Origin of the sequence: Kordia jejudonensis (genome assembly GCF_001005315.1) — a bacterium.
In the GTDB taxonomy this organism is placed as follows: Bacteria; Bacteroidota; Bacteroidia; order Flavobacteriales; family Flavobacteriaceae; genus Kordia; species Kordia jejudonensis.
The window spans coordinates 1-43,046 of sequence record NZ_LBMG01000049.1 but is presented as its reverse complement, the minus strand read 5'-3'; the positions used below and the strand labels follow the sequence as shown (position 1 = coordinate 43,046).

32 protein-coding genes, 1 tRNA gene and 1 pseudogene are annotated in these 43,046 nt (G+C 33.5%); 13 read left to right on the top strand and 21 right to left on the bottom strand.

Annotated features, from left to right (window positions below):
* Positions 1-136: 136 nt before the first annotated feature.
* The 3 genes from AA089_RS19055 to AA089_RS19045 all read right to left on the bottom strand — a co-directional run bounded on the left by AA089_RS19055 (position 137) and on the right by AA089_RS19045 (position 5,126).
* Positions 137-889 (bottom strand): LytR/AlgR family response regulator transcription factor, encoded by a 753-nt coding sequence (locus AA089_RS19055; RefSeq protein WP_046758590.1) that lies wholly within the window; start codon positions 887-889, stop codon positions 137-139.
* A 2-nt stretch (positions 890-891) separates the two neighbouring features.
* Complete coding sequence (locus tag AA089_RS19050; protein WP_156169138.1) at positions 892-3,789, bottom strand: sensor histidine kinase; 2,898 nt, start codon at positions 3,787-3,789, stop codon at positions 892-894.
* Between the two features lie 161 nt (positions 3,790-3,950).
* Positions 3,951-5,126: a BamA/TamA family outer membrane protein gene (locus AA089_RS19045; protein ID WP_082113345.1), complete on the bottom strand. Its 1,176-nt coding sequence runs from the start codon at positions 5,124-5,126 to the stop codon at positions 3,951-3,953.
* 375 nt (positions 5,127-5,501) lie between these two features.
* On the opposite strand from AA089_RS19045, the gene AA089_RS19040 reads away from it, so the two are divergent.
* On the top strand, positions 5,502-6,437 hold the full coding sequence (locus AA089_RS19040; protein ID WP_046758588.1) for a GGDEF domain-containing protein: 936 nt from the start codon (positions 5,502-5,504) through the stop codon (positions 6,435-6,437).
* Positions 6,438-6,655: 218 nt separating this feature from the next.
* Positions 6,656-7,021 (top strand): annotated as a pseudogene (locus tag AA089_RS19035) (GIY-YIG nuclease family protein); the annotation flags it as partial.
* Positions 7,022-7,396: 375 nt separating this feature from the next.
* On the opposite strand, the gene AA089_RS19030 reads toward AA089_RS19035, so the two are convergent.
* The 4 genes from AA089_RS19030 to AA089_RS19015 all read right to left on the bottom strand — a co-directional run bounded on the left by AA089_RS19030 (position 7,397) and on the right by AA089_RS19015 (position 10,022).
* Positions 7,397-7,470, bottom strand: a tRNA-Arg gene (locus tag AA089_RS19030).
* A 104-nt stretch (positions 7,471-7,574) separates the two neighbouring features.
* Positions 7,575-7,733: a hypothetical protein gene (locus AA089_RS19025; protein ID WP_046758586.1), complete on the bottom strand. Its 159-nt coding sequence runs from the start codon at positions 7,731-7,733 to the stop codon at positions 7,575-7,577.
* 109 nt (positions 7,734-7,842) lie between these two features.
* Positions 7,843-9,663 (bottom strand): M56 family metallopeptidase, encoded by a 1,821-nt coding sequence (locus tag AA089_RS23905; RefSeq protein WP_053002585.1) that lies wholly within the window; start codon positions 9,661-9,663, stop codon positions 7,843-7,845.
* Complete coding sequence (locus tag AA089_RS19015; RefSeq protein ID WP_046758585.1) at positions 9,663-10,022, bottom strand: BlaI/MecI/CopY family transcriptional regulator; 360 nt, start codon at positions 10,020-10,022, stop codon at positions 9,663-9,665. Before AA089_RS19015 ends, AA089_RS23905 begins: the two co-directional genes overlap by 1 nt.
* Positions 10,023-10,176: 154 nt before the next feature.
* Here AA089_RS19015 and AA089_RS19010 point away from each other — a divergent pair, with 154 nt between their 5' ends.
* The 8 genes from AA089_RS19010 (at position 10,177) to AA089_RS18975 (ending at position 16,168) form a co-directional block, all read left to right on the top strand.
* Positions 10,177-11,124 (top strand): calcium/sodium antiporter, encoded by a 948-nt coding sequence (locus AA089_RS19010; RefSeq protein ID WP_046758584.1) that lies wholly within the window; start codon positions 10,177-10,179, stop codon positions 11,122-11,124.
* 296 nt (positions 11,125-11,420) lie between these two features.
* The gene (locus tag AA089_RS19005; protein ID WP_082113343.1) at positions 11,421-12,149 is read left to right on the top strand and encodes a hypothetical protein; all 729 of its coding nucleotides are present in this window, start codon (positions 11,421-11,423) and stop codon (positions 12,147-12,149) included.
* A gap of 7 nt (positions 12,150-12,156) precedes the next feature.
* The gene (locus tag AA089_RS19000) at positions 12,157-12,516 is read left to right on the top strand and encodes a fibronectin type III domain-containing protein (RefSeq protein WP_046758582.1); all 360 of its coding nucleotides are present in this window, start codon (positions 12,157-12,159) and stop codon (positions 12,514-12,516) included.
* Positions 12,516-12,983 carry a hypothetical protein gene (locus tag AA089_RS18995; RefSeq protein WP_046758581.1) on the top strand — a complete coding sequence of 156 codons (468 nt, stop codon included), beginning with the start codon at positions 12,516-12,518 and terminating at the stop codon, positions 12,981-12,983. Before AA089_RS19000 ends, AA089_RS18995 begins: the two co-directional genes overlap by 1 nt.
* Positions 12,984-12,989: 6 nt before the next feature.
* On the top strand, positions 12,990-14,264 hold the full coding sequence (locus AA089_RS18990) for a hypothetical protein (RefSeq protein WP_046758580.1): 1,275 nt from the start codon (positions 12,990-12,992) through the stop codon (positions 14,262-14,264).
* Positions 14,252-14,569 carry a hypothetical protein gene (locus AA089_RS18985; RefSeq protein ID WP_046758579.1) on the top strand — a complete coding sequence of 106 codons (318 nt, stop codon included), beginning with the start codon at positions 14,252-14,254 and terminating at the stop codon, positions 14,567-14,569. The genes AA089_RS18990 and AA089_RS18985 overlap by 13 nt, the downstream gene beginning before the upstream one ends.
* Positions 14,562-15,032 (top strand): hypothetical protein, encoded by a 471-nt coding sequence (locus AA089_RS18980; protein ID WP_046758578.1) that lies wholly within the window; start codon positions 14,562-14,564, stop codon positions 15,030-15,032. The genes AA089_RS18985 and AA089_RS18980 overlap by 8 nt, the downstream gene beginning before the upstream one ends.
* Entirely contained in the window at positions 15,029-16,168 is a 1,140-nt protein-coding gene (locus tag AA089_RS18975) for a type II secretion system F family protein (RefSeq protein WP_046758577.1), read from the top strand. The genes AA089_RS18980 and AA089_RS18975 overlap by 4 nt, the downstream gene beginning before the upstream one ends.
* Positions 16,169-16,264: 96 nt before the next feature.
* Here AA089_RS18975 and AA089_RS18970 read toward each other — a convergent pair whose 3' ends face one another.
* The 14 genes from AA089_RS18970 to AA089_RS18905 form a co-directional block, all read right to left on the bottom strand.
* Positions 16,265-18,277 (bottom strand): right-handed parallel beta-helix repeat-containing protein, encoded by a 2,013-nt coding sequence (locus AA089_RS18970; RefSeq protein ID WP_046758576.1) that lies wholly within the window; start codon positions 18,275-18,277, stop codon positions 16,265-16,267.
* Between the two features lie 270 nt (positions 18,278-18,547).
* Entirely contained in the window at positions 18,548-19,060 is a 513-nt protein-coding gene (locus tag AA089_RS18965) for a hypothetical protein (RefSeq protein ID WP_046758575.1), read from the bottom strand.
* A complete protein-coding gene (locus tag AA089_RS18960) occupies positions 19,053-20,249 on the bottom strand; it encodes a hypothetical protein (protein WP_046758574.1) in 1,197 nt (398 codons plus the stop codon). The genes AA089_RS18965 and AA089_RS18960 overlap by 8 nt, the downstream gene beginning before the upstream one ends.
* Positions 20,249-22,462 carry a type II secretion system protein GspD gene (locus AA089_RS18955; protein WP_046758573.1) on the bottom strand — a complete coding sequence of 738 codons (2,214 nt, stop codon included), beginning with the start codon at positions 22,460-22,462 and terminating at the stop codon, positions 20,249-20,251. Before AA089_RS18955 ends, AA089_RS18960 begins: the two co-directional genes overlap by 1 nt.
* 4 nt (positions 22,463-22,466) lie before the next feature.
* The gene (locus AA089_RS18950) at positions 22,467-23,879 is read right to left on the bottom strand and encodes a GspE/PulE family protein (protein ID WP_046758572.1); all 1,413 of its coding nucleotides are present in this window, start codon (positions 23,877-23,879) and stop codon (positions 22,467-22,469) included.
* Between the two features lie 2 nt (positions 23,880-23,881).
* The gene (locus tag AA089_RS18945) at positions 23,882-24,361 is read right to left on the bottom strand and encodes a hypothetical protein (RefSeq protein WP_046758571.1); all 480 of its coding nucleotides are present in this window, start codon (positions 24,359-24,361) and stop codon (positions 23,882-23,884) included.
* Positions 24,361-24,771: a prepilin-type N-terminal cleavage/methylation domain-containing protein gene (locus AA089_RS18940; RefSeq protein ID WP_046758570.1), complete on the bottom strand. Its 411-nt coding sequence runs from the start codon at positions 24,769-24,771 to the stop codon at positions 24,361-24,363. The genes AA089_RS18945 and AA089_RS18940 overlap by 1 nt, the downstream gene beginning before the upstream one ends.
* 411 nt (positions 24,772-25,182) lie before the next feature.
* Complete coding sequence (locus AA089_RS18935) at positions 25,183-25,446, bottom strand: hypothetical protein (protein ID WP_162200460.1); 264 nt, start codon at positions 25,444-25,446, stop codon at positions 25,183-25,185.
* Between the two features lie 761 nt (positions 25,447-26,207).
* Entirely contained in the window at positions 26,208-26,669 is a 462-nt protein-coding gene (locus tag AA089_RS18930; RefSeq protein WP_046758568.1) for a hypothetical protein, read from the bottom strand.
* Between the two features lie 910 nt (positions 26,670-27,579).
* Positions 27,580-27,807, bottom strand: coding sequence for a hypothetical protein (locus AA089_RS18925; protein WP_046758567.1), 228 nt, complete (start codon positions 27,805-27,807; stop codon positions 27,580-27,582).
* A gap of 4 nt (positions 27,808-27,811) precedes the next feature.
* Positions 27,812-32,935 (bottom strand): DUF6443 domain-containing protein, encoded by a 5,124-nt coding sequence (locus AA089_RS18920; protein ID WP_156169134.1) that lies wholly within the window; start codon positions 32,933-32,935, stop codon positions 27,812-27,814.
* A gap of 13 nt (positions 32,936-32,948) precedes the next feature.
* The gene (locus tag AA089_RS18915; RefSeq protein WP_046758565.1) at positions 32,949-36,392 is read right to left on the bottom strand and encodes a hypothetical protein; all 3,444 of its coding nucleotides are present in this window, start codon (positions 36,390-36,392) and stop codon (positions 32,949-32,951) included.
* Positions 36,393-36,440: 48 nt separating this feature from the next.
* Entirely contained in the window at positions 36,441-36,839 is a 399-nt protein-coding gene (locus AA089_RS18910) for a LytR/AlgR family response regulator transcription factor (protein WP_053002582.1), read from the bottom strand.
* Positions 36,840-37,531: 692 nt separating this feature from the next.
* Positions 37,532-38,548, bottom strand: coding sequence for a glutamine synthetase beta-grasp domain-containing protein (locus tag AA089_RS18905; RefSeq protein WP_046758564.1), 1,017 nt, complete (start codon positions 38,546-38,548; stop codon positions 37,532-37,534).
* 200 nt (positions 38,549-38,748) lie between these two features.
* On the opposite strand from AA089_RS18905, the gene AA089_RS18900 reads away from it, so the two are divergent.
* The 3 genes from AA089_RS18900 to AA089_RS18890 all read left to right on the top strand — a co-directional run bounded on the left by AA089_RS18900 (position 38,749) and on the right by AA089_RS18890 (position 42,938).
* Positions 38,749-40,926 (top strand): glutamine synthetase III family protein, encoded by a 2,178-nt coding sequence (locus AA089_RS18900; protein WP_046758563.1) that lies wholly within the window; start codon positions 38,749-38,751, stop codon positions 40,924-40,926.
* 275 nt (positions 40,927-41,201) lie between these two features.
* Positions 41,202-41,675: a GNAT family N-acetyltransferase gene (locus tag AA089_RS18895; protein ID WP_046758562.1), complete on the top strand. Its 474-nt coding sequence runs from the start codon at positions 41,202-41,204 to the stop codon at positions 41,673-41,675.
* Positions 41,676-41,756: 81 nt separating this feature from the next.
* Positions 41,757-42,938: an AIR synthase related protein gene (locus tag AA089_RS18890; protein ID WP_046758561.1), complete on the top strand. Its 1,182-nt coding sequence runs from the start codon at positions 41,757-41,759 to the stop codon at positions 42,936-42,938.
* Positions 42,939-43,046 lie beyond the last annotated feature (108 nt).

Below are 43,046 nucleotides of genomic sequence, written 5' to 3'. Positions count from 1 at the left end.
ATTTATACTTTTACAAACATAGGAGCGACCTAATATCCAATTAGCCCTGATAGAACGGCATGTTTGAAATCCTTTTTTGACGCTTTTTGCGGAAGAAAAAGATTGAGTAGTGATAGCAGGAAATAGCTTCTAATTTTTAAAATATTTCCGCAATGACTTGCATAAAGGTGTCTTTTTTGTCGCGTGAAATTGGAATGGTTTTGTTGTTTTCCATGATGAGGTGAAAACCGTCTTTTTTGGAGAGTTCTTTGATGTGTTTTAGGTTGATAAGATAGGAGCGATGCGGTTTGTAGAAGATAGGTTTGTGTGCCAATTGATCGACGAAATGTTTGAGCGGTTTGCAGATAAATTCGGTTCGATTGCCTTGTAAATACACTTTTGTGTACATTCCGTCAGCTTCAAAATAGTAAATGTCGTCTTCGGCAGCAAAGATGATTCCTTTGGGAATTTCCAATGCTATTTTGCTGACAGCCATTTGTTTGAACGCTAGTTTTAAATCGTGAATTTGCGTGTTAATGTTTTGGTCGTTGATGATTTTTTCCGCTTTGCTAATAGCTTGTGTAAGTTCGGAAACGTCGATAGGTTTCAGCAGGTAATCAACCGCAGCCAGTTTGAAAGCTTCCACAGCAAATTCGTTGTATGCCGTGACGAATATGATTTGGAAATCGATGGTTTCGTTTTCAAAGAATTCCAAGATTTGCAATCCTGAATGTCGTGGCATGTCAATGTCTAAGAATACAATTTTCGGTTTTTTTGCTTTGATGGTTTTGACGCCTTCCACCAAGTTAGATGCTTTGTCAATTGTTGAAATTTGCGGACAATTTTGTTGCAAGAGCGCTTCGAGTAGGTTTTGCGCTTTTCGTTCGTCATCTATGATTAGTACATTCATGATTATTTTTTTATAGGAATTTGGATGCTGACACGCGTTCCTGTAGGTTGTTGTTTTTCGTCGGTTAAATCGCTAATGATCACTTCTATTTTTTGCGAACGATCTTTGTTGATGAGTTCTACACGTTCAGTATTGGCACGTGTTGCAAACGATTTGTAATAGTGCGTTTGGTTTTCTTTGATTTTTTGCGCTGCTTCACGACCAATGCCGTTATCGGTAATTTCACAGATGAGTAGCTCGTTTTGCTGTTTGAAAGAAACGGTAAGTTTTCTATTGTCAATTTTGTGATGCAAACCGTGTTTGATTGCATTTTCAATGTATGGCTGAATGAAAAGTGATGGAATTTTGATGGTTTCCAACGCTAAGTTTTCAGCTACTGAAACTTCATAGGTGAGTTCTTCTTCAAAGCGAACTTTTTCTAATTCGAGATATAAATGCAGTGCTTTTAGTTCTTGATCGAGCGTGATTTCTTTTTCCTGACTTTGTTCAAGATATATGCGAATGAGACGTGAAAATTTTACCAAATATGTACTTGCCAAGTTTTGTTGATTGAGCACAATGTATTCTTGAATGGAGTTGAGCGCATTGAAAATAAAATGTGGATTCATTTGCGAGCGCAGGTTTTCTAAACGTAAGTTTACCAACTGCTTATCGATTTCTAATTGTTGCAATTCTTTGTTTTTTTGCTTTTCGCGAATGTGGATTTTTCTTCTGAAATAAAGAATCACTACAATTAATAGTACAAGCATGATACACGCAAGAAACCACGCTTTTTTCCAAAACGGAAGTGTGATGTTTAGTTGCAAACTTTTTACAGTGGAAAAGTTTTGATCTCTTAGGTTTCGAGCACGCAGATTGAATGTGTATTTTCCAGCAGGAAGTGTGTTAAATTTGACATGCTGTTGTCCTTCATCGACGGAATTCCACGAATCATTAAAACCTTTGAGTTGGTATTCGTACGCTACAAATGTATCTGCTTGAAATCCTTTGGAATTGAATTGGATTTCTATTTCGCTTTCTTGTAGTTTTAGCGTGTATTTTGATTGTAATGGTACTTCTTTTTCTTCTACAATGATAGTTGTTATGTATACTTCTGGGACTTCCCAATTTTTGAAGACAGAACGTTTGTCAAATCGGTAAAGTCCAATATTTGAGCTAAATAGCACATCGTTTCCAAACGTTTCAATATTGTTGATGTTGTAAGATAGCAAGCCATCACGTTCATTAATGGTTTTAAAAGTATTTGTGGTATTGTTATAGTATTGAAATCCGTTATCGGTAACAATCCAAAGATTTTCGCCATCGGCTTTTATTTTGTTGATGGCTTTGGAAGCCAATCCGTTTTCAGTGTGTAATACATTTTGAACTTCGTCATTTTTTATGTTGAGAATTCCGTTGTCGTACGTGGCAACCCAAATAGTTCCGTTGGAAGCTTCTTCAATGTCAAAAGTGTAAATGGGCTTGTCGTTGTAGGAGATACTTTTTTTAAAATTGAATACCGAATCGTAGAGTAGAAGTCCATCAACTGATGCAATATAGGCTTTGTTATATTTTTTTGAATAGATAGATTCGTACGAGCGTTCTCGAATGATTTCCGTTAATTTTTCACCATTTCCATAAAATGTTCCGTGCGCAAAACTTTTAAGGTAATTGTCATCTTTGATATGTGAAATGGACTTGGCAGCTTTTGAACTTTCAATCGAAATTATCTTTTGCTTGCCAACGTGATATCGCATGTTTTTTTTGTCTGAATTGTAATATAAAATAGCTGTTTTCGGATTGTAATTTAGCGTTCGTATTTCAGAAATATCATTAAAATTAAGTGTTTTTTGTAGCGTTCCGTTTAGGGAAAGTATATGTAGATTCCCGTTTTTATCTCCTATAAAAAAAGTTGAATCTGTATATTTTTCAATCGCGTTGATTTTTTTGTTGGAGTTGATGAGTTGCAAACTCTCATTGGGAATTACAAAAATACCGTTGTTCAATGTTGTAATCCACAAATTGTCTTGAAAATCCTTCGTAATTTCTGTGGTAGAGTAGTTTTTTAAATAGCTTTCGATTATTTGTATTTCATCATTGACAAGTTTCGTTACAATGATTCCATTTTTAGTTGTAAAGTACAGTTTGTCATTATATTCTTGAACTGCGTCCGTGGTGGTATTTCGCAGATTTTTTGGCAGTTTTATAGGAATGAGCTGCTTGTTTTTATAGAGAAATAGTTGATTTTTTTCTCCAATTTTGTTCTGAAAATATACTAAATATCCATGTGATGTTTTGTAGAAATTTGTAAATCCTGGGAATAATTTTCGCTGTTTGGTTTGCGCTGTAACAGCAGATTTAATTTCTTTGGTTTGTATGTGTTGCGATAAAAAATCGTTTTCTAAGTTGAAGAAATGAAAGAAATTGTCTTGAATAAAACCAATGCTAGTTCCGCCTGAATTTTTCGTTTCATGCACTATTTCTTTGGTTTCAAGATCAATCCACAATACTTTATGCATGGGATGCACAAGCAGGTATTTTTCTGTAACTAAATAATCCGAGAGATTTCCACGTAAGAGTTCTTGCAGATCAGTAAACAAGACAACTTTGTCATTTTCTATATAAAAGTACTGTCCGGCAATGTTGGTAAACCATAATCGTCCTTTTTCATCAAGTTTTAGATTGAAAAAAGAGCGTCCTCGTTTCTCGGGATGCGAATAGACTTTGAATGCTTTCCCGTCATAGCGAAATAGTCCTTTGTTTCCTGCTAACCAAATGTATCCTTCTGTATCTTCAATACTGTCGTAAAATTCAATATCGGGTAACCCATTTGCTTCTGTTAAGTGAATACTAACAGGTTCTTGCGCCCAAATGACCGAGCTTGAAAGGATAAAATATATGATGAATACTAACTGTCGCAAGTGAAAAAGTTTCAATAAAAGTACTATAATTTATAAAAAGGAAATGTCTTCCTTTCTGAAATGTATGAGTTCTTTGCTGAACGACTTGTTTTTATGGAATTTTACCACAAATTATAAATAGTCTATGTTATTTTTTTTGCCAATAATGTATGCAGCGACGATTAGAATGATTCTGCGATGGTAAAATACAGGTTGTTTGTGTTTCTTCCAAAACCCCAATCGAGTCGGAGATTCAGGTTTTCTGCTTTGTCAATCATGAATCGGGTTCCAAATCCGTAATTGGGTTTTAGTGATTTGAACTGAAATTGATTTACATTGTTGTACACATCTCCAGTTCCTATAAATCCTACCAATCCCCAACGTGAATTTTTGAAGGTTTTACGATATTCAACTTGTGTTGCAAGCAAATCGCGTTCTACAAATCGACCTTCTTGATAACCACGCATAATTTCGCTACTTCCAAAAAAGGCATATTCAGAAAAAGGCAGATTGCCTCTTGAAAACTGTCCTACAACATGAAAGGCAAGAATGTCATCATTGTTTTTAGATGTATCTAAGTAATGTCTTAAATCAAATCGTGTCAGATTGAATTTGTGCGTTCCGCCAAACGATTTGAAATATTCTCCGTGAGTAAATTCAAAATACCAACCATCTTGCGCATTCAGAATGTTACTTCGGCTATCGTATAGCATTGCTACTTCGGCACCAACAGATGTTGAACCGTTGAATCCGTCAGGTCTGTTAGTATCAATGAGTCCGCCTGTTTCAAATTTTGTATTGTAGATATGATTTAAGCGAAATCCTGCACCAATGAACAGATATCGATAGAACATTTGTTTTAGGAAGATTGGTTCAAAAAGAAATTGATTGTAATCGTATTGTTCTTCGGCGCTATCAGGTGTATTTTTCCCAATGCCATAGTACAATCTTGGATAATTTTGAAAGAGTAAGTTTCCTTCGATGACCCACTTTTCTTGATTGGTAAATACTTCAAACCCTGAATACACAAAAAATTGGTTGTTCAGCGTATATTGAATAGACATGGGCATGTTGGAAACTCTGGTTTCTTTGCCACTTCCATTAAATTTAAATAGGTATTTTGCTCCCGTACCAAAGGAGAAATTCGTTTCTGGCGAATATGAAAAAACGGGCGCTACAATGAACTTTTGCTTGTAAATTGTAGAATCTCTTTCTGCTGCTTTTTTATTCGGATAGAAGGTAAATATTTCTTTTAGGTTCTCAAATGTTTGTGCTTTTACAAAAGTAGATGAACTCAATAATAGCAATAATATGATGAAGAGTTGATTTATTTTTTTGGTTTCAAATGGAAATATCACAGTAATTGGTCTTAAAATTTAAGCCACAAATATACATTTTTGTATTTAGTGGTTTTGACTCATTTAAGTGTTACATTGTAAGATTTACATTTTGTGTGTTGTTTTTAGAGTGTTTTGGATGTATTTGTGTGGTAATGTTAGCTTCTTCTATATTTTAAAACCGTGCGCCTTTTACTTTTTAGTTTTTTGGTGGAGGATTTGTGGGAGATTGGGTTGTTTGTGAAATAGCATTCGGTATTGTTAAATGCTTCTTGATTTTGATTCAAGTAAGAATTTATTTAACTTTAGAATTATCCAATGACTAACAAGATTATAAATGATTGAAATAATAAAAATTCCTACAATCTATTCTTCACTTAATACAGATTAACCAACATGAAACCAATAGATATAAAATATAAATATGGATTAGTTATTGCTTTAATAGTTTTAGTCTTTGCTCTATTAGCATTTTTTGAAAGGGGAATTAAATTTTATGAATTAATAGCCCCAAGTGGAACACTTCTAAATTGGAGGTTTGTTATAATCTTAGTATGTCTTATTTCTACTGTTATATGGTTTATAATGAATCATCTCTGGAAAAAAGAATTTCAAAAACATCAAAAAACTCAATATGAAAGAGATAATTACGCTGAATTGCTTAAAATTTCAGAAAATGAAAGATTAACAGATATAATAACTGGAGTTCCTAATCTACAGAGTTTAAAAAAAGATATTGAAATTCATTTTAGTAAACGCAAAAATAAAAAGAGACTTCAGTTTATTCTAATTGACCTAAAAGGTTTCAAGAAAATAAATAATAAATATGGCTTTTTAAAAGCTAATGAGTTACTTAGAACTATTGCGCAAACCATATATCAAAAGATGAGGCGCAATGAGGATATGTATAAATATCCTATGGATATTAAAAATAGTAAAAATGAACACTTTTATAGAATTCATACTGGCGGGGATGAATTTGTTTTTATAATTCAAGGAAATCAAACTGATGCTCTAGGTTTTGTTAATAGATTAGTTAAAAATGACTTCTCTAAACTTTCGTCCTTAACAAAAGAGATTTTAGGAGAATCAATAAAGTTATCATTTCATTGTGCTATTGTAGAGATGGATCCTAGAGATGAAGTTGAAGATATCCTTAGAAAATCTGATGAATGTTACATTTTGGCAAAAGAAGCTAAAGGTGATTTTAGTATTTGTTGGCATCCGATAACAATTGAAGAAAAGCTTAATAAAAAATGGGAACTTGCTATCTATTCAGAAACACGAGAACTTTTTGATGTGATGACTATTAGTGAAACTGAATATGAGTAGAAAATCATTTATCGCAAAAATATTAATCAGTAAATAAAAGATAAAATATTAACTATTGTTTGATGAACATTACATTATTTGACAAGAAAATACAATATATAAAAGAGAACTTTGAGAAATTAATATCTTCTCAAGCGATTGAAGTATCAAAAGTATTAAATTATAAAGATAAGATCAGTGGTATATATTTATTTTCAGAGTAATTTAATAATAAAGAAACCTATTTTTATGTTGGTCAATCTAACAATATTTTTAATAGATTGAGAGAACATTGTGCATGTAAAAGCCATAGAAAGGCAAATTTTGCATTTAAGCTTACTACAAAATCAACTGGATTAAAACCAATTTTAGGCTCTCCAAATTCTACCAATGAAAGTATGTTTAGTATTTCAGAATTTGAAAAAGGACTTATAAAATCAATTGAGAGAATTAAGAAAATGAACTATCGTTGGATTTTAGTAGAAGAAAAACTCGAAAAAAATCTTTTGGAAATTTACGTAGCTGTTATGTTGGAAAGTATTTTTAATACTTTAATTAGTAAAATAAAATTCAATATGATAATTCCGTTTCCCTTTAAAATATAACTTATAAATATTTAACAATCAAAGTTTTATGTAGAATCGCCCGCTCAAATATAAAAACAAAAAGCCTGTAATCTTTTAGATTACAGGCTTTTACATTTTTTGTGACCTCGGCAGGATTTTATTTCCTTAAAGCTGAGCTTTCAAAATAAAAAACAAGCTAAAGTAAAAAAGCAAGCTATGTATGTTAGCTTGCTTTTCATGTATTCGTGACCTCGGCAGGATTACCCTCATGATCCTTTGCAACTCTCTGCTGCAAATAAGAAACCACGAGCTTGCGCTCTAGTTCTTTGTTTTTCATTACAAACCTTAAACTGTCGTTTGGTTTTTTCTAAAAACAAAGAACCACGTCAATTTGACGTGGTTTCTTGCTTAATGTGACCTCGGCAGGATTCAAACCTGCAACCTCTTGAGCCGTAATCAAGTGCACTATTCAGTTATGCTACGAGGCCTATTGCTTATTGCGGGTGCAAATATATTTCTTTTTGTTACAAATACAAAGATTAGAAAAGAAAAATAAATAAGTTTTTTTCCTTTTCGTGTAAAACGAAATCAACTATTTCGAATTTAGTGCATTTGTCGTTACAAAATAGCGCCAACCAATTATTGCAAGTTGTAATTTGGAAGCTTTTGCCAAATCGAGCCTTCGTTTTGAAAATGAAGGTAATAGCCATTTATTCAACTTTGCTATTATTTTGAAAATTTGTTTTTTCATGTTCAAATGATCTAATCGAAAAGAAAGATACTAAAAAAATGATTGTTACCTAAAATAGAAAAGGCAAGTCGATCAAAACTTGCCTTTAGAATAGTTGTCTTTTTAAAGCTTATTTCTTCTTAGTAGTAATAATGATTACACCATCTTTTCCTTTGTCTCCATACAATGCTGTTGCATTATCTCCTTTAAGAACTGTAACACTTTCAATTTTGTTAGGATCTAATTTTTTCATCTTCTTCTTATTCGCAATTTTTCCATCAACCACAATTATTGGTTCGTTTTTACCAGAATTTCTAAATACAATTTTACCATCCTGACTATTATTGACTTCAATTTCTACCTCTTTACTTTCATTATCTTTAGTATTTCCAATAAATACAAAATTATTTCCGTCGCCCTTTTTAATTTCAATTTCTTCCTCAATAACTTCATCAGTAGATAGTTCTTTGCCGTTGATAATGATTACTTCTTTGTCGTCATTCTTTTTAATATCAATGGTTTTTATTTCATCAGGAGCTAGTTCTTTACCATTTACAATGATCACTTCTTTTCCGTCTACTTTTTTAATATTGACCGTTTTAACATCTTCTTTTTGTATCCAAGTATTTGTATTTTCACCTTTTCCGTTCGATTGATTGGATTTTATAATAAATGTAGACTTTCCATCTTTTTTGTCATGATCTTCATCAGTATGATACTCATATCTTGTGCTTGTTACGACATGGTTTACTCTTGAAGAGCTTACCATAAGTTGTCCATCTTGCTTACCAATTCTAATTGTTGGTATCGGTTTGTTGTCCTCAGTATTAAAAGTGGCACTTGCGGTGTTGTTTCTACCTTCTTTCAATTCTAATTTGATACGAGTAATTTCTTTCGCATCATTAAAATCGACATTGCTGTATTTCATCTTAATACCTGTAGCAGCAAACATTTTTTTGATAGCTTTCAACTCTTCAATAGTAGTGTTTTTTGAAATTTCAACCACTAAATCGCCAACAGTTTCTTGTCCTTTTACATTTTCAATTGTTTCCAGAATAGGAGCAACTGTCGGACGTACTTCTTTTGCAATAACTTCGGTATTAAACAGCAGTACAAAAGCAACTAATAGCGGTAAAATAAATACTTGTTTCCACTTGTGTGCATGTGCAGATTGATTTTTTTGTAACATAACGATTCGTTTTTTGATTAATGAATTATAAAAATTGTTGGTTAAAGCAGGACAATAGGCATTTCCAGAAACCTTTAATAAGGTCAGTTGATATTCCTTTTTTGAAGGTGTTTGTTTAATGGCTGCACTGTCTGCTAAAAACTCTAAGTTTTGTAAAATATATTTTTGATGAAGCCACGCAAACGGATTAAACCACATGAAAATACAGTAGAGTTTCGCAATAAAAACATCTATAGAATGCAATTGACGACTGTGTGCTTTTTCATGAATTAAAATAGCTTCTAACTCTGATTCAGAATACAATTCAGGATTGTATACAATATAGTTGAAGAAAGAAAAAGGCGTGAATGAAGTCGTCGTTTCAATGTAGATAAATTGTCCGTCTCGTTTTGTAACGCTGGCTGTCCATAGTAATTTACACAAGGAAGCAAGCTCAATTAAAAATTTAGACAGAAAAAATAATACACCAGCAACATAAGTGTAAAATAAAATAGTTGACCATGAAATGAATGTATTAGTGACTTCATTTCCAGTTTCAGTAAACACAAAAATGCCAGAATTAGGCGTTTCTTCCACAAAAGGAACTTCTATGTATTTTGTAATGACTAAAAATGGTAATATCAAAGAAATAATCATTCCTAATAATAAGAAAAATCGATTTCCATGAAAAAAAGTGTCTTTTCGTAACCACAAAAAATACAAGGCTAAAAAGAGTAGGAGTGTGCCCGAACTCTTCATAAAATATACAAATAATTCGTCCATTACTTTTCTTTTTCAATAAGGTTAATAATCTCTTTTAAATCGTCAACGCTAATCTTTTCTTCCTTTGCGAAAAAAGAAACTACATTTTTATATGAATCATTAAAATAATTCTGAATAGCTGATGCCATAAATTTTTCTCGATAGGCTTCTTTCGTCACCACAGGATAATATTGATGTGTATTTCCATACGCATTGTGTGAAACATATCCTTTTTCTTCCAAGTTTCTAACAATGGTAGATAACGTATTATAATGCGGCTTCTTCGTTGTAATTTCTGCCATAATCTCTTTTACAAATGCTTTTTCAAGCTGCCAGATAATGTGCATTATTTCTTCTTCCTTGTTTGTTAATTTTTGCATAATTCGATATAAATTAGATAGACGATTGATGAATTTCAATACAAATATAAACTAAAAAAGTAGTTATGCAACTATAAAAATAGTTAATCAACGAAAATTATAGTTTATTTAACATATAATAAGGAAATAGTATCTTCGCAAAAAAAATACATTCATGGAAAATATTGGATATGTAATTTTAGGATTAGTACTACTTGTAGCAGGAGGAGAGTTTCTGGTTCGTGCTTCGGTAGGATTGTCTTTTAAACTAAATATTTCTAAAATGGTTATCGGACTTACGGTAGTGTCATTTGCAACATCAGCACCTGAACTATTGGTAAGTATCAACGCAGCTCTAAACGACTCGCCTGCAATTGCTATTAATAATGTGATAGGTTCTAATATTGCCAATATTGGTTTGGTACTTGGAATCACAGCAATTATTGGACCTATTGCCGTGAATGATACATTTTATAAACTTACATGGCCAGTATTGATGCTTTTTTCCATATTGATTTATTATTTTTTATGGAATGATAACATGCTCACTTTACTTGAAGGCATCATTTTATTTATCGGATTGATCGCTTTTTTAACGATCTTAATTCGCTCAGCGCGAAAAAATAAAGAAAGTATTGATGTTGACGATGTTGATGACGCAGTTGCAACAGTTTCCTATGGAAAAATAGCTATTTGGTTAGCCATTGGTGGCGCTGCATTGTATTTTGGTTCCGAATTTTTAGTAACTGGCGCCAAAGCGGTTGCACAAAATTTAGGTGTTAGTGAAGGTGTTATTTCCATTACAATGATTGCGATTGGAACAAGTGTTCCCGAATTGGCGGCTTCCGTTATTGCAGCAATGAAAAAAGAGAAAGCAATTTCTTTAGGAAACTTAATCGGTTCCAATATATTTAACATAGCTTCTGTGTTAGGAATTACGGCAATGATTACTGAAATTCCAGTTGTAGAAATACAAATACTTTCAAGAGACATCTTTTGGATGTTAGGTTTTGCATTTGTTTTATATCCGCTAGCATTTATTCCAAAAAAGTTTGGGATTGAACGTTACGAAGGTGTATTATTGTTTTTAAGCTATATTTTATTCATCTATCTAGTTTTCTAGCAAACGTAGGTTTTGACTTCTAATTAATAATGTACTTTATAAAAAAGATTTTGATAAATTCTTAAGTGATTGAATTTTAATAATTTACGCGATTTTTAATATATGCAATTTCTAGTTGTAAACTAAACATTATTGAATCTTCTTGTACGTGTTTGCACAACATTTAATGTCTAAATTGGATGTTTTTTCAATCTATTTTGAGAAAAATTTACCGACTTTCATGAACATAAGTTAACGCTTATACATTATTTTCTAAGGTTCAAATATCTTTATTTATTTTTATAAAAATTGTAGACATGAAAAGATGTTTGTTTAGCCTCATCGTTCTTGTACTTTTTATACATTGCAAAAGTATTTCAGTACATCAAAAACCCCAACTTATCACAGAAACTCCTGTGGCACTTGGATCTATTGGATTAATTGAAGATAATATATTAAATAAGCATTTTGAAGGTGTTTCAGTGCCAGTTTTTTCGGAGCCTTTGCCGTTAAATGTGCAATCTGCTGAGTTTAATAAACAGACGTTTAAAGCATTTGCGAAAGCGAATTCTGTTAAAAAAAAAATAGCAATTTCCTTTGAAGATTCTTTGCAGGTAAAACCACAATATGTGCAGTTGCAATTATCAGATCGTGTGTCTGTACTTAATCAATTAAATGACAGTCGAAATGCAGGTGTTCGTTCGTATTTAGAAAACAAAGAAGATGCGCAACTTGTGACAAGTATTACAATTGCTTTTACTGAGGAAAATCTACAAAAAATCGCAGCAGCTGAAGAAGTATTTTTAATACAGTCTTCCTCTAAAAAATTTAGCTTACAGCTTAAAAATCAAGCAGGAACTACAGAACAGATCCAGTTTTCTGACGGTATTATTTTTGCCTATCGACTTTCAGGTTTTTGTTGGAAAGAAAATGAAAAACATCGGTTGGTAATTGGCGATATTATTAGCAGTACTGAAAGTTGTCCTAGAAATACCTACAAAAAGGCATCTAAAGTGATTCAGAAAGAAGATTATTTTAAAATATAAACACAAAATGAAAAAATATATTTACATCATCTTATTAGCTACTGTTTTTACTAGCTGTTCGGATATTATTGAGGTTGTTGATATTTCAGATACGAATGTTCAATTGGTTGCGCCATCTGATAATTCAACATTAAATCTGACAACCTTAACATTATCATGGGATTCGGTTGCGGATGCTGAAAATTATCAAATACAAATAGCGCAGCCTGACTTTGAAAATCTTTTGCAATTGGTTGCAGACTCAACATTGACCGCAAACTCCTATACCGTGACATTAGAAGCTGGCACTTCATATCAATGGCGAGTACGCGCAAAAAACAGTGATTATACTACTTCATACAGTAAGTACACATTTACGTTGGAATAATGAACAAAAAGGTAAAAACATACATATTGCTAACGGTTGTTCTTGGAATTTGGGGAACAATTGGATATCAACTGTATGCAAAATTGAATCCTACTGAAGAACCGATTGTAACATCAAATGACACGGTTTCTTTTGCACCGAAAGAAGACATTACAAAAGATACATTTGCGATACAGTCTGATCATTATGATCCTTTTTTAAATACACCATATCAAAAAAATCGAGCTTCTTCTCAAAGGAAAAGAAATACACATACCAAAGCTACAATTACATTTCCAAACATCTTATATAGAGGAACCATTTCGAAACAAAATAGCGCTGATAATATTTACATTCTTGAAATTAATGGAACACAACAGCTTTTTAAAGTACGAAAGCAAATTGATGGCGTAACGCTTATGAAAGGAACTAAAAAATCAGTGGTTGTTTCTTATAAAGGACAGCGCAAAGAAATTACAATTCAGTAAGTACATATGAAGATACGTAAACTCAAAGCAGGATCATTGCAATTTGCCATTTTGATTTCGGCAATTATTGCCGTATTGCTTTCGGTTTTTGTGATTTTAGTAAACGCACATACGTTATTTTCAAAAAAATCAGATCTGCTTATTGAAACAGTTCAACAAGCTGATAATACCATTCGCTATAGCCTGCAAAATTTTACAACAAAGCGCGATACAAGTTTTTTGGTGTTAAATGAAGCTAAAAATATCACTTCCTCGTTTCATACGAGTTATTGGGGCATGTTTGGCAAAGTGTATGCTGAAAGTAAAGCAAGATCAAAAACGGTTGAAAAAATCGCGTTGGTTAGCGGTTGGCAAACTGTAGCAGATAGAACAGGATTATATCTCAAAGAAACAAATACGCCACTTATAGTCGTAGGAAATACAAAGGTTGAAGGAAAAGTATATCTCCCAAAACGTGGTGTACGTTCAGGAACAATTTCGGGAAATTCTTATCATGGGAATCAATTAATTTATGGAAATCGTCTTAGAAGTGATACGATTTTACCAAAACTTCCAACAAAGCTTCTAAATCATTTGGAGTTTTTACAAAAAATGCCGCTGCCTGTTTCGAATGAAGATTATATAGATATTTCAAGAAGTAAAATACATATCAATTCTTTTTCTAAAGCTGTCAAAACGCTATATGCAAGAGAAGTTTTAAATATTTCCAATGTTCAACTTACAGGAAATATTATGGTGCGTTCAGACACTAAAATTACGGTAGCGGCTTCAAGTAGCTTAAAAGATGTCATCCTAATAGCGCCCATCATAGAAATTGAAGCGCATACAAAAGGTGTTTTTCAAGCTATTGCAAGTAAAAAGATTTTGGTAGGTAAAAACACAGAACTAGCATATCCTTCCGTATTACTAATCAACGCAGAAGATACTACTAAACCTGTTCTTAACAATACGGAAAGCAAGCAGATTTTTATTGATGAAAATTCAATCGTTAAAGGAATGATCTGTTATTTACAAGATAGAACAACAGATAGATTTACACCACAATTAATTTTTTCAAAAAATACAGAAGTCTACGGAATAGTGTATTGCGAGCAACAATTGGAATTGTTAGGTAGCATTTATGGAAGTATATATACTAGCGGATTTATTACCAAACAATCTGGTTCTGTATATCAAAATCATATTTATAACGGAACAATTTCTAGTTCAGAATTGATGGATGAATACGTAGGATTTCCCTTTGAAAACCTTGATTATAAAGTTGCGAAATGGTTGTATTAAAAAAAATAAAAGCATCTACACTCATGGAAACCTTGGTGGCAACTGTCATTATTGTACTTATTTTCATGATTTCGAGTTTTTTATTGAATTCACTTTTTAATAATACGGTTCGACAGGATACGAATAAGATTCAAGCATATTTGACTGAATTGGTGTATTTGTCAGAACATCAGCAAATCAGAATACCATATGATGATGAATATGAGGATTGGATCATTTCGGTAGAAAGAGACGCTAAAAAACTTGTGTTTGAAGCCACACATAAAGCGCATAAAAAAATCATTACAATAGAACGCTATGAATAAAGAAGCACATAAAATAAAAGCGTTTACATTAAGTGAAATGATTATTGTCGTTTTACTTACGGTAATTGTTGTGGGACTTGCGTTTTCGGTATTGCAATTGGTTCAAAAACATATGTATGCTATTAAAAATAATTTTGAAAATTCGACACAAGTAACTTTGTTAGAACAATCACTTTGGATAGATGCAAACCGCTCAAATAGTATTCAATATGATGATTATACGAATACATTGCATTTTATTTCAGAAGTTGATACCGTGACTTACCACTTTGAAAAGGAATACATTCGTAAAGAATTGGACACTTTTTCGATACACATTGCGAATACATTATTTTATTTTGAAGGAAAAGAAACTACAAATAGGAAGATTGATGCTTTTAAACTTACTACAGAAAAAGAGTTTCAACACAGAGTAATTTTTATTTCAAAACGAAATGACGCAACAATATATATGAATCCATGAGTTTTGATTTAAAAAATAGTATCCAAGAAAAGAAAAGAGTTACTTCGGAGCAATCGGAATGGCAATCTATTTTAAAAAAAGAAATAGTACTTTTTGGTAATGGATTTTCCAATAAACTAAAAGAAGATTTTTATACAGAACTAAGTGTTTTGTTAAGTGCAGGTGTTTCGTTAAAAGAAGGATTGGAGTTGCTTTGCGCATCTCAAAAGAAGAAAACAGCCAAAACTATTTTACTCAAAATTGTAGCTGATTTGATTGACGGGAAAAGTTTGTCAAATGCTATTAAGTTTCACAACGCTTTTAGTGAATACGAGTATTATTCTATTAAAATAGGAGAGGAGAGTGGAACGCTTTCTGCCGTAGTAAAACAATTGGGAGCATTTTTTGGTCGAAAAAATCAACAACGTAGAGATGTAATAAGTGCGCTTACGTATCCTATAATTGTGTTTACAACCGCTTTTTTGGTCGTTTTATTTATGCTTCAATTTGTTGTGCCTATGTTTCAGGATATTTTCAGGCAAAATAAAGTTGATTTGCCAGGTATCACAAAATTTATCATTCGTGTTTCTGAGTTTATAAAGTCGTATGGAGTCGTCGTAGTTTTAGGAATCTGTATGCTTTTTGCTTCTCGAATTTTGTTTCAAAAGAAAGAATGGTATCATCGTTTTAAAGATGCATTAATTTTAAAACTTCCTTTTTTTGGTAATTTTATTAAAACGGTTTATTTATCGCAATTTACACAAGCTATTGCTTTATTGTCAGCTTCTAAAGTTCCTGTGGTAAATAGTATTCAACTTGTGAAGAAGATGATTAAATTTCATCCATTACAAGATGCGCTGCACACTGTTGAAGAAGCTATTTTAAAAGGTGCAACATTGAGTGAAAGTTTGGCTTCACATTCTATTTTTAGTGATAAAATGGTTGCACTTGTCAAGGTTTCTGAACAAACCAATCAAACAGAATTTATTTTTGAGCGTTTGAATACACAATATCATGAACAAGTACAACGCCAATCTAAAATGATGTCTACTATTATGGAGCCTATTATCATTGTATTTGTCGGAATCATGGTAGGAATTATTTTGATTGCCATGTATTTACCAATGTTCAAGCTCGGAACCGTTTTGGGTGGGTAATGAATATAAAAAAAGCAATCATAGTACTTGTTTTTGTTTGTACTATGATTGCCGTATGAGTTAATAGCGCTTTGAAAGCAACTATTAATTATAGTATTATTTTGTAACTGTTAACCATCTTAGGATAATAACTCTTCCCATTCCCCAAGCAACTTTTGCTGAAGGATCAACTATGGCATCAGACACGTTTAGAGTTGGATTTGTATCTAAAGTAATTAAATAGTTATTACCTGATGTCGTAAGTACATCAATAGTAGACCAATGAATATTTCCATCATCTTGCATAATACCAATCACATCACCAACTTGAACAGTTCCTCCATCATTGTTTTCAATTAAAAATTGATTATCACCTACTGTCCAATCTGCAGCAATAGTTGTTTCTACTCTATTCACAACACTCCAACCTAATGCTGAATTATTCAAGTTAGAATTTCGAAACCAAGTTCCAACAGGGAAATCTTTATTTTTAGGAAAATCTGTAGCCGAAAAATTTTCAACTATTTGTGTGGAAATTGGGTGCTCTTGATAAATTGGTCCCCATCTATTTCCTGAATAATGGTTTACACCAATCTTATTTGAGCTAGGTTTTACTAAAACTGTTTCATCTCCATCACCTTCATCGCCGCTACCTGGATCTATATAGCTTTCTGTTCTTAAAATTATTCCATAGTATTGTGTTGGAGATTGTCTTTCGGTATACGCATCTTCAATAGCTAATGACACATCAGCACTTGAGTAGCTATAAAAATTATTTCCTTCAATAATGTTATTAAAACTATAACCAGATAACACTAATCCACCATATGGAGAACTATTGTAAATAAAATTTCTTCTTAAAGCATTATTGTCAAAAATGTTATTAGAAATTATTGAATTACGAGTTGTTGCTATTCCCATTCCAAAAGAATTATTTCTATCCGCAGTATTGTTAGAAATAATAGCATTTCTAGATCGTTCAATAGCAAAACCTAAATCTCCTGCATTTCTTGCCACATTATTTGTTAATTTAAGTCTAATAATATCTTTTAAGCTAAATAAATCAGCAGTACCACCATCAAAAAATCCATAATCAGGACCTATAGCTATATTTCCATCAATTACTATATTTTGATGATAATTTGCATACGCACTTAAATCATGATTTCCGGCTGTATTTCCAGAAGTTATATAAATAGCACTTGGAGCGATTCCTCCGCCCCAACGCCAAGCCCAATAGTCAGCGTTATAATTGTCTTCCTGCGGTAACGTAACACCATTAACGACTCTTTCAGGTTTTCCATTAACATCTCTTAATCCTGTAACGACACCGTCGACTCCTCTAACTAATTCACTTAATTCATCAATTATGGAGGTAGCACGACCAATTTTTATATCATTATCTAAAATCCATACATGATCACTAAAGTATTTGTCATTCGGGTCTGTATTCCCTTGAATTCTAATAGGATTTTTACCCAACGTATTTTCAAATGTATTTTTTTCTATACGTATTCTACTATTCCGCTTATGAATGTCTATCCCAAAATCACTTTCTCTAAATACGCAATTTTTAATAGTTACATCTCGAACATCTTGGAAATAAATTCCTGCGCCTGTACCATTTCCATTTATCATGTTTTTAAACACACAATTTAAAACATTAATATTGTTGTTCGATCCATACGTAACAATACCTCTAGTTTTTTTATTGGCATCAAATTCTATATCTTCAAAAGATACATTTTCCCTATTAGAAAGTATTATCATTTGGTTCCCAGTAAAACCGTCACTAGAACTTATTGTTGCCATTGAATGCGAAGCTCTAAATGTTATATTACTATACACCGTGATTCCTGAATTTATTTCTACTGTGGTGTTTCCTGGAAAAAGAATAATACCACCACCATTTAAATTTGCATCGCTTATGGCTTTATTTATAGCTGCTGTGTAATCGCTTCCTGTTACTAAATTTTGATAATCAGTACATTGTAGATTAAAAATATCATCAATAGGTTCACATACTATTTCCCGAACTTCATCTTTTTCGAGATTTGATAATTGCGCATACGCGTTATTTATAGCCATTAATAAGGCTACAAATAGAATTACTGTTTTTAATTTTTTCATAATTTAATAGATTTTAATGTTTCATAATTACAAACAAATTAGTCCTCTGTACAGAGCTTACAAAATTTTTTTCATAAGCGTCGTATTTTGCAAATAAGCGTTACATTTTCAGCTGAATACGATGAATTTTCTTTCCTAAATTTGTTTTTTTTTGATTATTCAAAAGTGCCAAAAATCCAAAAGTTATACGCTATAATTTTGCTTTTGGTTCTGTAGTTACAGTACTATTTTACACTTGTGAAAAGATGAAGATTTGTTGGTTTTTAAAAATTACCCAAAGCTTTGGAGTAGGATAGTAGCTTGCAAGTATGAAGTTCCTGTTCGGTAGTTCTTTTTCTTTTCATAGGAAACACTGATTACTTCGCCATATTTCGTTTTTTGCTCTAAAGTGTAGATCAGTTGCAATATGGAATTAAAGTGTCCTTGTACCGTAAAAGTATAGGTGTTTGTTCGGAGTGATTTTTCTAAAATTGTATGTGGTTCCGAAAAAGAAGTTATTTTTAAATTATGTTTGTTTGAAAAAGAAGTTACAGTGTTTAATATATTATTTTGAATTGACGTCCCACCAATTTTATAGGCTGTTAGTAAAGAATCGTAATATTGTTCTTTCTTTTTTAGAATGGCAATTTGTTTCGGAATATTATTGAATAATGCTTCTTGTGTTGAAAGTTTGTCATACTCTTGTTTCAACGCAATTGTATTGGCAACTGCGAATTTGTAACAGATGAACAAGAGTACTATAAATCCACCTACAAGAAGCCTATTTTTTAAGGTGCTATTCATTGTTTATTTGTATTTTTAAACTAAAATCAACTACATTTTTTGCTGTTGTACCATTTATAACGACGGTTACTTTTGAAATCCAATCCATATTTTCTAAGATTTGAATCCAATTTGAAAATATATCGCTATCTGTAGAAATTCCAGCAATCAGTAGAGTATTTTTTTGTAATTGTACAGGAACATTTTTTTTAATTCTTTTTGTTACTGGTTGATATGTTAGTTCCGCTAATTGAATCGTTCTCGGAAGCGCCGTTGAAATATGATCGATGTAATAAGAACTTCGAGAAGTTGCATTTTTCAAGATGTCATCAACCGTTTTCTGCTTTTCATCTGTACTTGCTTTGAGTTGTAGTAATTTATCTTTCTGCATCACATTTACTTGTGACGTTTCCTTCATAATTTCAACTTCTTGAAAATACGAGTTAAACACAAAAAAGTTAACCAGCAATAGTGTCAGTATACAACCAATTCCAAACATAAAAAACTGACTGAAGAAGCGTTTTTCCTTAAAGCCTTTTTGCAAACCAAACGTTGTTTCTTCAAAATTAGTCGTCGTTTGTTGCGATTTTAGAATGTATGCCAATGCACCTGCAACAGCTAAAAGTTGTGTGTTTTTGACTTCCAATCCATTGATGTCATAAGATTTTTCAGGTATATTTTCTTTAAAGTCAATATTCGTGATACAATCATTTTCCTTTGTCAGTAGTGCATTTGAAGTACTGTATGAAGTATCTTTGATGAAATTAGAAATCACAGCATTCATACTTTGACCAAGTGAAAAACCAATGCTATTGATGTTATTTTTTTGATAGGTTTCAATCAATTCATCTACATATGATTTTCTACAGATTGCAATGAGATGATGATTTCCTGTCGAGTGTATTTCATAGTAAAATTCATTTATTGAAACGCTAGGAAATGCATTGTATAATAGTTGCTTGCTATCTTGTGTTGTACTTTCTATATGTTTACTTAATACTTCATTGTTATTGATGACTAAAAAGGCATGTTGTTTTTTAGGAAGTGCATCGGCAATTGCCTCAATTGTATCAGCATGTAAAGATTCACTAAGTTCTAGTTTGTCTTTTTTCTTTTCTAATAGAATTGCTTCAATAGTGCTTTCACCGTGATGTTCTATTCCACAGTACGTATTCCCAAATAACAAATATGTTTTTAGTTTTTGAATCATTAGTAAATCACTGTAGGCTTGATAAGTACCGTTAGTTTAGATTTTGTGTCTTCACGACGACGTTTGCTAAATAACCATTTGATCACAGGAATTCTTGCTAAAAATGGCACGCCATCTCCTTCGTCTAGTTTTCGTTTTTCTTCAATTCCTCCTAAAACGGCAATATCTTGATCGCGCATTCTGATAATAGATCTAAATTCTCTTGAACTGATATCTGGCGGTGCGTTTTCGTCAATTCTTTTTCCAAAGGTCGATTGAATCACAAAAATGTCTAAAGTCACTTGTCCATCGCCTGAAACAACAGGTTTTATCGTGATTCCAAGTTCTGCATCTATAGGATAATAGTTTGTAATTTCAGAGGTTTGCGGATTGTCTGTTCCGTAAATGTTACGTTGTGTAACTGCATAATATGAAGTCGTTCCGTTTGACAGAGTTGCTCTGTGTCCGTTGAGTGTTGATATTTTTGGAGTTGAACGAATTTTGATATCTCCATCTTGTTCCATGGCTGAGATATTAGCAAAAAATTCGGGCACAACTTTTCCTAAGTTAAACGAACCAAAACCGTCAAATCCACCAATGACACGATTTACCGTATTTGCACCAAGCGTTAGATTTGTTGTTGGAAAAATGCCTCCACTTGTTTGTGTTGGTTCGTTGCCAATTCCCCAACTTATTCCTGTTTCCACGATTGATAATTTGCTTACATCAATCAACATGACTTCTATTAAAACAACTGGTACAGGTTTGTCTATTTTTTCAATAAAATTACGAAAACGCACTACACTTGAACTTGGTCCACTTACATAGAAACTATTGAGTTCATAATCGGCTTCTATTTGTAAATCTGCAATTAAATCGGCAGGTAAAATATTGATAAGCGCTTCTGCTTTTGTGCTGTTAGCATTTCCTAAACCATTGCCTTGTGTTCCTTGTCCTGTAGCACTTAATGTTCTTCGATTGTTATTACCGCCTCCACCAGAAAATGTATCAAACTGATTGCCACTGCCAAAACCTGAATCTTGACCAACGGTACTTCTTCGCGTTCTGGTATTTCCTGTAGCTCCACCGTCTGTTAGTAATTCTATAGAACGATGCATTAATGGAATGATAGAAATTTCACGTAAACTCAATTGGTTTGACGTTCCAAAGATGTATACATTTCTATTTTTTTTGAAGGTAAAAAAGCTATCATTTGGCATAGAATTTTGAGCCGTATTGGATCTTCCGTTTCCACTTCCATTTGTAGCACGATTGTTAGTGTTCGTTGTAGGCATCATTTGTGTTTGACTACTTTCAAACATTGTGGTTAGTAAATCGTCAAAAGCAATGCGTTTTGATTTTACACTTGCAATTCCCGCGTTGGTTAGTGGAGTTGCCGTAAAGATGTCAATATCGAGTGCGTTGGCAATATCATGTACAACCGCATCAATAGGAGTATTGACAAAATCAACTTCAATAATTTTACGTTTTGTATCTAAAACTTTGAAATTAAAGTTTGCTTTTCTACGTCGTGGAGCGCGCTGATTTGCAGAAGTTGTTTGACCATTTGCGTCTGTTGTTGCAGGTTGCGAATCATCTTCAAACATATAAAAACCATTGCTTGTTTTTTCCATGTAGAGTGTATTCGCGAAAGCAAGTTTTTCCATCGCATCATCAAAAGAAGCATCTTTTATGTAGAACGTTAGTAATCTATTTTCTAATCCTGGAGAAAACACTAAGTTTTTCCCTGTTTTGTTCATGATTTTCTTGAACGTAGTGTACAACGTATCATTTTTAATGTCTAAACTGATGCGTTCTGTTTTGATACTGAATTCTATAGGAATTTCTCTAGTTTGCGGTTTGTCTATTGGTTTGATATATTTTTTAAAGGATAGAATATTTCCTGTAAATTCAATCGTAAGCTCGTGTTCTTTACATAGAAATACTAATAAATCTGCGACCGTGACATTTGGAAAGTTCGTTGCGATTGAAATTTTACTTAATTCCGACGATACGTTAAAGTTTAACTTATGAATGTCTGCCACTGCTAATAGAAATGTGCTTAACGAAACACTACTGACATTGATATCTGTTTTGACATTTTCTGTAAGTCCAACATTGTCTGTTGCCAGTGTGGTAAGTTGATTTTTTATGGTTTCAATGCGTGGTTTTTCCTGTGCGAGCAGTGAAAACTGAATGAAACAACATAGTATGATAAGGATGCATCTTTTCATGAGATTATGAGTTTGAAAGTAATGCATACACTTCATCAATTGATGTGGTTCCATCTTTAATCAGCGTGATTGCATTGTCTTTTAGAGTATGTATATTTTTTTCTTTCAGATATGCTGAAATTTCGGTTTCGTTTTGTTTGATTTGATTGATTAGTTCTGTGCCAATTGGAATGATTTCATAGATGGCTTTTCGACCTAGATACCCTGTTTGATAACACACATTACAACCGACAGCTTCATGATGTGTTTGCACATCTTTTGGCATGCTAAAGTCTTTCGGTAAGATTGCATTGTCAATTGAAACTTCTTTTTTACAAGCATCACAGAGTTTTCGAACCAAACGTTGTGCCACACTCATATTTAGTGTACTTGCTATGAGAAATGGTGGAATGTCCATATCTATCAATCGTGAAATGGTTGCCCAAGCAGAATTGGTATGAATTGTAGATAATACCAAATGTCCTGTTAATGCAGCTCTAATTGCCATATTGGCTGTTTTGGCATCTCTAATTTCTCCAACCATGATTACATCAGGATCTTGACGTAAGAATGTACGAAGCGTACTTGAAAAATCGAGTCCAATATTTTCTTTCAATTGTACTTGATTGATTCCTTCAAGCGTATATTCAATAGGATCTTCGATAGTTAGAATGTTCGTTTGTGCATCATTGAGCAATTTTAATGTGGCGTACAACGTCGTGGTTTTTCCTGAACCTGTTGGGCCAGAAATCAAGATGATTCCATTCGGTTTTTTAATGATTTCTTTATAGGTGTATATTTCACTTTTTGAGAATCCTAATTCTTCTAAGTTTATGTGATTAGCGTCTTTGCTTAGGATTCGTAATACTATTTTTTCTCCATGTAACGTTGGCAACGTAGATACACGAATGTCAAATTCTCCTTGTGTATTATTGATTGTAATACGTCCGTCTTGTGGCAATCGTTTTTCTGAAATATCGAGTCCTGCTTTTATTTTTACTTTGTTGATAATTACAGGATATTCAGTACTTGGAATGACGTATTGTTCTTTGAGTTTTCCATCTAATCGAAATCGAATTCTACATGAATGCTCATACGGTTCGAAGTGAATATCACTACTTCCAATGTCTTTTGCGGCAATGATTACTTTTTCTAGAAAATCTTCTGTGTAATGTAATGATTCTGCTTTTTGGTTTGCTGTTTTTCGAAAGTTAGTGGCTAAATATTTATTGATATTTTCTGCTGTTTCAGCTACCAAATTGACTTTTGTATTCAGTACAATAGTCAATTCTCGTTGTAAGCTTTCACTTGTAGATTCTCCTTTAAATGTAATTGAATCTTCATCATACGAAACAGGAACAATGCGATAGTTGTATGCTTGCGAAGCACTAATGAGTTGTTGTAAATCAACTGCTATGTTATAGTCTTGTACTTCCATGGTTAGATTGTGTATAAGTTTGGAATGTATCCTATCCAATGAAGTCCGTATGTAGCGACAAGAAATATACTCATATACCCAGCGAGTGGCACTGTTTGCACTTTTGTTTTTTGTTTTAAAACCATGTGTAACAACAGTGAAAATAGTAATGCAAATACAAAAAATACTATAAAACTAGCTACAGGAAAAGCAACACAAAATCCTATGAATAGTAACGCGTCTCCTAAACCGAATACTTCGTTTAGCTCTGTTTTTAGTTTGAATTTTGCATATAGTTGAAGAACTAAAAAGATACTACCTATAATACTTAGATTGATGAGTGATGTTCTCCAATATACTTCAAATTGTGTCGTAGATAGACACAAATATGCGGTACAACATGCTACTACAGGAAATAGAAACCAATATACTTTTCGTTCTTTTACATCCTGAAAAAATATAGCTGTTAAGCTTATGATTAATATGATTTTTATGAGCATCATTAATCTTTTATAACTTGTTTAGGATTTCCTTTTTCGTCAATTTCCCACACATTGAAAATTCCGTCGCCATCAAAGTCTTCGATAGCTTGCGCTCGTGCTTTGAATGAGTTTCCATCGGCTGCAATGATTTCGTAGGTGTAGCGAGCATTTCCACCTTTATCACTTGTGATTGGCGCTTCAAAATCTATCTCGTTAAAATCAGTACCATAGCGTGCATATAAGTAGCGATATTGTGTTTGCGCTGTGTACAAACTTTTAAGTTGAATTTGTGCTTCAATAGCTTTTGTTTTGGAAATGTATGGAAGTAAATTTGGCAATGCTAGCAGTAGTAAGATTCCTATAATTGCGAGTACAATTAGGATTTCTTGCAAGTTGAATGCTTTTATTTTTAAGGATGTTTTTAGTTTCATTACTGTGTGTTTACCAATTCTTTGATGAATAGATTTTGTGAACCTTACTTTGGGGAAATGTTCATATGCTAATATATGGTTCTCCTATTCTAAATTCGTAACGCTTATACATTTTTCTAGATATTTTGGAGATGGTTTTTGGAGGGAATTTTGAGATGTGAGTTTGGTAGTATTAAAAAGGAAAAGGATGAACGTGATGTTCATCCTTTTATACTGCCTACATCGTAAATATAATGAATGTAAACGTCACTTTCTAAAGTTTTTGGAAGTTCATTTTATAAAAAAGCAACCATAGTTTGAAAACTATGATTGCTTTTTACTTCAATTTTTTCTTATTCTTAATGCCACTAGTTACAAATTAGCGGTAGCCATAATTAGGGAACAGCGGGGCACCCCATTTTAACCCATTACCTAATTACCAAATTTCCATTTTGGTTTTAAAATAGTTTTCTTCTCTCCAACTATTTGCTGAATAATAGGATTATTCTCTTCTTGAGGCATAGTAGTAGTTACAGATAATAAGCCAGTTACTGTTACTAATTTTCCGCGTTCGTTTTCTTGCCAACTTTTAAGTCCATCTAAGTAATATATTTCATTGTTTTCTTTAGAAATTACAACTGCACCTATTTTAGTATTTTCTGAGGTTCCAATTATTTCTATTTCTTGTTTTTTCATTACATTACAACTTAAAATATTAAAAAAAAGGATCAATAAATATAATGTTTTCATTTTCATATTATTTTATTGGAATAGTTGTTATTGCCACACTAAAAATTTGTATATTAAAATCTAATCAAGGACGAGAATAGTAACTCAAAGTGCTTTCATAAACTTCCATTCTAGGTTCAGAGTGATTTGCATGCCACCACAAGTTAGATTTATTGTCATAAAGACCATAATCAAAATTAACATATTCAGGTCTTGCAGAGTAATCATAATTAATCATGTTAATTTCTCCCTTATTATTTGGTGAAAAATCCCTAAGCTAGCGCGAGTTTGTAACTCGTGCCAATACATAATCTAAATATTCTGTATCATTATTGATAAAAGCATAGTATCTCTTTCTTAAATGGTATGATCATTTTTATGATTTCTATTCATATTCCAAGAATCCCAAAAACTACACGATTGTTGTTTAGCGTAGCAAAATAGTTTTAGTAGTAAATTAAGTTCCTAATGCTTTGAATTATTTTCATGTTTTGCTCTGGTTGCATCGTAAATGTAATGAATGTAAACGTCACTTTCTAAAGTTTTTGGAAGTTCATTTTATAGAAAAAGCAACCACAGTTCGAAAACTATGATTGCTTTTTACTTCAAATTTTCTTACTCGTAACGCCACTAGTTACAAATTAGCGGTAGCCATAATAGGGAACAGCAGGGATTCCCTTATATGGGACAGTTTATTGTAAAACTATCTCGGAGATAGCACTGTACCATTACCCACCATTACCAGATTCCATACCCGTCTGTAACATTACTTTTTCTAACAATAAAATTGTATTCCACAAAGAATTCATTGTAGCTTTATTATAAAGCCAAATTTTTTTTTGATCATCTAGTTTTAGATATTTATAACTCGCGAATAATTTCCCTTTTTTCATAGCATTATTTTGCAAAATATTAGAAAAATCTTTAAGTTCTATTTGATCCTTATCTCCAGACAGAGTAGAAAAGTAGACAAATTTTTTGCCTAAAATAGTGTATATACCATCTTCTCTGTAAATACCCAGCAAAGCTTCTTTATTTTCTTTTTTCAAAAGCTTAACAATTTCTGAGTTTTCATCAACGAAGAATTTACCTGCGTTTTTTTCTAAATTATTACGTTTTATTCTAGCTTTTAGGATATTTGTTTTTACCATAATTCTTTTATTAACATAAAAGGGTAAAAAGGATTCCATCTTTTTGATACATTATATCCTTTATATTTACCTCCCTTATTTATTAAATAATTAAATATTTTTGTAATTCTAGGTTTTGGAACATTTGTTATTACTTCTATTCTTTTAGCTCCATTTGCTTTAAGAGTTTGTTCTACTAACTCTAAAGCTTCATCACTTATTTTTTTAGTAAAATTAATATCAATCTTTGCAACTCCATTTTTTATATGAACAAAAAATCATATGTCCCTAACTCTTTTACAGCAGCAGCAGCAGCGTTTGAGTCCAAAAGGATAATAATGATTTTCTTCTTTGATTTCTTCTTGATTAACGAGTCCGTCGTTATTCATATCTTGATATGAAAGTCGAATGTTTCCTAAATGATCTTTGTATTGATAGATGTAATCAAAGTCACTAATGCTAGTATTTCCACTTTCATTATCAACTACAGGTTCAATGTAGCCTTCTTCTTGATTAAAAAATGTAAGAACGTAATTATCAATATTCCCCGCAAGACTCGTGTTACTTTTATACTGAAAGTTTCCAGCATAGATAGTCTTAGCAGTAAATTCTGTTCCTGATTCTTGAACTTGTTTTTCAAGTTTTATTCCAGTTGCATCGTAAATTTAACGAATGTAAACGTCACTTTCTAATTAAACACTACACAAGCTTATTTTGTATCTATTTCATTCAGTAAATCATATTTTCCTATCAACTAATTTGAACCACTAAGATCAAAAAAACATATTTTAAAGCCTTTAAACACGCTAAAAAAGAAAAGGATGAACATTATGTCCATCCTTTTGCAATATAGATTTGTTTTTAATTTACTGTTTTACAAATATTTATGATTCAAAATTAGTTCATCAACTATTCTGTACCATTACCCATTTTACTATACTACCTTTTTTCTATTCATGAGATGGAGAGATTATCTATATAATTTATCAATTAACGATTGCAAGATATTGCCTTCATTATTTAAATCGTAATTTTCATCAAAGCCATGTGTTTCTAATTTATTCAAAGCTAAATCTCGAATATTTTCAATTGATTCTTCATCTAAAACTATTTCAATTGATTTCTTCTTAATAGGCTTTAAAAAATTAGTTAAAATATATTCTAATTCTTTTAAGTTAACTTTTATATTATTTTTCATTTGTTTATTGACTTAATTTTCTTAATAATCTAGCAGCCTTTTTTGTGGACGTTGGGTTTACAGATAAAACTTTTCCTGTTTTTGGATTAATTACTAATTCTGCATATCTTCCAATTACTCTAAAACTTTGCCTACCATATTGATCTATTTTAATAGCTGTAATTTTTAAGGGATTTTTAATAGCGTTAAGTATGCTTGATGGTTTTACCCCCCTACTTATAGCTCGATTTAATCCATGTTTTGTAAATCCAGTTATAGTTACTTTAGTAGCCTGAGAAGTTCCTCCTCCAGAGGTTGCCTCTACAACTCCAACAACAACAAGAAATGTTCCCATAGCATAGTTGCCTTTTTCCATTTCTGTAGCACTTTCTGCCAAAGTATATCCAGGAAGATAAGATAAAACTTCTTGCATTTTTAATAACTGTTCATGGATATACTTTTTCCTTTCATCATTCTTTTCTTTTAGCTGCTGTGCCTCTTGAGTATACCCCATTTCTGTAAGTTCTTCTTCTTCTGAACCATCAGACATACCTAAGAAACCTTTTACTATTCCGATTATCCAAGCAGCTTTCTTTTTGATTTCATCTCCTGGGCCAGAGCCTTCTCCAGAATTATCACTTGACGAGTAATTATAATCTTTCTCTCCTCTATCTCCAGATCTTACGTATAAACCATTACTATCAAAACGACTTCTTCCAAAAATATCTAAATCTCCTGATTGAGAATCCGCTCCACTAGGATCAGCCCAAAATATAGGGTTATTATCAAATGCTTGATACGGAGAATACTCATGATGTGTTACAGGGTCAATCACTACCCATCTTGCAATAGCTGGGTCATACTGACGCATATCCATTTCTAATACATCTAATCCTAGTCCATCATTTGATTCCTCAATTCCATTGTACCCATAGTTATGATCTCTTCCTGTAATCTGAGAATTATACCCTTTATGTTTGAGCCCAAAAGGATAATAATGATTTTCTTCTTTGATTTCTTCTTGATTAACGAGTCCGTCGTTATTCATATCTTGATATGAAAGTCGAATGTTTCCTAAATGATCTTTGTATTGATAGGTGTAATCAAAGTCGACTATTCTACCAGTATCCATTACAGGTTCAATGTAGCCTTCTTCACTGTTAAAGAACGTAAGTGTAACTGGAGATTGTGCTGAACCTTTTTTGTAAATGTAGTTTCCTGCATAGAAAGTAGATTGACTACTTGAGAGACTACTATCAAATACTATTTTCTCTTGCTTTATTCCAGTTGCGTCGTAAATGTAAGAAATACTACTTCCATTACCAAAACTTACTTGTGTAGGAAGGTTTAAATAATTGTAACTAATACTTGTAATGTCTTTGTTTTTATCTGATGTCATGTTTCCATTGGCATCGTAATCATAATCAACAGTAGTCGTATTTTCATCTTTAAATCCGTAATCTACATTTGAGGCATCATTTACACTCATCAGTTGATTTCCAACATAGGAATAGTTTAAATCATCCATCGTTCCAAATGCAGTAGCATCGGCATTGGTATGTCCTGTTCGGATGAGTTTTTCAATATTTCCATTTAAATCATAATCTACCAAATTTAGATTGTAGTTTCCTGTATTGTCTATAGCTTCTTTGATTCTATTTAGTGGATCGTAATCATAGACATAATTTTTTAATGAACTATCCGCTCCTTTGGTTTTCCAAAGTGTACTGCTGATGTTTCCATTGAATAATTGTTTAGCTGGATCCGCAATATCATTGTATTTCAGTGCAAAACTAAACAGATCGTTTTCTTGGTTATTGATATCATTGATACCTTTGAGCCATCCTCTGATGTTGTAGGTATAATCTACTTCTTGAAGTTCTTTTTCTAAATCAACGAGTACAAGATCCTGAACTTCCCCTTCAAAACTATACATCGATAGATCGCCCACAAGCGGGTTTTCAATATTAGTTGCTTCTGAGATGTAGAATACTTCATTGTTTTTAAGATAGTAAATCTTATGGTCTCTACGTTCAACCTTTAAGATATCGCCTTCAACAAAATTACTTTTCTGTCCTTTATCAATTCCAGATTCAAATACATGAAGTTTTCCCCAATAGGCATAAATGGCATAATCAATACTTGCATATGCGTCAGTTCCACTCATGTCATCAGACAAACCTGCCATAAAATAATCAGATAGTTTTACAGGACTAAAACTCACATATCCGTCGCCACTAATGGCTGTATTGGTAATAAGTCCCGCATCCCATCCATCAGCTGATGTTTTTTCAATGACATTTCCACTAAGCGTTAAGCTAGAACTCATATTATTAAATATACTGCTATTTGGAATTGATCCTCCAACTTGTTTTTGGATAAGTTGTCCGAGTTCATCATAGTTGTTTTTAGCAATTAGCTCCTTATTTCCACCATTGATTTGCTTGGTTTGGTATAACAATCGATTGCTTTTATCATAGCTAAACTCATCTATGGTTACAATCGGATTATTTTTTCCCTTGACATGGGTTGCTTTTTGACGAAGTACTTTTCCTGAGAAATCCACTAAACTACTCGATACATCTTCTGTTTCTAGGTAGTCATTATTTGAGACTCCATAGATCGCTCTTCCTTTTTCATCATAGTACGACGCTGATGTAATCCATTTGTTTGTTCCCAATACTCGCACTTTACTTCCCGTAGGTAATCCTTTTACATTTGCTGAGAATGCTTGTCCGTAACTTGAGTATCCAATATGCAAATCTTCAATAGTTGCTTCAGGATCTAAAAAGGAAGCATCGCCAATGAGAGTTCCTGTATAATTCGTAGCGACCGCATGAAATACTTCATCATTTTTTTTGAAAAGTATTTGATTTCCTGCACGCTCTACTTTGAATACGTCACCTACTTGATAGTTGATTATCAGTGTGCTATCAAAAATTCCTTCCATGAATACATAAGCACGTTGCTGAGTGCCATAGCCAGTATAAATTGCATAATCAATAGTGTCAAAATGATGATTTTCGGCAGAATTAATTGCAGAAAGTCCCACCATGAGTTTTTTATCCGTAGCTGTTACGGTATATTGTACGTAACCGTCATTGTAAATACGTCTTCTTGTTGTAAGCCCTGCATCCCAAGCTGTCGTTCCCGTTGCTGGTTTTGAAATGCTATTTCCTGTGATTTCCAAACCATTTTGAGTATCTACATTATAATCTGCTTCTAAGGCACTACCCGCACTCCAGTTATAATCATCATAGTAGTTTACCGAAAGTAATTCTACTGTTGTGTCATTCGGATAATTATTATTTGAATAGTATACATTTGTATTATCAATCTGTATTGGATTTGCCGTTCTAGATTCATGTAAAGCGGTTCCATCAATAGTTGTTTGTATTGAAACTCTGGAAGTATTGTCAACTACCTTTCCTGTATAGATTACTCTTCCAAAGACATCATATTTTGTAAAAAGCCATGTGTTTGTAGTGCGTAAATTTACATCTTGTGTAAGTACAGGACGATCTAACTTGTCATAGACAATATATTCCCATCCTTTGGCAGGAATTTTCTTTTCCACCAATCTGTTTCTATGATCGTATTTGTATTGGTAACATAACTGTGTCAATACTGTAGCATCAATGTTTGTTTTGGCAGCTGCTTCTGGAGGCAACACGTAGGTTAAATTTCCAACGTCATCATAGACATAATACGTATCTAATACTTCAATACCATTATAGGTGCGTTTTAAGAGTATTTGTCCTGATTTGTTTTTAAACTCTTCCGTTGTATGATCCGTGGCATAGGTTTGATTTGGTTGCCAATTTTCATCTTTCGTAATGGTTTTGATAAGTTCTCCTGTAGCGTAACTATTTGGGTTTGGAACCAATTCAATATCTTGTGGAGCGCCAAAAGGGTGTGTTACATCATATCGTTTTACTGCATCTGTAATCGAATCATTAAAGTCATATTCCATTTTAATGGTATGATTAAATTCTAACGACCAATCTTTTCCGGGTGCTGCTGCCTGTGTCACGCGACCAACATTATCATAGGTATTAGTGCTGTATGATGGATAAATAAGTCCAGTTTCAGGTGTATTGTTAATGATATCATCTAATAATTCATCAGGAATATTGCCTAGTGCATTCAGCATGGTAAGTCCACCATTGGTGGTCGTAAAACTAGGCACATCTTCTCTGTATTTATTATGATAGAACTGTTGCTGTTCTTTAATTTCCTCATTGATATCAGGATCGATATTAGGAGAACCGACAACTTTATTGGTAAAGCCACCACCTTTTTGTGTTCCTACATAGGGTAAAAACTGCGTATTGGCTCTTCCAAATTCATCATACGAAATAATGGTTTTGATATCACGTCCATCTTTAGGCGATTGTCCAATAGCTACTTGCATTTGTCCACGTCCCATTCCATCAAAATAGGTAACTTGTTCTATTTTATCTTTCTCATCAACCGTTGGAAGTTCCACTAAATGAAACGGTTGTTGGTAGGCAATGGTATGTACATAGTTTTTTCTGTCATTGATCCCTTCTACAGTCGTCACATCTGGACAACCATTGTAATCTCCTCCAACATCAGGGCAGTTATCTCCTGCATTATCCACATAGCCAGCTGGTGCACTTCCAGAACACGAAAGTATGATTTCTTCAATGTTTCCAAAACCATCTCCATCAATATCTGAATAGTATAAGGTAGATTGATTTAAATTTCCATTGGTATCATCACAATCAAATTGTAAGTATGAGAAGTTTTGAAGAATAGCGTTTTCTCCAATCAGTACTGCATCGTGATTGTTAGGGTCACATCCTGTAATAATAGCGTCAATTATATAATGATCATCATCATCGCCGTCTATTAAAATCGCCCAATTACTGTTAGGATTGATGTCTGGATTTGAATCATCACAATCACTATTGTTACAAACCAGTTTATTGAGTTCTCTGTATTCAGGAGTCACTTCAATTGTGCCTGTATAGGGCGTATTTCCTCCAAAGCCGTCATTGTCCATATCATAATAATACGTTGTACAATTGGTAGGTCCAAATGGCGGTGGCGGTGTTGTTTCTTGTGCTTGTATTGTGGTAACAAAACCACATAATAATACAAAGGTATATATGTATTTTTTCATCTGTATGTAGTTTTTAATTGTTTTTATAGTGATAGTTATTTTCGCTGAGTACATGCTGATCATGATCTAACACATATTTTAAACGTCCCATACTATCGTAATTGTAATAGGTGTTTCTATCTCTTGGATCAGTTGTTTGTATCACTCCAATCATAGGTTCATAAATAAAAGTACTTATCATCGCATTTGGAAGCGAAGTTCTAAGATTTGATAGTGCTGATTCAAGTGCAGCATCTGTTAGATTCTGAATACTTGATTCGTCTATGATTGCTGAAACCTCTTGGAAAGTAGCATTTTCAATCTTTGCTATGGGATAATTGTAATTGTAACCCCATAGATAAGTAATGTGCGTACCGTCTGTTTTGGAAACCTCACGTGGTTGTCCAAAAGGTGTATAGTCATGATAGGTAACACGTTCTTCCAGTATGTTTGATTTCTTTGCGCCATCTATTGATGCTGGAAGTAAGTTGCTCAGGTTGTTAGCAGTTCCTGCAAATACACTATAATTCATTTTAGTGGTTTGCATCAGCTCAGTGCCTTTGTATTGTTTGGTAACTAATGGAATACCGAGTCGATTCTCTGTTAAGAGTCCTGTGTGGTTTTCTTCATAGGCATAACTGTAGGTAGTTTCATATTCATCACCCTTACTGTCAATCATCACTGTTTTTGTTGGATTGTGATGCTGTGGAATACTTTCATAAAAACTCTCTGTTACCTGTGTGAGCTCACGTGTGCCTTCTTTAGAAATCACAATTTGTTTATTAGGGAGCCATTGTCCTGACCAGAGTGTATAAAGATGACTATCTAATGAGCATATGTTTGATGTAGCACAGTCCTGCATTGCTTCTAAGTTATCATTACTAGTAACATATTCAGCTAAGCTGTTGTGATAGGCTATACGCATGTCTCTATTATGTGAAATTCCTTGAACTTTTTCTACAGAATAATTATTATTGTTAATGTCTACAACTACATATTGATGATGCGTCGTACTTTTATCTTCTACTTTTTCTAATAATAGATTTCCTGCCCAATATTCAGAGGTAAAAGGAGCACCAGGAAAAGCAATGTCAAAGAACTCCCCATCTTCATCACTGAAAAAGGAATATTTTCTAAAAATCTCACGAGATTCTGGAGTGGAACTTCCAAGGTTACTATATCCTGTTTCAATGGCTACTGGATGAATGCGCTCTTTTACTTGTCCATACCCCACATAGCCTGATTGCGTTGTTAGAAGTGGCACCCAGCTTTGAGAAACAATTTTCTGAACACCACCTATTGATATTGAAAAATACTCTGGTTGACTTAACACATATCCATAGGTATATTCAAAACTTCTATAAGCCGTTAACTTGTTTTTATCATAGGTTTTTATCCCTTGTACACGAAGTCCTCCAAAGTAATCAAAGTAGTAATCATCAGGTGGATTTTGATCTTCATCAAGCCATTTGAGATTAACACTACTGTAATGTTGTGCCATATTATATTGATCATAACTGTCAATTATTTTGATTTCAACTTCATAGGTTTGTCCTTTTAATAAATCTACAAAACCATTGTCCCAAATAGAGCCTGAATGTGCTACACTTCCATCAGTGGTATTCGTTATTTTAAAGGTCATAAAATCACATACCTGATCACCTGGTGTTCCATAAAAAGAATCCTCATTGTCACATCGATTTGAAAAACCAGCATAACTTACTTGTGTTTTATTGATGTCTGTAGTACTTGATTTTGCAGTATTTGAAATGCTAAAAGTGTTGGTAAAAGTATAGGTGTTTCCTGATCCGTTTGCTACAACGGTATATGGATAACTTGGTTTGGCTTCCACTTTTGCTACGACCTCTTCGTATGGAGTAGCAGCCATATTATTGATATCACCACGATTGTTTTCATAATAAAGTTTTGTTACACCGCCTTCGGGATAAGTTATCTTATTCAAAATACATGCTGAACTATAGGCAGGATTTGCGTCTCGGTTAGAAATAAAGTCTACATATGGAATCAAACTATTATTATCATCTGCACCATTGTAATAGCCCCAATGGTCTTGGGCTTGTGAACGCTTGTGTGGAAGCATTACCGCTGTGTTGTAGTCAAAACGATAGCTGTAATCATCTGCTGCATTGTAGCCTCCATGCATTCCTTTAAAAACAACCTTATCTAGCTTTAAACGTTTATTGATAAAACTACTCACATTTGCCTCAATAGATCCATTAAGAGTTGCTCCTGAGATAAATTCTGGCTCATCACTCGGTGTACTTATAAAATAAGAATGCTCTAAGCTTACACGCTGAATTTCATTACCATCTGTATTTAATATTTTTATATACTCCAATCGTTGTTTTGAAGATTGTGTATCCTCACGATCTAGCGCAGCACGGATAAATTCTACACTGCCTTTACTACTGATGATTTTTGAAAGTAGTGTGTAACTTCTGTAGACTACTGAATAGGTTTTAATATGGTCGTTAGCTGGAGTACCTGTACCTGTCTTTAAAATAAACGATTCTGATCCGCTAGCTGTACTAATATCATTATAAGGATCACTAACAATATGATTTGGAAGTATAGGACGGTCATATTCAAAAGTAATGACATCTCCATTTGGACTTGTTACTGAGACTAAATCCCATGTTTCTGTATAACTCTCAGAATTGTTTCCGCTATTTGGAATTTCAAAAGCTCCATTAGTCTGCTGAAAAGCTTGTGATTGATAAAATATATTTCCTTCTTCAAAACGGAATACATTTCCATTGGTATCTGTAATCTTCCAAGCAACGATATTTCCTGAGTCTTGATTGTTAGGATTGTTTGGGTCATTTGGATCATATACCTGAAAGATTGGTTCTATAATCACATTTTTATTTGGAAACTGAATGATTTCTCCAGTACTTATAGTATCTCTATCTTGACTAAACATAAACCTTCCTGATTGTCCTAACATGCTGTAGTTAAAATCATCTGGTTCTAAATCAAAGGCAGCTCCATTATCATCATTGGTATAAAAAGAACATGAATTGTTATACGGAAGTGGTGGATCATTTGGATGTGGGTTACAAGTGCGCTTTACAATATCAACCGTGTAGGGCGTATGAATAAAACCCCAAGGCTTTTGATCATCTCTTCGTCCGCGAACCGTTCGCGTAATTTGCCCACCAGCCGATAAATTCCAGCCAAGTCCAACCCAACCAGCTTCCTCAGACACGCGAATTCCTCCTGCATGATACGATAAGTTAATAGGTGCCGATAACTCTCTTCCTTGTAGGTTATAAATAGGAACGCCCACATTGGGAATTCCACTGTAATACGATACAGGAACTTCGCTGTAGCGTAATAATGAGGCAACCTCAGGGGATTGAGGAATAACCGAAGGTGTATCATACTCTGGAGAATCTTGTCCATAGATAAGACAAGTCGCAAATAGAAGATACATCCATACAAATTGCTTTTTCATAAATGTAATTGTTTTAGTGATTTTTCTTTAAATTTTAAAATGTGCGTATTACGCAACTGCTTGTGTAGTACTTTGGAGTTCTTTGTTTCCGATAATTTTGGAAACACTTGATTTTTTTCTGTAACTAACAGACAATACCTTATTATTGGTTAGGTGAATCAAACGGTATTTTTTCTCGTACTCTTTTATATAGATTAGGTGTACTAAAAAAGAGCGATGAATTCGAACAAAATCCTTGCTTTTCAGAAGATTTTCATAATACTTTAGACATTTACTACTCAAAAGACGTTTGCCATTTTTGAGGTAAAAAAAAGTGTAGTTTTCACTCGCTTGGATATACGTAATGTCGCTAACTAAAATAGTGCTACCCATATGCTTGCTTCCTATTCTAATGGTGTTGTTGTCATGTACAAGTGCATGACTTGAAGATGTTTTTGTTTCTATCATAAATGCGTTACAATTTTATAGTTTATAAAAATTTTTAGAGGTATTTAGTGGTAGCTTTACAAACAAAGAAAAATAGTTTCCGTTGGTGTGCCAACTATTTTTTGTAAGCGTCGACTTTTTTTTGTAAACGTTGATTTTTAGCCTAAAAATGACTGTTTTTACGAAAATATGAACGTCTTTTTCCCGTGGTTATACTTTTATAACGGATGCAAAAATGTTTAAAATCGCCGATTTTTTGAATGAAATTTCAACTGCAATTCTGTCTTTGCAGTAAATGTATTTTTGAAGAAGATTTCGAAATTAGGAGTCTAAAAGCAAAAAAATGCTTCAATCAAATGTTGCTAGTTTTAGTAAAGAAACAAATGTGATCTTGAGTTTGGGAAGTATAAAAATGAATAACTTTAAAACAATTTAACTGAAGAAGTTTATTATATACTAAAGAACCAAAATTGGTAGTTATAGTTGACTAGGTTTTACGGTTCTTATGTATTTAGAACTACTAATTTAATACGAAACTTAGATGGTGAAATGCTGTAATTTGAAAATCATTTGAGAAGAAATCATTGTATTGAAGTGGAAAGTCTAAAAATACAATCCAGATGAAATTCGATAATAAAAAATAAAGGCATAAAAAAAGAGCTTACAATGAAAATCGTAAGCTCTTTTTGATATATAATTAAAATCTAGATGAATTAAAATCCAGCAGATTTTACAGTTTTAATAATTCTTCCAGCAATCTTATACGGATCACCATTAGAAGCTGGTCGTCTATCTTCTAACCAACCTTTCCAGCCTTTTTCCACAGTAATAATTGGAATTCGAATAGAAGCACCACGGTCAGAAATTCCATAACTAAAGTCGTTAATAGAAGCCGTTTCGTGATCTCCTGTCAAACGCTGATCGTTGAATTCTCCGTACACAGCAATGTGTTCTTTTACAACGGGTCTGAAAGCTTCACAGATTTTCTCGTATACCTCTTGACTTCCACAAGTTCTTAATGTCGTGTTAGAGAAGTTTGCGTGCATACCAGAACCATTCCAATCCATATCTTTACCTAGTGGTTTTGGATGGTATTCAATATAATATCCATACTTTTCTGTTAAACGGTCTAATAAATAACGCGCTACCCAAATTTCATCTCCAGCTTTCTTTGCACCTTTTGCAAACAATTGAAATTCCCACTGTCCAGAAGCAACCTCTTGGTTAATTCCTTCAAAATTTAATCCAGCATCAATACATAAATCAGCATGCTCTTCTACCAAATCTCTACCGTGAGTATTTTTTCCACCAACAGAACAGTAATACATTCCTTGAGGAGCAGGATATCCACCAATTGGGAAACCTAAAGGTAACTGTGTTTTACTATCCATGATGAAATATTCTTGCTCAAATCCAAACCAGAAATCATTATCCTCATCTTCAATTGTCGCTCTACCATTAGAAACGTGTGGCGTTCCATCAGCATTTAAAACTTCTGTCATAACTAAATAACCATCTCTTCGTGCAGGATCAGGATAAATAGCAACAGGCTTTAATAAGCAGTCAGAAGATCCACCTTCTGCTTGTCGTGTAGACGAACCATCAAAAGACCAAATAGGACAGTCTTCTAATTTTCCACTAAAGTCATCTTCAACTTTAGTTTTACTTCTCATGTTTTGCGTTGGAAAATATCCATCCAACCAGATATACTCTAATTTAGATTTGCTCATAATATTGGTTATTCATATTAATAATATTCGATGGCAAATATAATTCAATTTTAAAAACAACCTCTCTAAAAAGTAGGTTAAGTTTATGTAAATTATTCAATATTTATTAACAACCCCTATTTTTTTAGGGGTAATATTGTTGAAAAGTGAAAAATGAGTGTCTAAATTGATATATTTGTAAAAAATAATAAAAAACGATTATGCTTAGATTTCATGCACTCAAAGAAACATTGAACAGAAAACCTGTTGAAATTCAAGAAAATGGTCGCCGTTCAGAAACATTTGGAGAAAATGTATTTAATGAACATGCCATGTTACAGCATCTTACCAAAGAAGCGTACAAAAGTGTCATGAATGCCATTGAGTTTGGATCAAAAATCGATAGAAAAGTAGCCGACCATATTTCTACAGGAATGAAAGAATGGGCAATCAGCAAAGGCGCCACTCACTATACACATTGGTTTCAACCACTTACAGGCGCAACTGCCGAAAAACACGATGCCTTTTTCGAAACCATCGGAAACGGTCGTGCCATGGAAAAATTTGATGGCGGGCAATTGGTACAACAAGAACCTGACGCATCAAGCTTTCCAAATGGAGGGATTCGGAATACATTTGAAGCTAGAGGTTACACCGCTTGGGATCCAACATCGCCAGCATTTGTATACGGAACTACACTTTGTATTCCAACCATTTTTGTAGCCTACACAGGCGAAGCACTAGACAACAAAGCACCACTATTAAGAGCGTTGCAATCGGTTGATCAGGCAGCAACGGCAGTGTGTAAATATTTTGATAAAAATGTATCCAAAGTAAATGCATCCTTAGGTTGGGAACAAGAATACTTTTTAATAGATTCCGCACTAGCCGCCGCACGACCAGACATTACCTTAACAGGAAGAACATTATTAGGACATTCATCAGCCAAAGGACAACAATTGGACGATCACTATTTTGGTTCCATTCCAAGCAGAGTAATGAGTTTCATGCGCGATTTGGAAAACGAATGTATGTTGTTGGGAATTCCTGTAAAAACACGTCACAATGAAGTGGCGCCGAATCAATTTGAGCTGGCACCAATATTTGAAGAAGCAAACTTAGCCGTAGATCACAATTCCTTATTAATGGACGTGATGGAAAAAGTAGCACAACGTCATCAATTCAAAGTGTTATTTCACGAAAAACCATTTGCAGGCATCAACGGTTCAGGAAAACACAACAATTGGTCGTTGGCAACAAATACAGGAGTCAATCTACTAAGTCCTGGGAAAACGCCTATGAAGAATTTACAATTTCTAACCTTCTTTGTAAATACCATCAAAGCAGTTCATGACAATGAAGAACTCATTCGAGCAGCAATTGCAAGCGCAAGTAACGATCATCGTTTGGGAGCTAATGAAGCGCCACCAGCAATTATATCTGTATTTATCGGCTCGCAACTTTCAGCTGTTTTGGACGAATTGGAAAATGTAACCAAAGGGAAACTATCGCCACAAGAAAAAACAGACTTAAAACTGAACATTGTCGGTAAAATTCCTGAGATTCTTTTAGACAATACTGATAGAAACCGAACGTCGCCTTTTGCTTTTACAGGAAACAAATTTGAATTGCGCGCTGTTGGTTCTTGGTCAAATTGTGCAGGACCAATGACAGTTTTAAACACAATTATCGCGAAACAATTAAAAGACTTCAAAGTTGAGGTTGATGCCTTAGTCGATCAAAAGGACTTAAAGAAAGACGAAGCAATTTTCAACATCTTACGCGAATACATAAAAGCATCAAAAAAGATTCGTTTTGAAGGAAACGGTTACGGCGAAGCTTGGGAGAAAGAAGCTGCGAAACGCGGATTGAGCAATAACAAAACGACGCCTGAAGCACTAAAAGCACAAATCTCTAAAAAAACCATTGCACTGTATGAAGAAATGAACGTAATGAGCAAGGTGGAAGTAGAAGCGAGGCATGAAATTGAATTGGAAGAATACATCTTACGTATTCAAATAGAAGGAAGAGTATTGGGCGATATTGCTCGAAATCATGTCATTCCAACTGTAATACGCTATCAAAACACGCTAATTGAAAACGTGAGCGGACTCAAAGAAATTTTCGGAAAAGATTTCAAACAATTAGCAACAGAGCAAATTGAATTGATAAAAAATATTTCGGAACACATTGCAGGCATCAATTCCAAAGTAAACGCAATGACGGATGAACGCAAAAAAGCAAACAAAATAGAAGGACAAAAAGCAGCAGAAGCGTATTGCAACAAGGTAAAACCATACTTTGATGAAATTCGTTACCACTGCGACAAGCTAGAATTATTGGTAGATGATGAAATTTGGCCATTGGTAAAATATAGAGAATTGTTATTTACGAGATAAGGTATTTAGTAGGTTAGTATCGCTCTGCTGTCAGCGTGTTAGATGTATGTCATTCCGCACTTGATGCGGAATCTACTACAAACAAACTAGCATACGATCAACAAATACCTGTTCCTATGAAGACGGTAATCTTTTGGGTCGCTTCGCTTTTGGTCTTTGGTCATTTGGTCTTGTAATAAGGAATATTTTAACATCTAACATTTTCAAGGCGTCACTTCGCTGTATTCTTATCCGTCTGTCATTCCTCCGCAGGCAGGAATCTAAATCATTAAAATATGCAAACTAAAACCAAAAGAACAAACTCAAAAGACAATGACTTCATCAGCTTGGTCAAAGAATTGGATGCATTCTTGACGATTCAAAATGGCGAAAAAGATGATTTCTTTAGTCAATTCAATGGTTTGGAAGATTTGCAATATGTGGTCGTTTTGTATGTAGATAAAAAACCTATTGGCTGTGGCGCGTTGAAAATATACAATAACACTACTGTAGAAATCAAACGCATGTACATTCAAACTGAATTGCAAGGCAAAAACCTTGGTGTTACAATTTTAAAAGCATTGGAAACTTGGGCAACCGAACTTGGAAACACACGTTGTATCTTAGAAACAGGGACCATGTTGCCTGAAGCGATTCGTTTCTACGAAAAAAACAACTATCAACGCATTCCGAATTATGATCAATATATAGGTGTGGAAGAAAGTGTGTGTTTTGAGAAGCAGATCGGAGTCGGAAACTTTCATAATTAAAAGTCAAATCGACAAATAAACGAACAAACAAATATAGCAATCTCAAAAAGAAAATTATCTTTGTAGCACAACAACACAACTATGAGTCAAGAAGTATCAAAGCGTTATGCAATGCGTGGCGTTTCCGCATCAAAAGAAGATGTTCATAACGCTATCAAAAACATTGATAAAGGTTTATTTCCACAAGCTTTCTGTAAAATTGTACCCGATTATCTCACAAATGATGAGGACTATTGTTTAATTATGCATGCCGATGGCGCAGGAACAAAATCGTCACTCGCATACATGTATTGGAAAGAAACAGGCGATATTTCTGTTTGGAAAGGAATTGCGCAAGATGCATTAATCATGAATATTGACGACTTACTATGTGTTGGTGCAACGGATAACATCATGTTATCTAGTACGATTGGAAGAAACAAAAATGCCATTCCCGGTGAAGTCATTTCGGCAATCATCAACGGAAGTGAAGAATTGATTCAAGAGTTGAAAGAATTTGGCGTAACCATTCATTCCACAGGTGGCGAAACTGCAGATGTAGGCGATTTGGTCAGAACAATTATCGTCGATTCTACGGTAACAGCACGCATGAAACGAAAAGACGTCATAGACAATGCAAACATAAAAGCAGGCGATGTCATTGTCGGATTGGCTTCTTTTGGACAAGCTAGCTACGAGAAATCATACAATGGCGGCATGGGAAGCAACGGATTAACCTCTGCACGACATGATGTATTTCATAAATATCTTGCTTCAACATATCCTGAAAGTTTTGACAATGCCGTTCCTGAAGAATTAGTTTATTCTGGAAATACGAAACTAACAGATGCTGTTGCAAATTCGCCAATTGATGCTGGAAAATTGGTATTATCGCCAACGCGAACCTATGCGCCCATCATCAAAAACATCTTAAACAAATATACTTCGGAAGACATTCACGGAATGGTACATTGTAGTGGTGGCGCACAAACCAAAATACTACACTTCGTGGAAAACTTACATATTATAAAAGACAATATGTTTGAAATTCCGCCATTGTTCAAACTCATTCAAGAGCAATCAAATACGGATTGGAAAGAAATGTATCAAGTATTCAACTGTGGACATCGTATGGAAATTTACGTTTCTCCAGAAATTGCCGAAGATATCATTGCGATTTCAAAATCGTACAACGTTGATGCACAAATTGTTGGGAAAGTAGAAGCTTCTGATAGTAAAAAATTGACAATTTCCAGCGAGTACGGAACGTTTGAGTATTCTTGATGTACGATGTACGATGTACGATTGTTGATTTATGATTTGACGATTTATTTACTTTAATAACCTGTTCATTTAAAATTTGGCGACTATATATTAGTTTTACCCAAATCG

Coding starts and splice junctions, on each gene's coding strand:
- AA089_RS19055 (WP_046758590.1), bottom strand. CDS start 889: ATGAATGTACTAATCATAGATGACGAACGAAAAGCGCAAAACCTACTC.
- AA089_RS19040 (WP_046758588.1), top strand. CDS start 5,502: ATGAAACCAATAGATATAAAATATAAATATGGATTAGTTATTGCTTTA.
- AA089_RS19025 (WP_046758586.1), bottom strand. CDS start 7,733: ATGAAAAAACAAATTTTCAAAATAATAGCAAAGTTGAATAAATGGCTA.
- AA089_RS23905 (WP_053002585.1), bottom strand. CDS start 9,663: ATGGACGAATTATTTGTATATTTTATGAAGAGTTCGGGCACACTCCTA.
- AA089_RS19015 (WP_046758585.1), bottom strand. CDS start 10,022: ATGCAAAAATTAACAAACAAGGAAGAAGAAATAATGCACATTATCTGG.
- AA089_RS19010 (WP_046758584.1), top strand. CDS start 10,177: ATGGAAAATATTGGATATGTAATTTTAGGATTAGTACTACTTGTAGCA.
- AA089_RS19005 (WP_082113343.1), top strand. CDS start 11,421: ATGAAAAGATGTTTGTTTAGCCTCATCGTTCTTGTACTTTTTATACAT.
- AA089_RS19000 (WP_046758582.1), top strand. CDS start 12,157: ATGAAAAAATATATTTACATCATCTTATTAGCTACTGTTTTTACTAGC.
- AA089_RS18995 (WP_046758581.1), top strand. CDS start 12,516: ATGAACAAAAAGGTAAAAACATACATATTGCTAACGGTTGTTCTTGGA.
- AA089_RS18990 (WP_046758580.1), top strand. CDS start 12,990: ATGAAGATACGTAAACTCAAAGCAGGATCATTGCAATTTGCCATTTTG.
- AA089_RS18985 (WP_046758579.1), top strand. CDS start 14,252: ATGGTTGTATTAAAAAAAATAAAAGCATCTACACTCATGGAAACCTTG.
- AA089_RS18980 (WP_046758578.1), top strand. CDS start 14,562: ATGAATAAAGAAGCACATAAAATAAAAGCGTTTACATTAAGTGAAATG.
- AA089_RS18975 (WP_046758577.1), top strand. CDS start 15,029: ATGAGTTTTGATTTAAAAAATAGTATCCAAGAAAAGAAAAGAGTTACT.
- AA089_RS18970 (WP_046758576.1), bottom strand. CDS start 18,277: ATGAAAAAATTAAAAACAGTAATTCTATTTGTAGCCTTATTAATGGCT.
- AA089_RS18965 (WP_046758575.1), bottom strand. CDS start 19,060: ATGAATAGCACCTTAAAAAATAGGCTTCTTGTAGGTGGATTTATAGTA.
- AA089_RS18960 (WP_046758574.1), bottom strand. CDS start 20,249: ATGATTCAAAAACTAAAAACATATTTGTTATTTGGGAATACGTACTGT.
- AA089_RS18955 (WP_046758573.1), bottom strand. CDS start 22,462: ATGAAAAGATGCATCCTTATCATACTATGTTGTTTCATTCAGTTTTCA.
- AA089_RS18950 (WP_046758572.1), bottom strand. CDS start 23,879: ATGGAAGTACAAGACTATAACATAGCAGTTGATTTACAACAACTCATT.
- AA089_RS18945 (WP_046758571.1), bottom strand. CDS start 24,361: ATGATGCTCATAAAAATCATATTAATCATAAGCTTAACAGCTATATTT.
- AA089_RS18940 (WP_046758570.1), bottom strand. CDS start 24,771: ATGAAACTAAAAACATCCTTAAAAATAAAAGCATTCAACTTGCAAGAA.
- AA089_RS18935 (WP_162200460.1), bottom strand. CDS start 25,446: ATGAAAAAACAAGAAATAGAAATAATTGGAACCTCAGAAAATACTAAA.
- AA089_RS18930 (WP_046758568.1), bottom strand. CDS start 26,669: ATGGAATCCTTTTTACCCTTTTATGTTAATAAAAGAATTATGGTAAAA.
- AA089_RS18925 (WP_046758567.1), bottom strand. CDS start 27,807: ATGAAAAATAATATAAAAGTTAACTTAAAAGAATTAGAATATATTTTA.
- AA089_RS18920 (WP_156169134.1), bottom strand. CDS start 32,935: ATGAAAAAATACATATATACCTTTGTATTATTATGTGGTTTTGTTACC.
- AA089_RS18915 (WP_046758565.1), bottom strand. CDS start 36,392: ATGAAAAAGCAATTTGTATGGATGTATCTTCTATTTGCGACTTGTCTT.
- AA089_RS18910 (WP_053002582.1), bottom strand. CDS start 36,839: ATGATAGAAACAAAAACATCTTCAAGTCATGCACTTGTACATGACAAC.
- AA089_RS18905 (WP_046758564.1), bottom strand. CDS start 38,548: ATGAGCAAATCTAAATTAGAGTATATCTGGTTGGATGGATATTTTCCA.
- AA089_RS18900 (WP_046758563.1), top strand. CDS start 38,749: ATGCTTAGATTTCATGCACTCAAAGAAACATTGAACAGAAAACCTGTT.
- AA089_RS18895 (WP_046758562.1), top strand. CDS start 41,202: ATGCAAACTAAAACCAAAAGAACAAACTCAAAAGACAATGACTTCATC.
- AA089_RS18890 (WP_046758561.1), top strand. CDS start 41,757: ATGAGTCAAGAAGTATCAAAGCGTTATGCAATGCGTGGCGTTTCCGCA.